This is a genomic window from Confluentibacter flavum, from assembly GCF_002843175.1.
Lineage (GTDB): Bacteria > Bacteroidota > Bacteroidia > Flavobacteriales > Flavobacteriaceae > Confluentibacter > Confluentibacter flavum.
This window is the reverse complement of sequence record NZ_PJEO01000024.1, coordinates 1-57,671: the sequence shown is the minus strand read 5'-3', so window position 1 is coordinate 57,671 and position 57,671 is coordinate 1. Positions and strand designations below refer to the sequence as shown.

Below are 57,671 nucleotides of genomic sequence, written 5' to 3'. Positions count from 1 at the left end.
AGATTTTTTATATTCTTATTTGCTGTAATTTTAGCTGTTATATTTTTTTAACACACTAAATTCCGTTTGTAGTACGTTTATCGATAAATACAATAGGCTTTCTACTGAGCTTTGGGAATCTTAATTTATCAATATCATTTTTCTCATGAAATTCAAAGTGTGGCGTGACTCTTAGCTTTGCTCTAAAATGATCCTTTATTTGTTGCAATAATTCTGGACTTTCATAATGGGTGGCAATCTTAATTAAAATTTCATCTGTGCCAACATCGTTATGAAACACTTCAATAATGAAACTATCCACATCTTTAAAATGGTTCATGACATTTTGTATGGATGGAGGAAACAGTGTCGTCCCTTTGTACTTTATCATTTGTTTTCTACGACCTTTTACTGGGCCTAATCGCAACGATGTTCTGCCACATTTACACGGCTCATCATGAGTTCTAAGCATGTCACCTGTTTTAAATCTTATTAAAGGCATGGCTTCTATTCCTAAAGTTGTAATAGTTAATTCACCAATTTCTCCATTGTTCACTGGGCTATTATCTTCATTTAAAATTTCAACAATAATCAACTCTGGATGATGATGCCCTCCGTTTTGGTGCTCACATTCGGTAAAAGCAGTGTTCATTTCGGTAGAGGCATACGTAGAATAAAGTTGAATATCCCAAGCGTCTTTGATTTTTTGTCCTAAGGTATTTAATGAGAAATCATCATTCCTAATTGGTTCTCCAATACAGATAGCACCTTTAATTCCAGAATTATTGATATCAATACCATTTACATTGGCAAACTCAATGAGTTTTAGTAAAAACGATGGGACTACTATAAGATATGTCGGTTTATGGTTTAATATAGAATCCCATTGTAATTCTGGAATACCAGCTCCCGTGCGTATAATACCTGATCCTAAACGACGAGCACCTAAAAAATAAGCAATGCCTGCCATAAACCGTCTGTCTAGAGTGGTCATGACTTGTATAATATCTTGCTTTGAAACACCCGCACAATCAAGAGAAATAGCTTCATTGTTTGCCAACCTGTCCAAATCTCTGTCTGTTAAAGCAAAGGTTATTGGTTCACCTAAAGTGCCAGAGGTTATAACATAATCTATAATATCTTGCTTGGGAACACAGAGAAAATCATCATTGTACAATTGCAAATCATTCTTAGTGGTTGGTGGTATCTTTATTAAATCTTCAATAAATTTAATTTCTGCTATATCAATATTATAATAATCAAATAAACGCTTATAAAAAGGTGATTTTTGTTTTACATAAAGCAAAACGTCCTTGAGTTTTTGCTCTTGGAATTCTTTTATTTTTATAATAGATTGTTTCTCTATATCTTGAATCATTGTTTTAGTTTTCGTCGTGATTTTTTTATGCGTTTGGATATAAACTCAGTGTCTGGAAGGGTTGGAATTTCTTTTTTAGATGTCATTTCAAAGAATTTTAATGCTTTTGAATACTGTCTGTGTTCATAATAATATTCGCCTATCAATTTATAAGCTTTCCAATACTCTGGATTCAAGTTGACAAGTAATTCTAAATCTTTGTCATTAAGTTTAATATTATCTAAAGTAGCATGTTCAACTTGACTTTCTAATATTCTATATTCTTCATAATTAAGATAGTCCGTGGTTTCTAAAAAAGGATCCTTAGCTATAGTAATGTCATTTTGTGAAAGTGATGTGTTTAAAGAATTTCCTTCCCTATTTTTAAAAACATCATTTAAGTCATATGCAACAAATTCACCTAATTGATAAGGATTTGTAGAGACCCAAACTTTTAAATCTTCAGGTTGAAAAACAATACTATGATGAGCTAGTAACTGATTGAGTGCTTTTTCGTTGCCAAAACCAATTATTTTATCATTCAGGCCTTTTTTATTTCTTAAAATTTCGACCGCTTTAATGGGGTTTACTTTTTCTTCAGAAGATAATAGCTCTATCATTCTGTCATAACGATATTGTGTATGGCTTTCTTCTATGGTTTTTATGTTTCTTCTATCATTTTTATAAGGTTCACTTTGAAAATGATTAGAACAAATAAGTAGATTTGTATTTTCTACCTCATAAACGCCAAAATGACTTGGTGATACTTCAATTAATACAGCTTTTTTATCTTTTGCGCTTCCGATTAAAATAGATTCTGATACAAAAACTTCACGTTTTGATGCAATATCCACAGCTTCTTCAATATTTGAGGCATATTGTAAAATTTCCCTTGCCACCATAGAAATTGGGGTTTTAGCAACTAAAGGTATTTTAGATTTTCCCGCATTTATGGTCACAGTTAAACCTTTGTCATTCATTCCTGAAACTACGCCAATCATTCCTCCCCAAGTTATGGACATAAAATTATGGCCTGAAGTTGGATTAACAAAAGCAATAATTTTATTTTCAGCAAAAGCATCTCCAGCATAAAAATCAAAATTCCGACCAATGAGTAGTTTGCCGTCTTCTGTTTTGTTTCCCCATGCCGCAAAAGAGGTACAGCCAACTAATGCCAGATCTTGAAGTGCATGCCCAATATCGTGTGCCCCATGTAAATATAAAGAGCGCAGGTAGGGTGTTGCGATACTATTAAAATCTGAGGAGGCATATCGAGTCACTCCATAAATTTCACTCCTATATTCATTTGTAATGTATTGGTACATTTTGCGATTGTACCATGACAAAAATTTTCGCAAAAATTTCTGTTTTCCTTCAGAAGGAACGAGCTCATTGATTTTATCAAAAAACACACGTTCTTGTTTATACATAAGTTTATTTGTAAGGCTGCCAGTTATTAACCCAATTTCTAAAGGATCACCTTCTACATATAATTCCCATAAGCCATATTTATTTTTAGTAATAAAGTTATTGCCGGTATGAGCTGTGGAATCGTTTAAAACAATTTTTTTAGGAATATTCGAATTATATTTTGATAAATCGGGACGATTATTAATTGATTTTTTAATACCACAAGACGAGATAAGCAGAACGAAAGTTAATAAAATACAGACCTTGAATTTTAAAAAATTATTCATTCGAATATGTCTTTCTATACTTATTATTCATCCGTGTAACCATTCGATTTTCCTTATAATTCACCCAACTTTGTCCGATGATTCTTCGCATAAAATTTTCAAAAGTTCGCATGAATAAAATATTTGTAACAAATTCTGTAAACTGTTTTACCCTTCTAGGAAAAGCTCTTAAGGTTATTGAAAATCCGCCATCTTCATAGGTTATATAGTGCCAATATCCACTTGGCATATATAAGGCTTCCCCATGCTTCATTTCAGCAGATAAACCTGTTGCTTGTTGCAGAACAGGATATTTATTAAAGTCAGGATCATCCATGTCTATAATTTCTAAATTATGCACGGTGAAAGGAACTTTATATAAGTATCTTGCTTGGTCTGGAGCAAACAAGGTTACTTTTTTTGTTCCATGAAAATGAAAGTGAAGTAAATCGGCCAAATCCATATCATAATGCGCTAATACTTTCGACCCTTTACCTCCAAAAAACATCACAGGTAAACGTTTAAAAAATTTTAAGCCAATATCAGGATATGTGAAATCTTTAGTTAATTCTGGCATTTTCTGAAGTACGTTATAGAAAAACATACGAAGGTCTGTTGGTTGAGTTTTTAAGATCTCTATGTAATCGTATAATTTCATCTTTTTTGCAGGCACCACAGAATTTTGACGTCCTTTTGTTGGTTCGTTATTATAAAGCGGTACAACTTGATTCCCTGATAAACTTTGAATATAATCTAAATTCCATTTTTTATATGCTGGCCAATCTTTAGATAAATCCTCAATAATAACAGGCTTTTGCTTTTTATAATAATTCTCGATAAAATCGTCCTTAGTTATTGATTTTATTCTTGGAATTGGAATAGTTTTAATTTTCCCCATTAGTCATCTTTTTAATAGAATTTGTAATAAAAAATTTATATAAAAATGGCTGAATTGTAAATGATATTAACATAGCAGATATTATCCCTATAACAGATATCAAAGCTAAAGAATGAAGTGCTGGATGCTTTGCAAATAACAAAACACCAACACCTAAAATGGTTGTAATTACGGATAAAATAACTGAAGTCCTGAAAGTAGCTAAACTAATAAGGCTATTTTCTGTTTGTCTTTGTATACCGTTGGTCATAAAAATACTATAATCCACACCCAATCCAAAAATGAATGTTGAAATTATGATACTAAATATATTAAATTCTAATTTAAATAGACCCATTAAACCAAGAGTTAAAAACCAAGTAGCAAGTATTGGTAGGATGGTGACTAATGTTAATTTGAAATTTCTGTAAAACAATAACAAAAGAGCAAAAACAACTGCTAAACAGTATAGAATTAAGCTGTTGAAATCATTTTTTAAATTTCCTAAAAGATCTTCGTTTATACGTTGTCTATCAATTACAACAGTATTTTTATCTGTATTGAACGCTTCGTTTACCATCGCGATTTGATCATTATCTACCTTAACAACAGTGGATATTGTAATAAGGTTTTCATTTGAGGTTATAAAATCATCAATGGGTAAGGAATTTAGTGCTTTGTAATCGTTTATATTAAGGCTATTAAATTTTTTGTCTAATAAATTATAAAAGTTATTAAAAGTATTAGGTTTAAAACCCATTGTAGTTCCACTTTCAATAAGATTATTTTTGACTAATATCTTTTTTTCAATGTTCCAGAAATTTTCCCAATATTTGATTTGCTCGTTTTGAGTCTTTTCTGAACGTAATAATGCCCCTATAGAATTAAAATCTAAAATAGATGAATCTTCTTTAAATTTTAATAATTTATTATAAATGAGGTCATTGCTTTGAAGTAAGGTTTCCATACTATCACCAAAAGTAACAACATAAAGTGATTTGGATGAAAGATTTATTAAGCTATCTAATTCTATTTCAGCAATTTTAAGCTCTGGTGAAGAGTAATTCAGTTTCGATAAATCTTTATTAAATACAACCTTATTGAAGGTAAATAAACTAATAGTTAAAAGTATTAAAAGGATAGCAATTAATACTTTGCTTTTGTTAAAGTTATAGTTAGCGAGTTTGTCTATAAGAGTAACCTTAGTGCTGTAAGTGTTGTTTTTTACATTATAAACTTGCGGAATAAAAATCAAAGCAAATATAGAAGCTCCTAATACGCTTATGGCAGCAAAAATACCTAAATCTTGTAATGCTTGCGACTGAATAAAAAGTAAACATAGAAAAGCTAAAGCAGTAGTTAAACTGCTCATTAATATTGGTTTACTAATATTTTTATAGAGTGATTCTAGAGTTTCTTGATTTCTAATATGAGTTAGAATATGAAGAGAATAATCTAGTGTAACCCCTAAAAGCACCGCACCTATACCTAAGGAAATGGCTGAAATATCTGATCTTAAAAGGCTTAGAATAGCAATAGCTAACAAAGCTCCAAAAATTGTTGGAACAAATAAAATGAGCAGTACCATTACTTTTCTATAAAAGAAGATAAATAGCAGTAGTAAACTGGTTAAAGCAATACTCACAGTGTATTGAATATCTGTTTTTATTTGTCTTGCATTAGCCTCTGCAATTAACGAACCACCATAATAACTACTTTTTACTTTGGTATTGTATTTCTCATTTAAGTCTTTTTGTAATCGGTATAAGTCACTAACAAAAAATTGATTTTTATCGGTATCCTCTATATTGTCGTTAGGATTTATAAAAAGTAGAATATTTTTTTCATTCTTATGAACCAAAAAACCGTCTTTTAATTTAAAGTCATCTGATAAACCCAACTTATTTAATTGCTTTAAACCCATAAAGGACATGCCTAAGGGATCTTTAACAATAATATTTTTTGCTATAAATCCGGAAGGAGAAATGAGCGTATTATAGTTTGCTATAGTAATAGCTTTTATGGAATCCTTGTTAATTTTGGAATCTATAATTTTATAGTCATCTTCAGATAAAAATAGTGCTAAGTTGCTATAAACAAAATCAATCATTTCTAAAGCATCTTCATCTTCAATATTACCTTTCACATCATTAATGAAATCTTTGTAATTATTAGAAAGACTATCTGTAATTGCAGAGGCATAATCAACAAGATCTTCAAAATTTCCATCTTTCTCTAAGCTAATATTAATTATTATTTTATCTGCGAAGTTGACATGTTTTAGAACGGTTTGTAACTTTTCGTTATTTGAGTTCGAAGGAATCAATTTCGAAATATCTTCATCGAATTTTATGTTTGAAGCAATCCACACTAAAACACTAAATAAGGCAATCACAATTATCAAATAATTGATTCTTTTATGTTCTACACATCTATGTATGCGCCAGAATAGATTACCCATTAGTTTTACTTTTGTCAGTAACCGAAAATACAAAATAACCTAATAAACCAAAAATCATGGCAGCTACAGATGAGAGTGTTATACTCCCAATCAAATAGGTTTTTAAATGTTCAGCAATATCGAAGTTTTCTTTAATATTCTCTATCGAATATTTAGTATCATTTCCTAATATTATATTGCCAACTTGCAAACTTATAAATAACACAAAAGGAATAAAAGGTACAATGCTAATATTAGAAAACGCAAAAGCTATGACTTTATTAAGTCTAAAAAATATTGCTAAAAAAATAACGATTACTGTATGAAAACCCCAAAGGGGTGATATACCTATAAAAACACCTAAAGCAATTGATAATGCTTTTTTTTTTGGTGAATCCTGATGTCTTAATATATCTTCAACTAAAAATCTTTTGAACCCTTTTTTTTTTAACCGACGATATAAATTTAGAGGTGTAATATAGAAAAGACGCACCAATAAAAACCAAGTGTACAATACAACCATACGAGAAATATCCATAAAAGGTCTAAAGTGCGATACGCGTTCATTTGGATCATATAAAACATTAATGGGAACATGTTTTATTTCAATTCCATACCAATATGACTTGACGATAGCTTCAATTTCGAATTCAAATTTTTTGGTGAATTTCATAAATTTTATGAATTCCATTTCTTTTATAGGATATAATCTAAAACCAGATTGTGAATCGTTGAGTCGTAGTCCTGTAGCTGCATGCATCCAAAAAGTAGACACCCGATTGCCTTTTGCGCTTTGTGCAAAAACATCAGCATTATCCATATTACGATCGCCAATTATTAAAATTTTTTTATTGTTGGAATCATGGAGTTCATTTATAAAATTTGGAATGTCGTCAGGGAAGTGTTGCCCATCAGTATCTAATGTAATGGCATAGTCGTACCCTAAAGAAACAGCAGTCTTAAATCCTAATTTGAGGGCAGTTCCTTTTCCGGTATTGTTAGGTTTGTGTATTTTTTCGATATTAGGATAATCTGACAGAATTAGAGAAGTAGCATCCGTAGAACCATCATTGACTACAATAATATCTTCAGTATATTTTAGAATACCATCTAAAACACGACTTAATGTATTATGATTATTATACGTCGGAATTATTACACAGCATTTTAGCTGTTTCATTTTAGATTGAATAGTTCCTTTTGGCATTTGGTTTGTTGACTCTTAATCTAATGAATAGAATATTTTACAAAAGTAGCATTACATTTTAAAATAGAGCGACCATCTATAAAAGAAGTATGATTTTTAATTTTAAACCCTTCGTTTTCAAGACTTATGTCGATATTAAAATTTAAAATATCATCAAAATTTGGATCCACTAAGGTTAAAAATTTAACACGAGATAACTGTTGCATAAATAGAGATTCCTCTAAATGAATTTCAAGACAATTTTTTAATATTTGAAGCATTACGACACCAGGTGTTACAGGGTTTTTAGGAAAGTGACCTTCAAATATTTGGTGTGTTTTATTAATCTTTACAGAGGCTTCAATACTTTGGTCTTTCACACTTTTTAAATATATTATGTTATAAAAATCATCTAAAAGCATGGCTATTAATGTTTAAAAGTATCGTCTGAAATTTTTGTATTTATCTGTTTATTTTTAAAAGTAATAGTTGTAAAATCATCATTAGGTTCTACTAATTTCACTTCTTCCACTTCTGTAGATTCATTGGAAAATTTTAATTCAAATCTAGCAATAAATCTACTTAATTTTTTTTCATTAGGAATAAATATCACTAAATAACCAGTGTCAATTTTAAAATAGGTTATATTAAATTGGCTATCATCAAACATATCTCCTTTAATACTATTAACGATTAATGAATTTAGATCTTTAAACAGTTTATTAGACTTTAAATTGAGCGTTTCTTTTTTGTCGTTGTTTGATATATAGAGTTTATCTTCTTTAAATAGGGCAACATTTTTATAAGGTTCTATATATTCCCATTTCACTAAATTTGGAGACATAAATGCTAACTTTCCTTTGGAAATTATGGTATTATTCATAATGCTTAGATGTTTTTCTTGAATAAAATCACTCAGCATATTTTTAGTGTTGTTAGCAATAGTTGTCACTTTTCTTATAAAAACTTTTTGTTCATTGGCGTTCAATTCAACTTGCGCATTAATTGAAAATATGCTGACAAATAACAAAATTATTAAGTAATAATATTTAATTTTCATTTAGCAAATCGTTTATAGTTATAGCTTCTATTTTGTGTTGTTTTAGATGAAGCAATAAATGTTCCAAAATATATGGGGTATTTGGTTGTGTGTCATGAAACAAAATAATATCACCAATTGAAATTTGATTTATAATTCGCTTTAAAACAAGGTTTTTGTTTTTTATTACCGTATCAAAAGATCTGTTATTCCAACCAATAACTGTATGCCTAGTTTCTTTTAAAGCATTGGCTAAATTTGGTGTAGTGACACCAAAAGGGGGTCTAAAGTATAGTGGAGCCTTTCCGATTATTTTTTTTAAAATGGCATCCGTTTTATGGATTTCTTCTAGCCATTTTGATTTTGACGAAAAACTAATATTTACACTATGAGAATAGGAATGATTCCCAATGCAATGGCCTCTTTTAGCAATCTCTTTTAATATTTCAGGATGTTGCTCAACTTTATTTCCAATGCAAAAAAAAGTAGCTTTTGTATTATAACGATCTAGAATATCTAAAATAGTATAGGTTAATTCAGGGTGTGGGCCATCATCAAAAGTAATTGCTATTTTTTTTGATTCTATTAATTTTTTAGATGTAAATGACTTCAAAAAAAAATTGGCACGCATTGAAAACGAACCTATTATTGTAATAAATAACCATAAAAAAATGGGTAGTAAAATTAAAAGCCAGGAACAGTTCTTAGAAATACTACAGACTGCTATTGCAATAATAGTTAAAAGTGTTATATATGATATACTTTTGAAATTTAACATTTCTTGAGCAGAATAAAACTATGATTTTCTCCTTTAAATTGATTGTAAATCAATATAATTTTAATGGGCTTGGTCGACTTTACATTTTTTAAAACTGCTTTCGGGATGTGTTGTTTTTGGAGAATTTTAATTCCTAACCAAAACCCAAAAGCAGAGGCCGTATAAAATTCTCCTATTAAGTGTTTATAATGAATTTGGCTTGCATGAACGAACAGGGAAGATGTTAATTGTTCATAGTAATAATCAAAAGTGTCTCCATTGTTACCAAGAATGATGGCGTCAATATCGTGAAAATTTAATTTGTTATCATCCAAAAAAGATTTTATTTTGTGTTTCAGTTTATCATTTGAAATTTTATTTTCAGTAGTTATATCTAATAATTGAATGGTATTTGGTTTCTTTTCTGATGATAACACAGTAAATGATGCGCCTTCTCCAAACGGGACATTTATACCATGGTCGTTACTCGCTTCAATCATTTGCACATAATCAACAAATTCATTACCAAGTTCATCAGTGCCACCTACTAAAATATGATTTGCTTCTTCTTGTTCTAATAATAATTTTGCATCGATTAAAGCAGATTCAAATGATAAACTTGCATGAGCATAGGTATTGTTATAACCATGACAATTGAGGATTAAAGCAATATTAGCACTAAGCGTATTATGTGTTGATTGTATAAAGGAAGTAGGTGTTAAATAGGCTTCATTATTGTCAATAATGCTGTTTAAAAACTTTTCAGTATCAGCGATACAGCCCATTCCTGTTCCCGTAATAATAGCGTCTGGCTGATTTAATTCAGCAAGATTTAGTGCTTTGGTTGCAGCTATAACACCCATTTTAACACCACTTTCCATGCGTCGTGCTGCAATGGTTGAAATAAAATCTTTATAATTTGGATAAATTGCTTTTGCTTTTTTAGAATTATGAATTATTATATCTGCCAGAAAATCTTCGGAATCAAAAGTATGTTGAAGAGAAATTGATACGGCACTATGAATGTAGCAATTTCTCATTCTTTTGAAAATATTATGGTTGAACAATTACCTCCAAATCCAAAAGAATTGGAAAGCACATGCTTAATTTTAGTCTTCTTAATTTCTGTAGTTGGTATTAATTCTGTTTCCTTGATTTTCGATTTAAAATTCAAATTTGGAAATACGGTTTGTTCTTGTAATGCTAAAACAGAATATACTGCTTCTATAGCCCCTGATGCAGCTAAAGTATGCCCTGTGAAGGCTTTTGTAGAGCTGAAATTGGGCACTTTTTCTCCAAAAATACGCTTTATAGCTATACTTTCCGATAGGTCATTATTAGCAGTAGCAGTTCCGTGAGCATTTATATAATCAATTTGTTCAGGTATTAGTTGGGCAACATCTAAGGCTTTTTGCATTGCTAAATAAGCTCCTTGGCCATTTTCTGATGATGCTGTTTGATGAAACGCGTCATTCGCATTTCCATATCCAGAAACGAAGGCTAAAATAGAATGCTTTTCTTTTTTAGCAATATGCTCAGCTTCTAAAACAAGATATGCAGCACCTTCTCCTAAATTTAATCCTTTTCTGTGCTCGTCAAAAGGTTTACAAATCTCATCAGATAAAATCATTAAAGTTTTAAAACCATTAATTGTAAATTTTGAAAGCACATCCGTTCCGCCAACAATGACCCTATCTAATTTGCCAGATTTTATTAAGCGAGCACCTAGCATGATAGCATTGGTTGAAGATGAACATGCTGTGCTTATGGTTGTTGTAAAATCTGTAATTCCAAGATAATCTGCCATTTTTTTAGTGCTATCACTTGCATGATGACTAGAAATGTATTTCTGACTTTCAGGCGATGTTTTGAACTGCTTTAAATGTTGTTCGGTTTTATCCATTCCACCAACCGTTGTAGAGGAAATAAGACCTGTTTTATATAAGCTATTATCTAAGATTCTTGCATTTTTAACTGCTTCTTTTGCTGCGATTAATCCCAATAAGGCTGTTCTAGTAAAATTATTATCGCTTGATAATTGTAATTGGGATATTAAAGTTTCATTAGTACATTTTACCTCGCCAACTTTTATTTGGCCAGCATGTATTGTGCTGATATTTTTAATTGTTTTGACACCGCTTTTACAAGCAAATAATGATACTTTATTCTCTTCAACCGTATTGCCAATTGCAGAAATAATTCCCATTCCTGTTATAGCAACGCGCGGTGAAGTCATTTTATTTGTTTGTTCTTTCAGCAATATATTCGGCTAAAACCGTGATAGATTTGAAGACTTCTTTACCTTCTTTAGGATCTGTTAATTGAATCCCGTAATCTTTATCCAACATAACAATGAGTTCTAATGCATCAATGGAATCTAAGCCAAGTCCGTCTCCAAAAAGAGCATCATCATCTTCAATGTCACTTACTGAGAAATCCTCAAGATTTAATTGATCAATAATTTTTTTTTTTAATTCTTCTCTTAATTCTTTTATTGGCATAAATAAAGTTTTTTTATATTTTCAATAGAATTATCAAAATCACCATTTTTTTCTACAGCATAGAGAAAGGCATCATAATTTGAATCATCAAAATCAACCCATCCACATATTACTTTATTAGCCTTACCTGTTTTTAAAAGGTATTCACTTTGTAACCATAAATGGTTTGGATTGAAGTTTTCAAATATATAAAAACTATTTTCAGAAAATAACTGATGTTTAATACAAATTTCACCAATACAAATATTTGGTAATGTATAAACAAATACAGATGGACTTGGATAATAATTATCAATATCTGAAATAGATTCTTGGTGCTTTCTATCTGTATCTAAACTAGAAGCTCTATTTGATAAAATAATAGCCGTATTTTCATCTATATTTTCCATATTTTGAATTAAAACATCTGCAGCTATTAAAGCTAATTTACTTAAGTTATCCATTTTAAAGAATTTTGGATAATCAATACCTAGAGCTTTATAAGCTATTTTAATAAAGTCTTTAAACTCTTCAGCACCATCTTCAAAAAGTATATTATAATTTAAAGAAATTTTACTATTTCTTACATGCACAAACGACTGTATTTTAAATTTTGAATTCAAATTCTATAATATTTTAGAACATACCATCATTGTGTGATAATCGCCCAATTGATGATCTTCTTCAATTATAAGTCCAGCTTTTTTAATTAATGAATCGAATACAGTTGAAGGATACATTTTACTGGTTCCGTTTGCTAGAGCTGTGAAGTATAATGAGGTCGCTTCCAATGAAAATCGTGCATTGTCAAATTTTTGTCTGTCTGTAAACGTTTCAATAATAATAAGTTCAGTATTTTCATTCATAGAGGCGACACATGTCTTTAGTATGGTAAGAATTTGATCTTCTGAAAAACAATCTAAAAACTGACTCATCCATATAAGATCTGCTCCTTTGGTTATTTGAGGATTTGGTTTTAACCAATTAATTTCATGACCATAAACTCGATCCTCAAAACCATTATTTTTAAGATTTACTAAGGCTTTTTTAAGCTGCCCAGGTAAATCGAAAATTTCAATTTTCACATTGTTATTATGATTTAAACATTGTAATGCAAACTTTCCAGTATTACCACCTATATCATAAATAGTTTTTGGTTCATTTTTAAATACACGCTTTAAAGCCTCATCAAAAATTCCGTCAGAATAATGATGATCAAATTCAAACCATGATTTTTGTACTTCAGGATTTAGTTGAGACAAACCATCATAAATTGTGTCCCAATTGCCAAAAACTTTTAAGCCTGATGGTTTGTTTTCTTTAATAGCATCATTAAGATAGAAAAGGCCTTCATAGCAGACATCATTTGTGAAGTTAAGATTAACTTCTACGGTTTTATGATAGTTTAAAAAGTATCCTGTTTTGGTAAGTTGGTATTTTTTTTCAGAATTTTTAACCACGATATTTGAACTTTCAGCTATTTCTAAAAGGACACTAAGACCATATACACTAATAGATAAGGCTTTTGATATTTCATCAATTGAAATACCATTGCTATCACGATTTTCAAAAATGAAATCTAAAACGCCTAACTTTTTTAAACTGACTGTAGTTTGAAAAACAAAAGGAGCGAAAGCTATTTTTTGAGCTTCTTCTAAAGCTTCGATGGCTCGTAATTCTTTTTTTGACATGTGTAGAATTTTATGATACACTTTTTAATAAAAGTGCTGTATTAGCGCCTCCAAATCCTGAAGACGTTTTTAAGAAAATATCTAATTTTTTATATGTTGTTTTGTCTATTATTTGCAATGGTTTTGATACACCTAAACTTATAAATCCTTTAGAAAAAAACAAAGTATTTAGGTTTAAACTGTGCATTCCAACAATGGTTTCCACTAATCCAGAAGAACCTAGTGTGTGCCCAAAATACCCTTTTAAGCTATTTAAAGGGACAGATTGTAACCCTAATCTATTAAAAGCGATAGCTTCCATTTCATCATTAAATACTGTTGATGTTCCGTGTGCAGAAATATAATCTATATCTTGTGGTTTTATTTCTGCTTCTTTAATTGCTGCATTAACACTGCGGAATAATCCTTCGCCAGATCTCGATGGTCCAGAAATGTGATTCGCATCATTGCAAGTAGCATCGCCTAATATTTCGACGCTTTCTTTTGTAAGATAATTTGTATTTGAAGTTACTAAAATACTAGATATAGCTTCACCTAAATTAATCCCATTTCTACTTATTGAAAACGGTTGACAAGGCAAATCACTTAATGCTTGAAACGAGCTGAAACCAGATAAAACAAAATTAGATACTAAGTCACCACTAACAATGAAAACATGCTTATACATTTTTTCTTTAATAAGTCTTTTAGCAACCGAAATTGCCAATATACCAGATACACAAGCATTGGAAACGATGACGGGTTCTGTTTTAAATAAGAAATGTGTTTTTAAAGCTTTCCCTAAGCGAGAAAGATATGCATAAGACTGCGGAAATTTACTCTTTTTATCAAGTGCATCAATGTTTCCTTTTGTTGTAGAAATTATCAATCCAACAGATGCATTGATTTTGATTTTAGATGCAACGATAACATCCATTAATGACAGAATCATTAGTTTTTCTAATGTGGTGAATACTTCTTCAGTTTGAAATGCATTAAATTTTTTATTTAAAAGATTTCTATCTACCATAGCTCCATAAAACTGATTATGATACAGGGTTTTATCATCTATTAGTGAAATACCACTAACTTCATTTTTTATATTATCAACAACAGTTTCACTATTAAAACCAAGTGATGATATTATAGAATTATGCGATAAGTAAATCTTATACATTGAGGAATCCTTGTTTTATTTTCCAAGCTTTGAAAAATTCTGGAATGATTAACGACATGGTATTGTCTTTTAAACTGGTAAACACCTGAATGGTTTCACCTACACACACTATGGCAGATGCTTCATTTTTTATAATATATTTAAATATTAATTTGGCTGAATCAGTATTAATAAAATAGGTTTCTATTATGGTATTCTCTCCATATGTAAGTGTTAATTTATGGTCTGTGGATGTTTTTACTACAGGTGTAGCATAACCGTTTTTTTTTGCATCTAGATAAGAAATACCATGTTCTCTTCCAAAAGCTTCGCGACCATCTTCAAAATATTTTAAATAATTGCCATGCCACACAATACCCAGTGCATCCGTTTCATTAAATCTAATTCTTATGTTTTGCTGTACCATAAGTTCTTTATGCTCAATCATATATTTGAATCTTTTAAAACGGTGCTCATTTCTGAAATACCAATAGTTATACCATTTAAAGTAGAATTAATTTTCACTAAGATCATGTTGCCAATTTCGTAAATAACGTTTATTTCTGTCGAGATGGTATCATTTAGCTTTGGCAAACTTATAATTTGGGTGGATTTAATTGAACCTATAAAACCATCTTTAGCTACCTTGTTATTTAAAAATTGTTTGTATCCGATATACAATGCTGCTGTCTGCGCCATGTTTTCTATTAAACCTGTTTCAGAAAACACGCCATTTATTACAAAAATGTTATCAGGGGAAATTGAAAGTTTTGAAATCGCCTTTTTATCTGAAAAAAAAACAAGAGCGTCTACCATAACCATTGGTTTACGATGTGGCAAGAGCTTTTCTATGAACTCAGGATCTAAGATGGGCACTTTCAATTTATTATGCTTATCCATGCTTTTCTTTATCTTCCCAAAAATCGTAAAAATTGAACCATTGTAAAGGATATTTCTTTACAATATTTTCTATATTTTGAGTATATTTCATCAGTAAATCTTGCGCATCTCTAGCCTTTACATCGATGCGTCGAGCATACAAGTGATAATGCTTTTTTGGTTCACGCATGACGTAAACAAACAAAACAGGAACATTGAGACGGCTAGCAAGATAAAAGGGTCCAACAGGAAATTTAGCGGTCTTACCAAGCAATTTTTCTTGTATACATTTAGTGTCTTTTAAATATCGGTCGCCTGCAATACAAATTATTTTGTTTTGAGCAAGAGCTGCATTAATTTCAAAAATATGAGAAAAATCATCTCTAACAATTATAAATTGCAATTCATCTCTGTGTCTAAACTGGTCTAAATACTCCTTAATGTCTTGATGGTCTTGATCGGTAATTACAATTCTGATGGAGGTGTTTTTAAGTCGTTTATTGAAAAAATACTGAGCCAATTCAAAATTGCCCACATGAGCACTTATGAGAATGCCTCCTTTTTTTTCGGCTAGTGCTTCTTCTAATAGGTGTTCGCCATCAAACTCAAAGGTGTAATTTTCTCCCAGACCAGCTGGAATAGCAATTTTATCAATAAGTGTTTGTCCGAAAATATAATAAGTTTTATAAACGCCTATTGAACTTTTCACCCATGAATACCCTAAACGTTTTCTGAAGTAGTAGCTAAGACCTTTTACATTTTTTCTTGAGAATAAACAAAAGTAGGGAACAGGTAAATGCATTAAGGCATAGGCAGCATTGATGCCAAAATTCTTTATAAAATATATAAAAACTTTAAAGCCAAAAACTGTACCTCTAGATTTTCCATCCCACTCTGCTGCCATTGTTTAATATTGGTATTATTTATGAATAAATTCCTCCATTGATATTAATGATTTCTCCCGTAATGTAAGATGCTTTTTTAGAAGCAAGAAATGAAACCAGATGTGCTACTTCTTCAGCATCTCCAAAGCGGCTAACCGGAATTAACTTTTTAAGTTCTTTTTCGTCAAGGTGATTAGTCATATCGGTTTTAATAAAACCAGGAGCAACGGCATTGACTGTAACATTTTTTTTTGCAATCTCTTGAGCTAATGATTTAGTTGCTGCAATAATAGCCCCTTTGGCAGCTGCATAGTTTGTTTGACCAGGGGCTCCCTTTAATCCTGAAACGGATACCATGTTTATAATTCTGCCATACTTGTTTAACAACATCTCTTTAATGAGATGATTAGTCACATTAAAAAACCCATTGAGACTTGTTTTTATAACACTATCCCAATCGTTGGGTTGCATCCATAAAAATAAACCATCTTTGGTAATTCCTGCATTATTTATGAGGACTTCAATTAGAGCGTTTTCGTGGGTGTTTAACCAAGCGTCTAATTGTTGCTTAACAGCCTCTGGATTAGCGACATCAAACTTTATAATTTCTCCTAAACCGCCAATTTTTTTTACAGCATCAAGAGTTTCATTAGCAGCAGCTTCATTACTATTATAATTAATTAAAATAGAATAGTCTGTATCCTTGGCAAGCTGAATGCATATAGCTCTTCCAATACCTCGTGAACCACCAGTAACTAGTGCATATTTTGTTTTATCTTTCATTTAATAAAAACTATTTTTTGAAGAGTTCAGCATTTTTATACCAAGTATTTCCTAGAAGCTCACCTTTTTCGTTTAAGAAACCAAAATTGCCATTGTACTCAACTTGAATATAATTTCCATTGAAATATTTGTCTTCAAACTTCGCTGGAATTACCAAGTTACCTTCCATGTCAATAAAACCCCAATCTTTTATTTTAACTGGAGCAAGTCCAATATCATAAAATTCTTCGGCATCTTTAAATTGATAATCTATAACAACCTCACCTTTCAAGTTAATGTATCCCCATTTACCATCTTGATAGACTGGAGCTAGACCTTTATTAAAAGTTCTACCTTTTTCAAAAGCGGGTTTTATAATCCATTCACCATAATTATTAATGTAACCTATTAAATCGTCCTTTTCAGCGTAGGCTATTTTAGAATCTTTAGAAAAATCCCAAATTTTATCTGCATCAGGTACGGCATTAAATTTAAAGTCATTAAACACACCATATTCATCATGTTTTTTAACCCAAATACCATTACTATTAAAATCCCCAATGCGATCATATCTCGTTGGAATCACAATTTCGCCTTTTGCATTTATCATTCCCCATTCATCATTTTTCGCAACTATGGCATGACCGTCAATAAATTTTTTGATAACCTCATATATTGGCTCAAGAATAACTTCACCTTGAGTGTTAAATAAACCTACTCTTCCGTTTTTTTTATAAAAAGCAACTCCATCGCTAAAAGAATAATATTTATCAGCTTCTGGAAAAGGAACAACTGTTCCTTCAGTGTTTATATATTGCCAAGCGCCATCATTATTAACTAATGCTAAGCCAGAATTGAAATCTTTAACATTTTCGTAGATGGGTTTAATGACCCACTCTCCAGAGGTATTAATAAATCCAAACTTATCATTTTCTTCAACTGCTGCGAATCCTTCAGAAAAATCTCTAGAATATTTAAATTGAGGAGCAATAGTATAAGTGCCATTTGTATTGATGTAACCAAAAAGTTTACCTTCTCTAACTTTAGCCAACTTTTCTTGTCCCAGGCTTATGAAAGTCGTGAAAAGTGCCATGCATAGTACTAATGATAAAAATTTCAATGTTTTAAATTTCATTTTTCATTATATAATCTTTGACACTGTTTACATAAGGATATAGTACAATATCATCTTTAAATTTAGGGACAATTTGGCGAATATCATCATACATTTTTCTGGTTTTTGAAGATACTTCGTCCTTAACCTCTAAGTACTCAATGGCTTGAACAATAGTAATGAGTTCTATAGCTACAACTTCAAATGCATTTTCAATGACTTTTTTGGTGATGAGAGCTGCATTAGTTCCCATACTCACTATATCTTGATTATCGTTATTGTTAGGAATACTGTGCACATACATTGGGTTGGATAGCATTTGGTTTTCTGCAGTGGTAGAAGTTGCTGTAAACTGTGCACCTTGCATACCAAAATTGAGACCTAAGGTTCCTAAATTCACAAAAGGTGGTAGAATATCATTCAGTTTGGGGTTTACCAAATAATTAAGTTGGCGTTCAGCAAGCATGCTCATTTTTGTAACCACTAATTTTAGCTTGTCCATTTCTAATGATACATAATCACCATGAAAATTTCCACCATGATAAACATGTTGACTTTCTAAATCTATAATCGGATTATCATTGGCCGAATTTATTTCTTCAAATAATATCTTTTCAACAGTATTTAAAGTATCTAGAACTGGCCCTAAAATTTGCGGAACACATCGAAGTGAATAATACTCTTGCACTTTGTTTTCAAAAACATCAACATCTTGTGTATCAGTATATAAATGATGTTCTCTTTTTCTAACTAACGAACTATCTTTCAAATGAACACGCATCATTCTAGCAATTTCACGTTGCCCAATATGTTTCTTAGTTAAGTTAAGTTCTAATGATAAATGATCATCATAAGCTTTTACAATTTCATTGATAGATGCCGAAATAGCAATCATCCAATTGAGTAATCTTCTTGTATAAATGGTATTTACAACACCAATTCCTGTCATTACAGAAGTCCCATTCATCAATGCTAAACCTTCTCTAAGTTCTACTAAAATGGGCTCTAAATTTTCTTTTTCGAAAACATTTTTAGTGGGCTGACGCTTACCTTTATAAATCACTTCTCCTTCACCAATAAGAGTCAAGGCTAGGTGAGCTAATTGCACCAAATCACCACTTGCACCAACACCTCCATGTTCATAGATGATAGGCGTAATATTTTTATTAATTAAAGTTGTCATTAAATCAATTACAGAACTATGAACACCAGACCTTCCCAACGAAAGTGTATTGAGACGTGCTAGCATTGCAGCTCTTGCATATTTTGGTGGAATAATATTTCCAGATCCAGAAGCATGACTTCTTATAAGATTATACTGTAAATTTATGCGTTGATCATCCTTTATTTTATATTGGGCCATTGGACCAAAACCGGTATTAACACCATAAATAATTTTTTTAGCGGAAAAGGTTTTTAAGAACTCAAAACTAGCTTTTACATTACCTTTTATTTGGTCATCGATTTCTAGAAATTCATCTTCGAAAATTATTTTATAAAACATATCGATGTCTAAGGATCCCTTAATTTTTATCATATAAGATTAAATGTCAGCAGTTTTTATTATAATAGTGTTAATTTTACTGCCTGTGTGGTTGGATAGTAAATATCCGATAATAAACAAAAATATGATAATTAATTGACTATATCCAATAGTATATGCAAGATATAAAAATTGATGTTTTGGTTATAGGATCAGGACCTTCTGGATGTGTTGCTGCAGCTCATCTACAGAATAATGGTATAGACCTTAAAGTTATAGAGAAAAGTGAATTTCCCCGTTTTGTAATTGGCGAAAGTCTTTTACCTAGATGTATGGATCATTTTGAAGAAGTAGGATTGTTAGATTGTATTGCAGAGTATGGTTTTGAAATAAAACGAGGCGCTAGATTTATTAGAGAAGATACAATTTGTGAATTTGATTTTAGTAAAAAACACACTGAAGGTTATAACTGGACTTGGCAAGTACCAAGAGCAGATTTTGATTTGTTATTAACAGATAAACTCAAAGAAAAAGGTGTAAATATTTCCTTTGGTCATGAAGTCGTTGATGTGTGTTTTGGAAAAGATGGAACATCTAGAACCGCAGTAAAAACTAAAGAAGGAGAAAGCTATATAATCGAAGCCAAATACATTATAGATTCTAGTGGTTTCGGTCGTGTATTACCAAGATTATTAGACTTAGATAAACCGTCGGAAATACCAGAGCACTCTTCAATATTTTCCCATGTAAAAGACAGCAATAGACCAGAAGGAAAAGAAGGCACACTTATTACTTTTGATGTTATTGATAAAGATTGTTGGTTATGGGTTATTCCGTTTTCTAATGGTAATACAAGTATAGGTTATGTATGTGGAAATCAATTTTTAGACAGTTTTGAAGGTTCAAATACAATAAAACTCAAAAACATGTTGAAGCTTTCAAAATATTATTATGAAAGGTTTAAAGATGTCGATTTTCTATTTGAACCTATTACAATTAAAAATTATTCAAAATCAGTAAAACAATTATTTGGTAAAGGATTTGTACTTACAGGAAATAGTGCGGAATTTTTAGACCCAGTATTTTCATCTGGTGTAACATTCGCAACAGAATCCGGACTCCTTGCAGCAAAATTGATAATAAAAGCACTCCATAATGAAGTTGTAGATTGGAAAAAAGAGTATGAAGATTACATATTAGAAGGAACAACTGTTTTTGGGTCCTATGTAAAAGAATGGTATACAGGAAATTTGCAAACAGTCTTTTTTGAAGGTAATGATAATCCAGAAATTAAAAATCAAATTTGTGCAGTACTTGCTGGATACGTATGGGATAAAACTAATCCCTTTGTAAAAAATCACAACAGACTTATAAGTACACTTGCTAACTTTATTAGACTTGAAAATATGTAGTAATTTAAAATCACATACGATTCTTGTATTTAAAATAATTTTCGTTCATTTACATTAGAACATTTGATACTTAAAAAAGTGGTTACCCTATGAGTTACCCTAAGGCAACTTAAAACTCGGGAAGCCTTGCTATCACTGATAAAAATTAAAGGTCATCGGAGCCTCTTTCTCCGCTGGGAATGCTTAAATTCCTAAAGCCCTTAAACCTAGTGTTTATAAGCTTTTTTAATTTCAAAATAATACCAAGTAAAGGATTTATCATCAAATAAAAAGAGGCTAACTCGGCATTAAAGATGGAAAACACCTGGCACAAAGGAACGACATGAACCTGGGCTAGCGCCAAGCGATTGCCTTTGTGCATCAGGTAAAGCGTATGTGCACATTCATCATTTGTCAACCGTATTGATTTTAAGGGCCTTGCCTAATACGAAAGTTTTATTGGAAAACGCTGCCAATTGGCTGCTGAAAGAATGGCAGAACGTATGCCATTGAACACAATTAAACAAGCACAATTTGAAAAAGCTTTTAAAGGGCTATTAGATAAGTATATGCCAAATTGGAAAACTTATAAGAGAGAATTGGATAATTTGCCCGTGGCTTATTAAGAAATTGCAAATTATAGAACAAGTTATTTGTTCTATAATTATAGTATCTAGAATTTACACTTACTTCCTTGGATTGTATGAAATAATACTAATTGGAGTAGATTTTCCGATACCTGTAATGATAAAGATAGAAACATAATTGAAAATCTTATTTCTTCTTTTTATTTAAACTGTTATTTTTACCTTCTTTAAGAATCATTATCAATGTCTGAAACAAACCGTATAGAATATAAGGAAAAATTAACCAAAGACCTTGATTTAGAAAAGGAGGTTATAGCTTTTCTCAATTATCTGGAAGGTGGGTTGATTTATATCGGTATTGATAAACATGGAAAAACATTGGGTGTAAATGACATTGATGGTGATATGCTTAAAATTAAAGACCGTATCAAAAACAACATTTTACCTTCTGCCATGGGGTTGTTTGATGTTGTGACAGAGGAACGTGACAGCAGAGAAATTATCAAAATTATAGTAGCAGGTGGTAGTGAGAAACCCTATTTCAAAAAGAAATATGGCATGACCGAAAAAGGCAGTTTCATTCGTGTTGGTACGGCAGCTGAACCCATGCCCCAAACCATGATTGATAAACTTTTTGCTACTCGTACCCGAAACTCAATAGGAAAAATAAAATCGCATCGTCAAGACTTGAATTTTGAACAGCTTCATATCTATTACCAGGAAAATGGTAAACCTCTTAACAAACAGTTTAAAAAGAACTTAGAACTTCTTACCGAAGACGGTTTTCTTAATTATGCGGCATACCTTTTAGCAGATGTTAATAATGTATCCATTAAAGTAGCAAAATATAAAGGTCTAAATAGAGTAGAGTTAATAGAAAACAACGAATATGGATATTGTTCACTCATTAAGGCCACAAAAAGTGTATTGGATAAAATTGCAGTAGAAAATACAACTTTTGCAACCATCACATCAAAGCAACGTATTGAACGGAAACTATGGAGCCCTATTGCTTTGCGGGAGGCCATATATAATGCTATAGTGCATAACGATTATACTCGAGAAGTACCCCCTAAATTTGAAATATTTGATGACAGGATTGAAATAACTTCCGCTGGATCATTACCGGAAGGACTAAGCGAAGTAGATTTTTTTGAAGGCGTTTCTATTCCGAGAAATAAAGAGTTAATGCGTGTTTATAGGGATTTGGAATTAGTAGAGCAATTGGGTTCTGGTATTCCAAGAATTTTGGAGAGCTATGGAAAAGAATGTTTCAGGTTTATGGATAACTTTACGAGAATGACTTTTCCTGCTTCTGAAAAGGTTACCGAACAAGTTACCGAACAAGTTACCGAACAAGTTACCGAACAAGTTCTAAAATTACTCTCAAAAGTAGATCAAAATGAATATACAACGACAGAGTTAATGAATTTGTCAGATATAAAACACCGTCCGACATTTTTATATAACTATTTGCAGCCAGCACTTGATGCAGAATTAATTGAAATGACTATACCGGACAAACCTAAAAGCAGTAAACAAAAATATAGGTTAACGGAAAAAGGAAAACAATTTTAACCTAATTAGAAGTATTGCTTATGTTTTTGTAAAAGGTACAGGTAAAAGTAATTTACCCAAAAACTTAAGACCTTTTCTAACCACTAATAAAGTAACAATAATAAAATGGTATAGATATAGTCTTGCTCCGCTGAAAGCCCCGTAAATGTACTGTTTACGGGGCTTTTCATTTTTAGGGGCATAATTAGGGGCGTAATAATCATTTCGCGAATTTAAAGATTAAGTTTTGGTTTTTCACCCTATTACTACTACTATGATGCTCTACAAGCCTGGATATTAGAGATTGCCAACAACTATGATAAAATTTTATATTTTCGGGATAGACTATAAATAGGTTTATATTATGAAAAGAGCAACCGGTATGAAAATCCTCTGGCAGGAGATTACTATTATTAAGATAAAATTTTTACAGGCCGGTCTGTTGCTTCCACTATTTTTTTTCTGATCACAAAATCCCCAAAATGCTCCCCTTCTCCCCGCTCTTTTGCATAGGCTTCAATGATAGGTTCCAGCTCATGCAATATATCCTCTTCCGAAAGCATTTCTTTAAACAAGGTATTCAAACGATCGCCGTTATGGCTTGCACCCATGTACATGTTATACCTGCCTATAGCACGACCTACAAAGCCTATTTCTCCCAAAGATGACCGGGCACAATTATTAGGGCAGCCGGTCATTCTTATGTTGATTTCATTCTCTTCAAGGCCATTTCTCCTCATAATTTCATCCAGCTTGTCAATTAAGGAAGGCAAATACCGCTCAGCTTCCGCGAAGGCAAGCCCACAGGTGTTCAGGGCTACACAGGCCATAGAACTTTTCCTGAGCCCGGTAAGCTTTGGATTATTAAAAACCCCGCGTTCTACTAAAATGGTTTCAATGGATTTCTTATCTTTTTCTTCTACATTGGCTATAATAAGGTTTTGGTTTCCGGTAAGTCGAAAATCTCCCTTTAATATTTCCGCTATTTCCCTCAATGCTTTTTTAAGCTGGTAACCTTCCTCATCTTTTACCCTGCCGTGTTCTACAAATAAGGTATAAAACCATTTCCCATTTGTTCCTTTAACCCACCCATATTCATCACCGTTGGTATTAAATTTAAAGAGCCGAGGACTTTCAATTTCCCACCCTAGGCTGGTATGCAATTCGTTTACAAACCAATCCAGTCCTCTTTTATCGATGGTGTACTTGAACCTGGCATTTTTCCTGTCTTCCCTGTTACCAAAATCCCTCTGGATAGCGATAATTTTTTCGGCCACTTCAATCACTTTATCTTTTTCGACAAAACCTATTACATCTGCCAAACGCGGATAAGTAGCTTTCTCTCCAAAAGTATTTCCAAGTCCACCGCCTACACATACATTGAATCCCTTTAATTCATTATTTTCTTCAATGGCAATAAGCCCTATATCGTTGGCAAAAACATCAATATCATTATTTGGTGGAATAGCTATGGCAATCTTAAATTTACGGGGGAGATAATGTTTATGATATAAAGGCTCCACATCTGGACTTCCGGCTACTTTTTCTTTATCCAGCCAAATTTCATGGTAAGCTGTAGTTTCAGGAAGAAAAGCCTCGCTTATTTGACCAGCCATTTCATACACTTCCTCATGGATAGACGACTGGTAAGGATTTGGAGTGCACATCACGTTTCTGTTAACGTCACCACAGGTTGCGATAGTGGTTAGTAATGCCTCATTTACAGCCTTGATTGTTGGTTTAAGGCTGCGTTTTAAGATCCCATGGAACTGAAACGATTGCCTTGTGGTAAGTTTCATGGTGCCATTACCATACTTGTCTGAAAGTTCATCTAAAGCAAGCCATTGTTCGGGAGTGGTAATTCCGCCCGCTGCCCTCACCCTTACCATAAATTGATAAAGGGGTTCCAGCTTCTGCTGTTTACGCTCACTATCCAGATCCCGGTCATATTGCTGATAGGAGCCATGGTATTTAATAAGCTTCATATCATCCGGATCCAGAGCACCCGTCAGGGGATTGTTTAAGCTCTCCCTGATGGTTCCCCTCAGGAAATCACTTTTATCTTTTATAAATTCATCTTCTGATAAATTCGGATTATCCAATCGCTCTTCCATAAATTAACTTCTTTTCTGTAAGATATATTTTTTCCTCTGTAAGGGAAAATCTGGTTTGTGTTACCATAATTCAACCCTGCGGAAATTATTAACCGGAAAATCCTCTGTTGTTAAAAGCAGCGCAGTTTTTCCGATTAAACTAAATGTTTGTTATCTAATAAACATCTGACTGATAGCGTTTTGATACCTGAAGATATTTTATATACTCTTCAGCTTTTTCAGGAGTTACTCCCCCCTGTTGCTGGATAATTTCCCTTAAGGCAATATCCACATCTTTGGCCATTTTTTTGGCATCGCCGCAAACATAAAAATGCGCTCCTTTTTCAAGCCAGTCATAAAGCTCTTTTCCTTTTTCCATCATCCTGTGCTGCACATAAAATCTTTGCTCCTGATCCCGGGAAAAGGCTACATCTGCTTTTGTTAGCACCCCTTCTTTAAGGTATTGCTGCCATTCGGTTTGATAAAGAAAATCAGTAGTGAAATTGCGATCCCCGAAAAAGAGCCAGGACGGCCCTTTTTTCTCCGAGACCTCGCGATGTTGCATAAATGCCCTGAAAGGGGCAACTCCTGTGCCGGGACCTATCATGATTACCGGTGCCTCGGGATCGGTAGGAAGTTTAAACCTACTGTTTTTATCGACAAAAACTTTTACTTTGTCGTCCACCTGAAGCCTGTCGGCAAGGGTTGCTGAGCAATGTCCTTCTTTCTCCCTGCCAAAAGCAGAATAACGTACTACAGATACAAGAAGGTGCACTTCGTTTTCCACAGCATCCTGTGAAGAGGCTATGGAATACATACGGGGTGTATTTTTTCTTAATACAGAAAGCAGTTCGTTTGCCTCAAATTTATGAGGCTCCTCTTCCAGTAAATCCAGAAAATCACGCCCCGGCAGATACTCCAGGATTTTCATATTATCTGAAAGAACCTCCTTTAGCTTAGTACTCCCTATTAATTCCTCATATTTCGATAAATTTACCCTGGACAACGGGGTTAGCTCATAATCATAAGTGAGAGCTTCCTTCAGGCTTTTTTCGCCCTTATGACTTTGCACCTTTTCATTTCCTGAAAGATTAGTAGCACTTAAAACCTTTTCTATAAGGGAAGTCGGATTGGCTCCATAAACTCCCAGGGCATCACCCGGTTCATATTGCAACCCTGAGCCTTCCAGATCCAGCTCCAGGTGTATGGTTTCTTTAGATGATCCCCTCCCATTGAGTCTTACCTTTTCCAGAATAGTTGCTTCAAATGGATTATTTCTGGAATATTTTGTTTCCTTAACCGGGGCAGTTGTATAGTTTGGTACCTCCACGGCGGATTCTGCATTCGAAGATTTTGAAAGAGCCTGAAGAAAAGTTTGTTGCCATGCTTCCGCCTCTTCTTCATAATCCACATCACAATCCTGACGAGAGCCTATTCGCTGAGCACCAAGTTTTTCTAATGCAGCATCAAAATCTTTTCCTGTCTGGCAAAAGTCCACATAGCTGCTGTCGCCAAGGGCCAGTACCGAAAATCGGACATGTGAAAGGTCAGGTGCTTTTTTTCCGTGCAGAAAATTATACAGATCCTCTGCCTGTACAGGAGGTTCTCCCAAACCGTGGGTACTCACAATAACTGCTAGATTCGATATTTTTTTTAGATTCCTGGGTTTAAAGGAAGCCATATCAGAAACTTCCGTTTCTATGCCCTTCTCCTTCGCCTTTGAGGCCAGATCATATGCCAAAGCCTCGCTATTCCCCGTGTGGCTGCCAAACAAAATGTTCAGCTTTTCAGTCTGGCTTTCAGAGGCAGTATTTTCAGAAGGGGCAGGTTGTTGTTGATCAGCCGTCGCGATAGCTGCAGGAGAAACTTGGCTAATACCTGAAAAATATCCACTAAGCCACTGAAGCTGTCCGGAATCCAATCCTGACAGCGCTTCATTTAATTTTTCCGCCTGCTTATCGTTAAACGGTCCTCTTTCCAATCCTTTTTTTATATCCATGGCCACTTATTTTTCAACTTTATTTATCAGGCTGTGGGGTGTATCGTAAATAGGGTTTTATAACACGGTGTCCCTTCGGGAATTTCCCTTCCACATCTTCCTGTTTTATAGCAGGAGCAATAATTACATCTTCTCCTTCTTTCCAATCTACGGGGGTAGCAACACTGTGCTTAGCAGTAAGTTGAAGTGAATCAATTACCCTTAGGATTTCTGTGAAATTCCTTCCAGTAGATGCAGGATAAGTTATGATAGCCTTGATCTTCTTATCGGGACCAATAAAATATACCGACCTTACCGTCGCGCTTGTAGAAGCATTTGGGTGAATCATATTATAAAGTGTAGACACCTTTTTGTCAGGATCTGCAATAATAGGGAAATCTACATCACAGTTCTGGGTTTCATTAATATCTTTAACCCAACCCTTATGAGATTCCAGATCATCAACACTAACGGCAAGTACTTTTGTATCTCTCTTGGCGAAATCTTCTTTTAAATGTGCTGTGCGACCAAGTTCAGTTGTACAAACAGGGGTATAATCGGCAGGGTGAGAGTAAATAATTCCCCAACTGTTCCCCAGCCATTGATGAAAATCTATTTCCCCTTCTGTTGTTTGCGCTGTGAAATTTGGGGCATCATCTCCAATTCTTAAACTCATGTTCTTTAGTTTTTAAGTGTAACATTAATTTCAATTCTTGATAATAACAAAATCCAGCTTTTGCTTTCTTTGTTGAGTTCAAAATTAACCTGAATTAAACTTAAATGCCAATTGTAAATATTAATATTGAATAACCTAAAGTTATGAGGGAGAGTAAAAGGAAATAATGACTGAAAGAATCCTGAATTCGTAAATCTTTCGCAGTTACAACTGGAAATGCCGTAATTAAAATAATTCCAGAGGGCTTAATGGACTATTTGACCTCTTATTTCCCTTCCACCTGAATTATCAATAATTATGGTTCCTGATCAAAAACTGGATAATTAACCCGGGAAGACCACCTTCGGGCCCCTGCGGGGTTATGAAGTAGAAATCCCGATAAATCGGCAACTTTTTAATCTCAATAATCTTCAGAATTCCGCTTTCCAGCTCCTTCAGAATGGCATGTAAAGATACAAAGGCCATACAATCGGAATGCTGCAGGTATGATTTAATAGCTTCAGTGCTTCCCAGCTGCATTTCGACCTGCAGTTCAGCCAGGCCTATTCCCTTCCGCTTTAAGGCATCGGCAATTACTTCCAGCGTCCCCGACCCTGGTTCTCTTAACAGGAGAGGAATTCTTTTCAGTTCTTCCGGCATTATTTCATCTTTTTTTGCCAAAGTATTTTTACTGCTGCACACCAGTACGATTTCGTCTTTTAGAAATGGGGTATAATGAATTTCCCGGCGTTTGGATTTACCTTCAATCACTCCAACTTCAATTTTTTTATCAAGCAGGGCCTGTTCAATCTGCTCGGAGTTTCCACTGAACAACTCCACCTTTACTTCCTGATGAATTTTGTGAAACCGGGCCAGTAAGGGGGGTAAAATATATTGTGTAATAGATGTACTGGATCCTATATGCAGGACACCCTTAAAGGTTTGATTAAGTTGGTTTAAATCAAATTCTATCTTTCGGTAAATTTCCTTTATCTCTTCTGTATGTTTCAGTAGTACCTCCCCTGCAGGAGAAAGCTGTACCTTATTCCCTCTTCTATCGAATAAGGCAAGGTCAAACTGGTTTTCCAGTTCCTTTATATGATTAGTCACCGCCGGCTGCGATATATGTAACTCTTCGGCAGCTTTCGTGAAACTTAGCCTTCTGGCCACAGTATTAAATACCTTTAAACGAAAATCGAACATATACAATAATAATCATAAATGCCGTTAACAGCTAATTCCAGAAGGTTTTTTATTAATGTAATTCCCCCTCCTGAATTTGCTTGATCCTTAATAGTTCTATTTCCGGCTCAAAATAATGAAATTTATTCTCTTTTTTTTAGTGTAATCACTTATAAATGGATAGATGGGGTACTCTAAAAACTAATATATAGACTATATTAGAGAAAGAAATATACATTTATGGGCTCAACATAAGAAGTATATAAGAAGGCATTTTCGCTGGCCTTGGATTGAATACAATAAAAGAATATAAAAATAACGAAAGGCTAACATCGGTTAAGTGAAAATAGCGGGCAAATCGAGTAAAAAGTGATAACTTCTAACCAAACCGTTTTCTACTCATTTAGGCATTTGGGTATTGAATTTAAACACAAGTAAGAATTAATATTTCTCAAAAAGAGGTTTAAAAAAACGCTAAAAGCTAAACTGAAAGTTGATATATTCTATTAAAAGTAAACTATCGAAATTGATTTAGAGAAAAATACTTTATGCTTTTTGGGATAATATAGCGTGTTTTGAATACAATTAGATTAATAAATAAAATGAGGTGCGTAATTCGGTGCGTATATACCCAGAAAGACCTGCCATAAACCCAATAAAATAGGTAAAAGTAAGATTACGGATAGTTCCTCTTTCTCCGCAAAAGGAAGAAGCCGTCTCACAACTTGAGGCGGTTTTTTTGTGTTTTTTTTCTTGGATAAAATAGTGTTTTACGCTATATTTATAACTGATTTACAGATGATTACATATTAATTTCAAACATTATAATCAGCGACAGACCACACTTTTACCTTATTCGTTTGACGATTTTATTTCTGATAAACATCCAGTTCGGGTAGTTGACCAAGTTGTTGAATCAATCAATATCCAACCCTTATTAAAAGCATACAGCAAAGAGGGCAATCCAGGTTACCATCCAAAAATGTTGCTCAAGGTGATGCTTTATGCCTACATGACCAACATCTATTCTTCCCGAAAGATTGAACTGGCCGTTAGGGAGAACATCAATTTTATGTGGCTCACTGGCATGGCCATTGTTGACCATAATACAAACAATCGATTCAGGAGCAACAAGCTTAAGGACAGTTTTAAAGAAATTTTTATACAAGTGGTTTTAATGTTGGCATCAGAAGGATTTATTTCGTTGAAACAAATTTACACAGATGGCACAAAAATAGAGGCCCAGGCAGGTAGATATACCTTTGTTTGGGGAAATAGCATCAAGACAAGCAAAAACCAAAATGCTTACCCAATTGGAAGACTTATGGAATTATGCCCAAAGTATCTCCAACGACGATGGCCCCAATCCAGAACCGCCCGAGTTCAAGGAAATCAATAGAGAAACTATCCAAAAAACAGTAGAGCAAATAGATGCCAAACTAGCTGGGAACGAAAAAGCTTCATCAAAATCCAAAGCGAAACTTCATTACATCAAGCAAAACTTTGAGAAGAATCTTGAAAAATATCAAGAGCAGGAGGCTATTTTAGGCGAAAGAAAATCGTATAGCAAGACCGACACCGATGCCACTTTTATGCGCATGAAAGAAGACCATATGCAGAACGGGCAACTTAAACCAGGCTACAATGCCCAAATATCGACCGAGAACCAGATCATAGTAAACTATACATTGCACCAAAATCCAACAGACACCAAAACCCTAAAACCACATTTGGAAAACCTAAAAGAAACCTATGGAGAAGAGGTTTTTCAAGAAATGGAAGACATCACTGCCGATGCAGGCTATCGAAGTGAAGAGAACTACGATTACCTTCAAGAGCAAGGCCTAACGCCTTATGTGAAGTACAATACCTTTGATAAGGAACGAGGCAAGAATTATCAAAAAAAGCATAAACCCTTTAGCAAGGAAAATCTACATTATAATCAAGAAGAAGATTATTATGTATGTCCAATGGGACAAAAAATGCATAAAACCCATCAAAGCAGACGAACTACCGAAGCTGGATACATACAGCACTTATCACACTATGGGACCACAAACTGTGAAGGTTGCCCATTACGGGGTCAGTGTTTTAAGGCACAAGGAAATCGAACCATAGAACGAAACCACAACCTTGAAAGGCACAAAGAAAAAATCAGGGAACTCCTCACAAGCGAAACAGGATTATAAAAAAGAAAACAGCGCATGGCCGATGTAGAACCTGTATTTGCCCAACTCAAACACAACCATAATTTTAGACGGTTTTCATTAAAAGGAATCGAAAAAACAGAATTAGAGTTCGGTTTAATGGCAATTGCGCACAATTTAAGAAAGAAAATTGCCGCTTAAACGCAATTTTGCCCTCATTTTAAAATTAAAATGTTTTATCAAAATATCATCAAATAAAAAAACCGCCTCAAATTTTAGTATTGAGACGGCTTCTTTTTATTTTTATTCCAAAAGCTAAAAAGACCATTAATCTGTTAATCTAATTATCATTATTAAAATGGTTACCCACTTTCCATCCAACTTATTGATTCATCATCATATCATGGTCGTATTTACAACAACTAGGTAAATTGTTATAAGCATCTTCGATTCCTGCAACTTTTTCGGTATCATAACCCGATGTTGCAATCGCTTTATGAATAGCCATGGCATCTGTTTTGGTGTCATCAAATGATACATCAATTTTCTTTTTATCAACATCCCAATTGGCATTAACGACACCTGCAACACCATTTGCGGCCTTTTCGATAGTGGTTTTGCACATTTCACAGTTTCCTCTTACACCAAAAGAGATGTTTGTTGTAGCCATATCTTTAGAGGCTTCGATAGTAGTTGTTCCTTCTGTTTCTTGTTTGGTATTGTCTTTACAACTTGTTAAACCCATAGTCACTATTACAGCTATACTTAAAATTACTTGTTTCATTGTTAAAATTTAATTGTTAATAATTGATTTTACTTATTCTATTACTTGTTTTACTTCTCCACAGGTTAGCATCTTATCGCCAAAATAGGGGTTGATTACTATTTCTTCTTTACTTAACCAATAAGCGCCTTTGTTATTATCTGCCATGGGACAAAATTCTACATAGACTTTTTCATTGACACCAAACAACTGAACGGCATTAATTAAATGTGAGGACAGGTGTTTGAAATGGTTTCTTTGCTCTTTGATATTTGACGTTTTGGAAATAGATGTTGCCGATGTTTTTATCTCTTTTTCTAACGACATCCAATGGGTATGTGCCTTATTATCTGTTAATTGTTTCATGTCAACTTTAGACAGATTATTCAATAATCTTTTTGATTCTACCAATACGTTTTTTGAATCATCCTTAGCCAATACATCTTTCAATTTTATATAATCGTTTAAAACTGTTTTTAATTGATTTTGAAAATCTGAAGATACTTTAATGCGTTCATGATTGTCTGTAGCATTTAAAGAGGTATTTTCCATCCCCAAATGACCTTCGTGGCCAGTCGTCACTTTACCACCTGTTTTATTCATCATAGACTTTTTGCCTTGAAGTTGTGCAGCGGCATCCACTGTAAAAGTGCCATTTGTTACAATTTCGTTGCTATGATCCAATCCTTCCAAAACTTCATAATTATCCCCAATTTTATTGCCTAATTTTATTTCACGCATTTCAAAAACAGGCTGGTTTGGATTGGTTTTTATATACACTACAGAGCGTTCTCCTGTCCATAATACAGCTGACGATGGAATAGTTAAAATATCTGTTTTATTAACTAGAGTCCCTTCAATCATGGCTTGCACAAACATGCCTGGTTTAAATACCTCGTTTTGATTATTCAATACAACTCGCAAGGTTACAGTACGTGTTTTGGTATTTAAAATAGGGTCTATAAAATCTACGTTCCCTTTAAATTCTCTATTGGGAGAGGCATTTGTCGTAACTGTTACCTCTTGTCCTTTTTTAAATTGATCTATTTGGTTTTCATAGACATCAAACTGTGCCCAAACCGAATTGAGATTGGCAATTTTTAATAAGGGTTGCCCTTGTTTTATATAATCGCCTTGCTGTACCAATTTTTCAGTTACTGTACCTGAAACTGTAGCATAAACTGGGAGGTTTTCTTTTACTTTGCCTGTTTCTTCAATTTGATTTATTTGATTTTCAGAGAGCTTCCATAATTTTAATTTATTACGCACAGCGTTGTATAATGCAGGTTGCGATTCTTTTAAAGATGCTGCCGTAAGGAGTTCTTGTTGTGCTGCATATAATTCTGGAGAATATATGGATGCCAGTAGCTGACCTTTATTTATTTCTTCACCTGTGAAATTAACATGCAATTGTTCAATTCTTCCTGAAAAATAACTGACCTGTACAGCATTGGCCTCTTCATTTTCAGCAATTTTACCTGATAGTTTCATAACATGATCTTCTACCATGCCCTTACCTACAACTGTGGTTTGAATATTGGCTAGAGCCATGGCATTGTCTGTTAGCTTGAATTGGTCTGCTAACAACCCATCATTACCACTTTCAGCAGGGATTAAATCCATACCACAAATAGGGCAATCGCCAGGTTCTGGTTGCATAATCTGCGGGTGCATAGAACAGGTCCACATTTGATTCGTTTCTGTTAATGCATCGTGATTATGTTCTTTTTTTTCATTGGTAGAATGTCCAAAAAGTAACCAGCCTAAAAGGATACCAATGGTGAATAGACCAATATATATGACTATTTTGTTATTTTTCATTTTCTAAACGTTTTATCATTACTTTCATTTCCTCAATTTCTTTTTTCTGTGCTTTAATAATGTCTTCTGCCAGTTTTTTAACCTCTGGGTCTTGAATATCAGCTCTTTCACTGGTTAAAATAGCAATGGAATGATGCGGAATCATACCTTTCAACCAAAGCACGTCACCAATAATTGGTTTTTGCGCTCTAACTAAACCGAATGCACTAACGAATAGTATAAAGCTCCCAACAAAAATTGCTATATTTTTTTTCTTGTTCTTATACATTTTTCGCATAAAAAACCACATAATTACTGCCATGGTTGAAATCCCTAAACAGGTCATGTAAAAACGTGTTAAACTAAAATATACTTGGTCTATGGTATAGGTATTTAGATACATTGTGATGTACATGGCTATAAATGAGCAAGCCAACATTAAAAAGAATGTTTTGTAATTATTATTTTGTTTTGAATTCTCCATTTTATTTTGATTTTAAAAGATTGAAATTTGCATAGCAATCATTATGTCTATATTGATAAAGTTTAATTATGCATTGTTTGTCATTGGTTTTATTTTGTAAATGTGCTTCCTTTTACTGAATTAAATAATTAATAATTGTACTCTGAACATAGAAGTTTTTAATAGCTTCAATCTGGTTCATTTGAAATTTTAGTTGCAACTCCTGAATATCCAGTACATCATTAAACTTAATAGTTCCTGTTTCGTAACTTTTGATGAGAATCTCCTCGGCATCCTTTGCTTGTTGTAAGTTTTTAGCTTGAATTTTATAACTTATTCTTGCCGACATACGCTCATTAATAGCTTTATCTAGAAGTGTTTCCAAAGTATTTAATCGTTCTTGTTTTTGTGCGGTTATTTCTTGTTGTTGCAACTCATTTTGTTTGGTTTGCGATTTGTATTTGTTGTTGAATATAGGTATGGAAAATGATACCATGGGCATTACAATGTCTTTTCCGTTATCACTAAAATTCATATCGGGTCGTTGTTCTACACTGATGTAATCCAATCCAAAACCAATCATAGGACTGCTTTCTTTTTGGTTCACTAATTCAGATTGCTCTACAGATTGAAAGAGTTTATCGTATTTAATTAATTCAGGATGTAATGATAAATTGTCATTGTTGCTTTCAAAATCTTCTGAAGGGATTATCAAATCATCAATTACATGGATTGTAATATCTTTATCCCTATTCAAAAGCTTATTGAAAGCGGTTTGTTCTGTTAAATATTGTAGTTCCAAAACTTGTTTTAGTTGTTCTAACTCGTTCTGGCGCATCTGCAATCGCAATACATCTACTGCGGATGCTTTACCTACTTCAACGGATGTTAATGCCAATGTTTCATAAGTTTTAAGTAAGTTAATATTTTCTCTTAATACATCTTGCTTTGCTTTATTGGCGTATAAATTATAATAGGATTGCGATACTGAAGCCATTAATTTTCTCTTGGCAATGGCAATATCCTCATATTTTGCATCTGCCAAAGCACTTACATAATTTTCTCGTGAAGTAATGGTACCAAACCACGGCAGCATTTGTTTTGCAGATACCCTAAAACGTTGTGCGCCTGTTCTAGTTTCGGGTTCGCTCACAAAATAGCCTACGCCAAATTCGGTGTCGGGCAAGGTGTTGACTTCATTAACTTTTTCGGAAGCCATATTGTATTGTAATTCAAATTTTTGAATTTCCGGATTGTTTTTTAATGCCTCCTCAATCAAAGGTTCTAATTGTTGGGCATTTCCTATTAGAGAAAAGATCAAAGAACAAAGAACAAAGACCGCTTTAAATAGGATATGTTTATTATAGTAATTCATTTTTACATTTTTTAATCTATACGATACTTTCTTTACCTTGCCACTTAAGTTGAAATTCTTTTTTCCAACTAAACAATACAGGAACTAAAAAGTATGACGTAATATCTATGATCATACCTCCAAATATCGGGATTGCCATTGGTATCATGATGTCACTTCCCTTACCTGTTGAAGTCAAAACAGGAAGTAATGCTAATACTGTGGTAACGGTCGTCATGAGGCATGGACGAATACGTTTTCCTGCTGCCTCTAACGTTGCTGAACGAATCTCATGCTTGTCTGTTGGGCTTTGTTTATCAAAGGTTTGCATGAGGTAGGTACCCATAACAACGCCATCATCTGTAGCAATTCCAAACAAGGCGATAAAGCCTACCCAAACAGCCACACTTAAGTTGATGACTTTCATGTTAAAGAGATCTCGTAAGTTTTCCCCAAACAGGCTAAAATTCATAAACCACTCTTGACCATATAACCACATCATTATGAAACCACCTGCAAATGCGACTGCAATACCTGTAAAAATCATTAATGATGTTGTAACCGAACGGAATTGAAAATACAAAATCAAAAAGATAATCAACAATGCTAAAGGCACAACCACAGATAAGGTCTTTTCTGCCCGTAACTGATTTTCATACGTTCCTGTGAATTGATAGTTAATCCCTTCAGGTACTATTAATTCGCCATTATCAATTTTTTGCTGAATTAAAGCTTGTGCATTTTCAACGACATTTACTTCTGCAAAACCATCTAGTTTGTCAAACAATACATAGCCTACCAAAAAGGTGTCTTCACTTTTAATCACTTGAGGTCCTTGTTCATAACGAATGGTTGCCAGTTCGCTTAACGGTACTGGACTGCCTCTCTCAACAGGGATATAGATTTGCTGTAATTCGGTTGGATTGGCACGTAATTCTCTTGGATAGCGTACCCGTATACCATAACGTTCTCTACCTTCAACGGTTTGGGTTAAAACCATGCCACCAATAGCAACTGATAAGACATCTTGAACATTTTGTATTGAAATGCCATAGCGTGCTATTTTCTCTCTGTCAATATCAATCAGCAAATACGGTTTTCCAACAATACGATCTGCAAAAACAGCTTCATCCTTAACACCTTCTGCTTGTTTTAAAATGTTTTCTAACTGTACCCCGAATGCTTCAATTTGTTTTAGGTCTTGACCTTTGACTTTAATGCCCATGGGTGCGCGCATTCCTGTTTGCAGCATTACCAATCGCGTTTCAATAGGTTGTAGTTTGGGTGCTGAGGTAACACCTGGCAATTTGGCAACTTTTACAATGTCGTTCCAAATATCGTCTGGCGATTGTATTTCTGGTCGCCAATTGCGGTATAATTCACCATCATCGTCTGGGATGAGTTGAGACCTTTCGACTGCGCTCATGGTGACATCTTCCGAGTTATTGGGATTTGCGACATAACGTCCATCTTTCAATTCAAATAAACCATCATCATTTACTTTGTAACGTTGGCGTTCGCCGTTTTCAGTTAGCATATATTCAGGTTTGTACTGAATCATATTTTCATACATGGATAAGGGTGCAGGATCTAAAGCCGATTCTGCTCGACCTGCTTTCCCTACTACGGTTTCAATTTCTGGAATACTGGCAACAGCCATATCCAATTGCTGTAACACGCGTTTGTTTTCTTCTACACCAGCATGTGGCATTGAGGTTGGCATCAACAGAAATGAGCCTTCGTTTAAAGATGGCATAAACTCTTTGCCTGTATTTTTCATAATGAGAAAGCCCAAAACAAGAACCGTAGTCGGGATGGTCAAAAAGAGTAATCTATTGTGTAAAGCCCAATTTAAAATTTTGAGGTAATACTTTTGAAACAGTTCAAAAATTCCCAAAAATCCAAAACAGATGATACTGACAAAAATGAGATTCAAAATAAAGCTTTTACCTACTCCTAATGGTCTCCAATATTCTGCTAACAAGAATACTATGGCTGCTGCCGATAAAATGATATTGATGGTATTCTTGTTTAATGAAAAATTAAACTTAAAAAAAGACACATTGTAGGCCTCGCGCTCTGTAATGGCAAACCAAATGGCTGTGATACCGAAACCAATAAGCAAAATCCCAATCCAATAACCATACATCATAATGATAAGACCAAGTATTATCAATATGCCATTTAATACATAACTAGTTGTTTTTCTTATGTTTACTTTTTTGAATATAAAGGCAGCAAATGGAGGAATTAAAAATAATGCGATAAAAAGAGCTGCTACTAGAGCAAATGTTTTAGTAAATGCTAATGGTCGAAATAGTTTACCTTCTGAACCTATCAACGTAAATACCGGAATAAAGCTTATAATGGTTGTCATTACAGCGGTAACAATAGCGCCTGATACTTCAGCAGTGGCGTTATAAACTACCTGATTGATAGGCAACTTTTCACTTTTCTTTTCATCCTCATCTAAATGCCTTATGACATTTTCAGAAAGTATGACCCCCACATCCACCATAGTGCCAATAGCAATGGCAATACCAGATAATGCCACAATATTAGCATCGACACCAAACAGTTTCATTGCGATAAATACCATGAGCACCGCTACAGGCAATAAACCTGAAATCAAAACCGATGCTCGAAGATTAAATACCATAACGATAATGACCAGAATGGTGATTAAAATTTCTAATGTTAAGGCTTCGTTGAGCGTTCCTAATGTTTCTTGAATAAGTTCTGTTCTATCATAAAAAGGAACAATTGTGACTTGTGATGATCTACCATCAGCTAATACTTTTGAAGGCAACCCTGAACTTAACTCGTTAATCTTTTCTTTTACATTGTTAATGACTTCCATTGGGTTGGCACCATAACGAGCCACAACTACGGCACCCACTACTTCTGCGCCTCCTTTATCCAAAATTCCTCTCCGTGTTGCCGGACCTAATGAGACTTTTCCAATATCTTTTATACGTATTGATGTAAAATCTTCGGAAGTAACCACGGCGTTTTCTATATCCGAAATGGATTTCACATAACCCAAACCACGTACTAAATATTCGGCTTGGTTGATTTCGATGGTTTGTGCGCCAATATCCTTGTTGCTTTCCTTAACCGCTTTTACGACCTGATTTAACCCAATATTGTATTGCCGCATCAATTCAGGATTGACATCTACTTGATACTCTTGTACGTAACCACCAATAGAAGCTACTTCAGACACACCACTTGCAGATGACAAGGCAAACTTTACGTAGTAGTCTTGAATGCTACGTAACTCTTGTAAATCCCAACCACCTGTTACGTTTCCATTTTCATCCCGACCTTCTAAGGTGTACCAAAAAATTTGTCCTAATCCTGTAGCATCAGGACCCAAAGCTGGATTAACACCTTCAGGCAATAACCCGCTTGGTAATGAATTGAGTTTTTCCAGAATACGACTTCTGCTCCAGTAAAACTCTATATCTTCCTCAAAAATGATATAAATACTTGAAAAGCCAAACATAGACGAACTACGAATAGTCCTTACACCCGGGATACCGAGTAAGGAAGTCGTTAATGGGTAGGTAATTTGGTCTTCAATATCCTGAGGTGAGCGACCGTCCCATTTGGTGAATATAATTTGTTGGTTTTCGCCAATATCTGGAATAGCATCTACAGCTACGGGATTGCTTGGTAAAAATCCTGTATCCCAATTAAAAGGAGCGTTTACGGTTCCCCAACCTATGAAAAGGACGAGTAGTATTACAGCTACGAGTTTATTTTCTATTAAAAATTTGATGCTTTTATTCAGCATTGTAATGATGATTAAAACAATTAAACTTTGGTGTTATGAACACACCGAATACAACAAATTATCCTTACGATATTCTATCATAGGATAACACAGTCTATTGTTTATAAATCAAATTAAATAGGTCTCGTCAATCTTGTAGAGTTGTTTAGTAACGAGTGGTGGTTTGTATTCTTTGAATGTAGGTGCATTGTTATCTAAACCTTCAAAAAGGTTAATATATGTATGAACAAATGAAGTTATAAATACTTGCTTCTCTAAAGAAATTTTGTCAATTTTTAGTTGTAATTCATCTTGACCGTCAATCAATAATTGCTTGTCATTACAACAGTTCAATTTTGTAATGACACAACCTTCAGTTGAAGGATTTTGTAATTCCATACCACAACCTTTTGCCTTGTGAAGGAACGCTGTTTCTACCAAAGTATCCCCACAATAATGCATATTCAATGTAAAGGATAATGTAGAAAACAAGACTACAAAGGCCATTAACATTGACACTATTTTATGGAATATTTGTTTCATATTAATTGCTAAGTTACAAAATTTTAACAATTCTCTATTTTGTTTAACAGAAGTTTAAATATCGAGTAATAACATTATATTCAAAATAGGATTAATACATTTCAAATACTAACGCTTATTTATAAACCTCAATTCACTTTTAAGCATCACAACACCCGCTGTAAAATTGTCACCAAATCTTTTCTTTTAAAGGGTTTTTCCAGAAACCCATCCATACCATTTTCCAAACATCTTTCAATATCTTCCTGAAATGTGTTGGCAGTCATGGCTATGATTTTAACGGGAAAATCTACCAAATTCTGTTTTTCCAGCTCTCTAATTTTCAAGGTTGCCTCTATGCCTCCCAAAAGTGGCATTCTAATATCCATCAAGATAATATCAAAGTCTTGCCTTTCGAATAGCTCTATGGCCTCTATACCATTGTGGGCTAATTCAACATGATCCGATAATTCACTTAAAACAATTCGAGCCACTTTAATATTTATCAAATTATCTTCAACAATTAAAAACCTTTTATTTTTAAATGCGAACTGATAGTTCTCACTTTCTGCCCATTCAATAACCCTGTCTTCGTATTGCATTTCCAGAACTTTAAAAATGGTATTTAATAATTGGTTCATTTTAATAGGCTTGTTAAGTCCTACTTCAAAACCGTCCTTATTCAGTGCTTGAGTGATAGAAGATAGTAAAATAAGTTTTATGTCTCTGGTTTCTGGGTTTTGCTTAAGGCTTTGCACAAAAGCTTTACCATTGATCTCAGGTACTTGGTAATCGACCAATATCAGGTCTACCGTAGTGCCTTTTAGAGATGCTTTTTTCAAGAAATCGTAAGCTAGGGCCCCATCATTCAATTCAACAACCTCCATACTCCAAGCTTCAAGATAATTCTTTAATATATACCTATTGGTTTCATTATTATCAACCACTAGCACACGCTTTCCTTTCAGGGCTTCTTTATTAAGAATTAGATTTTGCCTTATAGCTTCGTTTGAAATAGGAAATACGGCTTTGAAAAGGAACGTCGAGCCAACATCTGGTGAACTATCAAGTTCTAAGGCTCCTCCCATTTGATCAACCAATCGTTGTGAAATGGCCAAACCGAGCCCAGTACCTCCATATTTTCTAGTGGTAGATGCATCTACTTGGGAAAATGATTTAAACAATTTTTTTTGATTTTCTTTTGAAATGCCAATACCAGAGTCCTTCACCTTAAACTCAATTTCATGGAAACCATCATTGTTTGCTATATGGTTTACATAAATGGCAACCTCTCCTTGAGAGGTAAACTTGATGGCATTGTTGACCAGATTGGTGATAATTTGTTTTAACCGTATATAATCGCCACTAACAAATTCTGGAATATTTGGATCTATAAATGTAAATAGGTTTGTTGATTTTGACCCCGCAGGCACTAAATGAATATCGGCAACCTCTTCAATAATGCTTCTAATGTTTATGGGAACAGTTTCCAATTCCATATTTCCGGATTCAATCTTGGAAAAATCTAAAATATCATTGATTAACGACAACAAAGTTTGACCCGATTTTACGATGATATCTAAATACTCCATTTGAATAGGTTCGAGGGAAGATTTACTTAAAATATCGGCCATACCAATAATGCCATTCATGGGTGTTCGAATTTCATGGGACATATTAGCAAGGAATAAACTTTTAGCTTTATTGGCCTCTTCTGCTTTTTCCTTGGCAACGGCATACCGCTTTTTAGTTAATTCTTGCATGGTCGCATCACGTGAAACACCAACAAGACCAATAATTTTAGAACTCTTATCCCTTATTGGCACTTTTGTTACAGAAAGCCAAATAGTATTGCCATCTAGGTCTTGTAACTTTTCTACCTTATTGATTATTTCCACACCTTTTTCAAGAACAGCCTCGTCTTGTTTTTCATATCTATGGGCAGCATCTTTAGATAGAAAATCCGCATCCGATTTTCCAATGAGATCATCAATATCAATTTTAAAAAAATTAGCAATGGCTTTGTTTGCGCGAATATATTTAGAGTCCATGTCCTTGAAATAGATGTAATCAGGAACATTGTTCATGAGTATTTGCAAAAAGTCCTTTTCTTTCTCTAGTCTGTCTTCTAATTTTTTCTGCTCGGTAAAATCATGGGAAATGCCAACAATACCTATAACCTCCTGTTTGCTACTAACAATTGGAATCTTGGTAGTTAACTCCCAAAAACGTTCTCCATTTTTTATATAGCTTTCCAGTTTATTCAAAATACTGGTTCTCTCACTCATAATTCTTTGTTCATCATCAAAAGCTTCTTGGGCATGTTCATGACCAAAAAAGTCAAAATCAGTTTTTCCATAAAGCGCCTCTGGTTCCGATAATCCAAACATTTTTGCCAATGCCATGTTGCAACGAATAAATTGGGAATCTCTATTTTTAAAATAAATCCTATCAGGCAAGTTATCCATCAACAAATCCATGTATCTTTTTTCCCTACGTAAATCTCGTTCAATTAGGTATTCATTTGTAACCTCCCTAGAAATGCCTACCATTCCTATAGATTTGCCTTTAGAATCCTTTAATGGTATTTTTGTAGCCTTTACAAACTTCTCTCCACCAGACGTAACCAAGTGTTCTAATTTTTTAATCAATGGAATACCGTTTTCCATTAACGATTGTTCATCGTTATGAGCTTCCCTACTTTGATTTTCACCAAAAAAATCTTCATCCCTTCTGCCTATGGCTTCCTCTGGAGAAGCAATCCCCAAGGTATTGGCTTGTGCATGATTTATTTTGGTAAATCTGGATGCCCTGTCCTTAAAGTAAATGGCATCAGGTATGTTAGCCATAAGAAGGTCTAAAAACCGCTGGCTTTCTTCTAATTTATCTTTTTGCTCAATATATGCCTTATCAATCAGTTTTAATTTTGAAAACAATTCAAAAATAGCGATAGAATCAAACTCGTTTGGGAACTGAAACATTCTTATATGGGGATACTGTCCAGCTCCAAAGGGCGTTCCATATAGAATAACAGGAACATAATAGCTGGGATCGTTTAGAGAAATACAGTTTGGAATGTCCCCACTTAATCCGGGGTTATCAAACAATATTGCATCTGGTTTGTTTTTTTTTATGGCTGCATTTAATAGTTTTATGTCGCCAAAAAAACAATAGATTAAGCCTTCGTAACAAGGTAGCGATTCCAGTAAAAAATCAAAGTCATTTTCACAAAATACAAACAGTCTTTTCATTTGTCTATTATTAAAATAATCTAAAAATACTGGTTGGTTTTTTAAGATTTTAAGTGCACAATAGCATCATATTTAGTTTATAGACACACGCTTTTTACAGTTTGCAAATAAGAAAATAACCAAAAGATAAGTACTAGGGGCAAGGTGAAATTATTTCTAAATATATAAAAAAATTCGTATATATTTAAAACTGGGCTAAAAAATGAACACCGTTAAACTCATAGCGCCTTGGGCGCCAATAACTAAACATTGTTCAATATCGGCTGTTTTTGAGGGTCCGGAAAGAAATACTCCAAACGTTCTTTCTCGTTTAGAAATCAGGTTGTATGCTTCATGCATGTGCAAACATATATCGTTTTTTGAAAGAATTAAAACCAGATCGTTGGCAATAAAGGGTAAAGCCCGAACGATAAAATCATTTTCAGAAATCCACACCGCTCCATTCTCCGCAACTCCAAATTGAGCATCAATAATAGCTAAATCTATAGATTCTAAACTATGAGGTTCGGTTTCATTTGAAATTGAAATAGTTGCTAATTGTGATGTGTTTGAACAGGATACAATACTTTTTGCGTTTGGGTATCGTTTTTTAATTTCGGCATCTAAATCTTCTATTGTATTCAAAGAAACAATCCTACCTCCTACCGATTCTAGATTTTTATAAAATATATCAACCAAGTCAATATCTTCATGAAAAAGACTTAAATCAATCTGTGGTAAAGGCACTGACTCTGGCTTGTTCTTTTTAATGGCATTTAAAATAGATGCTCTACTCATGATTTCCTTTTTTTATACCAATCCTCAAAATTGTCGTTTTCAACTTTAGGTAAATCCCTTGCTTTTCCCCAAGTATTTATTTTAGAGTTAACGATAGATTTTGGAAGGTGTTTCAACATAAATCGCGATGATCTCCCCAAGAAGCCATATAGCTTAGAATTTGCTAGAACGATGCCTGCCATTTTTAATATAGATCTCTTTACAACAGGTTGTTTAACGTTTTTCGTGATGATTTGTCGCCATTGGTACAACTGCTCGTGGATATTAATTTTCACTGGACATACATCGCTACAAGAACCGCATAATGTGGAGGCAAATGGCAACGAACTGTGTTTTTTTAAATCCATTCCCGGTGATAATATAGAACCGATGGGTCCAGGAATGGTCGCTTTATAACTATGACCGCCACTACGCCTGTAAATGGGACACGTATTCATACAAGCTCCACATCTGATACAATGTAAAGAACTTCTAAATGCTTCACGACTTAATTGTTCCGATCTGCCATTGTCAACAATAACAATATGCATCTCTTTCCCTTGTACCGGCTTGTTAAAATGTGAAGAGTATGTGGTAATAGGTTGCCCAGTCGCACTTCTTGCCAATAACCTTAAAAAAACGCCTAAATGCTTTTCTTCGGGAATTATTTTTTCAATGCCCATACAAGCAATATGCACTTTTGCAAGGTGAACGCCCATATCGGCATTACCCTCATTGGTACAAACAACAATGCCACCTGTTTCTGCAACGGCAAAATTAACCCCTGTAATGGCTGCATCTGCTTTTAGAAACTTATCCCGTAAATGCTTTCTGGCTTCGTTGGTTAAATATCGTGGATCGCCATGACTTGGAACGGTACCCAAATGTTTTTGAAACAATGCATCTACTTCTTCTTTTGTTTTATGAATGGCTGGCAACACAATATGGCTAGGTGGTTCTTTTGCCAATTGTACGATGCGTTCACCTAAATCGGTATCAATGACTTCGATGCCATGGGCTTCTAAATACGGATTTAAATGGCACTCTTCGGTAAGCATCGATTTGCTTTTAACAACCTTTTTTACGTTATTTTGCAGCAATATGTCATGCACAATTTTATTATGTGCTTCGGCATCTCCTGCCCAATGAACCTGAATACCATTTTTTTGTGCATTTTCCTCAAACTGTACCAGATAGTCGTCTAGATTGGACAGTACGTTCGCTTTTATGGCAGAGGCCAAATTCCTAAGGTCTTCCCAACCTTTTACGGTGTGTGCTGCCTTATCCCGTTTATTTCTAACAAACCACAAGGCTTGGTCGTGCCAATTGACTTTAGCTTCATCTTTATTAAATAATTCGGCTTCCTTGGCGTGCGACATTATAAAGTGCTATTTAAAATTTCGGCAATGTGCATCACTTTTAAGGGCTGATTGTTCCGATTAATCAAACCGTCCAAATGCATTAAACACGATTGGTCTGTACCTGTAATAACCTCTACATCGCTCGATAGATGATCTTGTATTCTATCTTTTCCCATTTTTACTGAAATAGCTTCTTCAAAAATTGAAAACGTCCCTCCAAAACCACAGCACTCATCTACCCTATTGAGAGTTTTTAATTGGATTCCTTTGACTTCTTTTAACAGGCTTTCTTCGATTGAATAATGCGCATCCATACGCTCGGAACAAGACCCCAAGCGTAAACCACGGAGTCCGTGACAGCTTTTATGAATCCCAACTTTATAAGGAAAAGACGCTCCTACATTGGTTTTTCCCAAAACTTGAAATATGAATTGGCTGAGTTCATAAATATTATTTCTAACATTTACAACATCTTCTGTTTGCTCTAAAATATCAAAATGTTTTTTTACGTGATATACGCAACTACCTGACGGACAAACAATATAATCGTAGTTTTTGAAGTTTTCGACAAATAATTGGCAAGAGCCCTTTGAATCTGATTCATAACCAGAATTCCCTAAAGGCTGTCCACAACAAGTTTGTCCGGTTGGATAATCAACGTCTACGCCTAATTTTTCTAAAAGCTCTAACGTAGCAATTCCGACTTTAGGATATAATTGATTGACGTAACATGGAATGAACAGTCCAACTTTCATTTATTTGGAACTTCTAGAAATACCAAGTGCTAGCCCACGTAATTCTGCTAAACCTCGTAAACGCCCGATGGATGTATAGCCAGGATAGGCACTATTGGGTTCTAAATCGTGTAACATTTGGTGTCCGTGATCTGGGCGCATGGGCAATTGCACGTTGCGTTCTTCTTCAATTTCCAAAACAGCTTTTACCACTTCATACATATCTGAAGAGCCATCTAAATGATTGTCTTCATAAAAACTGCCATCTGCTTCTCTCCTAACGTTTCTTAAATGAAGAAAGTGAATTCGGTCTGCAAATTTTCTAACCAATTTAGGTAAATCGTTATTTGGATTAGCACCCAAAGATCCTGTACAAAAGGTAATGCCGTTTGAAGGGCTATCAATAAACCCAACCAAATCTTCCAAATCTTTTTCAGATTTAATAATTCTTGGAAGTCCCATAATATCCATTGGTGGGTCGTCTGGATGAATCGCCATCACAATCCCGTGTTCTTCACAAACAGGAATCACTTGATTTAAAAAGAAGGACAAATTAGCTTTTAAATCGGCATGCGATAAATTATCGTATTGGGCAATCATGTCCTTAAAAACAGGAATCGTTAAATCATCAACAGTTCCTGGCAACCCTTTTAAAACATTATCTTCTAAAGCCTGCTTTTCTTCGGAATTCATTTTAGAAAAACGAATTTTTGCCTTTTCTAAAATTTCAGGGGTATATGAATCTTCAACACCATCACGTTTCATAATGAAACACTCAAAAACGGCCATGTCAACTTTATCAAAACGCAAAGCAGTGCTTCCATCAGGTAATTTCCAGAATAATTCGGTACGCGTCCAATCCAGAACCGGCATAAAATTATAGCATACGTTTTTAATACCACAAGCAGCTACATTTCTTAAGCTTTGTTTGTAGTTTTCTATACGTTTTAGATAATCACCTTTACGCAACTTAATGTTCTCGTGAATGGGTATACTTTCTATAAACGACCATTCCATACCATGGGATTCAATCGCGTTTTTTACTTTTAAAATCTCCTCAACCTCCCAAACCTCTCCATTGGCAACATGATGTAATGCCGTAACCACACCCGTTGCTCCTGCTTGTTTTATGTATGATAATTTTACGGAGTCGTTCACTCCGAACCATCTAAATGTTTCTTGCATGTTCTTTTAAATTTTTATTAAACGCCACTAAACGCACTAAAGCCTCCATCTACAGGAATGGTAATGCCTGTAACAAATTTGGAAGCATCGGAACATAAATAATGTAACGCACCGTGTAATTCATCAGCATCTCCAAAGCGTTTCATGGGCGTATTGCTAATAATTGTGTTACCTCTTTGTGTTAAGCTGCCATCTTCATTTAACAATAATGCTCTGTTTTGGTTTCCGATGAAGAATCCAGGAGCAAGAGCATTCACACGTAAGCCGTCTCCATATTTTAAAGCCAGCTCTACCGATAACCATTTTGTATAATTTTCGATGGCTGCTTTGGATGCAGAGTAACCCGCTACCCTTGTAATGGCTCTGTCTGAAGCCATAGAGGAAATATTTATAATGATGCCTTTTTTATTTTTCACCATTTCTTTACCAAAAACCATGGATGGGATGATACTTCCAAATAAATTTAAATCGACTACTTTTCTAAAGTCGTCCATATTAATGTCGAAAAAAGATTGTGTTGGACCAACGGTAGCCCCGGGCATGTTGCCCCCTGCAGCATTTATCAAAACATCTATTTTTCCGTATTTAGAGATCACGGCATCAGATACTTCTTGGAGACTTTTCTCATCAACCACGTTGCATACAAAACCATCAACTTTTTTACTTATTGACGACATGCGTTTTACCGCATCATCTACGGTGTCTTTTTTGTAATGTAAAATAATGACGATGGCACCATTTTTCAATAAATACTCGGCCATACTACCACCGAGCACCCCGCCTCCACCTGTTACAAGGACTACTTTGTTTTCAATATCGAATAAATTCATTTAAATTTTTATTTTAAAATCCATAATATACAAATTTAAACATAACTTAAATTAATACCATCTTGTTTTAGATAAATAAGAGGTATGTCAGATAAAAATATATGGATGATGGTTAAAGCAAATGAAAAATCTACCAAAAATTAATTTAATAGCATATACACCCCAATACCCGCAAGGTATCCCAGGATAGCTGCAAAAGATATTTTTTTTACGTACCAAATAAAATCAATTTTGAAAATCCCCATAATGGCAACTCCAGCTGCAGAACCAATAATTAAAATACTGCCGCCTGTTCCTGCGCAATAGGCCAAAAGTTCCCAAAACACACTATCAACAGTATATGTTTCTAAAGAATACATGCCCATAGCCGCAGCCACCATTGGCACGTTATCAATGATAGAAGATAATAAACCTATTAATAAATTAATAGCGTAGACGCTATCAAAATTAGCATCTAAAACTTGGGACAGTTGCAATAAATGGCCTCCTACCTGTAAGGCTGCTACAGCCAATAATATCCCTAAAAAGAATAGTATACTTGGGGTATCAATCCGCGTTAGAATGGCTGAGATTGAAAGTGACTTTTTATGCTCTTCATTCTTTTTCATGTGTAAAACCTCAGTTAAAATCCACATGATACCTAAACCAAATAAAATACCCATAAAAGGCGGCAAATGTGTGACGGTTTTAAAGATGGGAACAAACAATAATGCTGATACTCCAGTTGCAAAAACGATTGTTTTATCAAATGTACTTATCTCATTTTTTGTATGGGTTGCTCCTAAATGATTATCCATTATGGCAACATCCCCTTTTAGTTTTGAGCTTAAAATTGCTAAAGGTATAAGTGTAGACACCAAGCTAGGAATAAAAATCGCGGTAACAATATTTGAAGCCGTAATTTGTCCCCCAATCCATAACATAATGGTAGTTACATCGCCTATGGGTGACCAAGCACCACCAGCATTGGCAGCTATGATCATCATAGAGGCAAAAATCCACAAATCGTTTTTATCCTTTATCATTTTTCTTAAAACCGCGGCCATAACAATAGCGGTCGTCAAATTATCCAAGGCAGCTGATAAAAAAAACGTTATAAAACTTAATACAATAAGTAAATGGCTTTTTTTCTTTATCTTAATCTTATCGGTGATTAATCCGAACCCTTCATGGGCATCCATAAGTTCTACAATGGTCATGGCGCCTAAAAGAAAGAACAAAATTTCTGAAATCTCTCCAACGTGTTCTAACAGTGATTCGGAAATAAAATGTGAAGATTCAATGCTTTCTAAATGGGGAAAAATGGTGTCGCTGCCAAAAACAAGTAATGTCCAACATACAACCCCTAAAAGCAAGGCTGTTGCTGTTTTATTTACATTAATATTATGTTCTAAGGCTATCGCAAGATATCCTATAACGAAAACGATGATTATGGCTAGATACATGTTGAGTTAGTTAATTTTTTAGATGGAATGTTGTGCTTAGGTGTATTGGATTGTATAAAATCTATTGCCTTATGATTGAAGTAAACCATTTGTTATAAATTATTCTGTACCATTTTTTATACCTCAATCCATTTCAGTGAATTCGCATGTAATTTTACGTAAATTTTCTTTAACTTTTTTTAATAACACAAAATAAATATTTCTAAAAAAGAAGGCAACTGAACTCCTCAATTTTAAATATATCAACTTATAATGTAAAAGGCTATAAAATAACTATAGTTGCTCTCACAACTTCCCAACCAAAAGATAATGATAAAATAAAATGGATGTCAAAAAAGTAAAAAATTACCGCTAGCATAAACTTTAAAATTTAGTGATAGCTTTTATAGTATTAGTGATAATTTTTTAAAGTGCATGTTTCATATTTGATATCTTTTTCACATTTATTTAACGCTGTTTGGAATGATTTTTTATAACCTTGTTCATGCTTAAATTTAAGATTATATATTCTTATTTTAAGCAATAAACCAACTATTATACTTTACACCATGAGACATTTTCTAATTGTTCTATTACTATCTACAACAGTATTACATTCCCAAATAGAAGTAAGTAGTAACGTTAAAAACAAAAAACAGTATTTTTCAATTGTAGATGGAACTACAACCGTAAACATTCTATATGATTCATCAGATAATATACTGATTCAAAAATCGGCCACATTTCTTGCTAGTGATATTGAAAAAGTGACGGGCAAAAAACCTGAAGTTTTATCTTCAAGCAACCAAGCAACAGGCAATTTAATCATTATTGGCACTATAGGAAACAGTGCTATAATTGATCAATTAATAGCTTCCAAGAAATTAAATGTGGATGCCATACGTGGTCAATGGGAACGGTTTATTATTCAAACGATACAGAATCCATTGCCCAATGTAAAAGAAGCTTTGGTGGTGGTTGGTAGCGACAAACGAGGCGCTGCTTACGGAACATTTACCATTTCAGAAGAAATAGGCGTTTCACCTTGGCATTGGTGGGCAGATGTGCCAGCCAAAAAAAGTGATAACCTCTTTGTTAAAAAAGATAAATTCGTATCAAAAGGGCCATCGGTTAAATACAGAGGTATTTTTCTTAATGACGAAGCTCCTGCATTAACGGGATGGGTTCAGGAAACATTCGGTAGTTTTAATCACGAATTTTACGAGAAAATATTTGAATTGCTGTTACGCAACAAAGCCAATTATTTATGGCCAGCCATGTGGCAACCAAGAGCTTTTGCCGTTGAAGATCCTGAAAATGCAAAAACTGCAGATGAATATGGTATCGTCATGTCTACCAGCCATCATGAACCCATGATGCGAGCTCATGAAGAATGGGGAGCAAATGGCGGTGGCGCATGGAATTATGAAACCAACAAAGAAGAACTTCAAAAATTTTGGCGCGGAGGCATTGAACGCATGGGAGATCATGAAAGTGTTGTTACCGTTGGTATGCGTGGTGATGGCGATGAAGCTATGAGTGAAGGTACTGCGGTCGATCTATTGAAAAATATAATTACAGACCAACGACAAATCATTGCAGATGTTACTGGAAAACCTGCTGAAAATACACCACAAGTGTGGGCCATATACAAAGAAGTACAAGATTATTATGATAAAGGTATGCGCGTTGATGACGACATTACCATTTTATTTTGTGATGATAACTGGGGCAATATCCGTATACTGCCTAAAAAAGAAGATTTGAATCATAAAGGCGGTTATGGTATTTACTACCATTTCGATTTTGTTGGAGGACCTGTGTCTTATCGATGGTTAAACGTGACGCAAATTGAACGAGTTTGGGAACAAATGAATTTGGCTTACGAATGGGGCGTAAAAGATTTATGGATTGTTAATGTAGGTGATCTAAAACCTATGGAATTGCCTATTAGTTTTTTCCTTGATTTTGGTTGGGATGCTGACATGAAAGCTTCTGATTTGCCTAACTACTATTTGAATTGGGCAGACCAACAGTTTGGAAGTGAACACGCGATAGACATCACTGAAATCTTAGCACTAAGTACAAAATACAGCGCCAGACGGACTCCGGAAATGCTAAAACCAGACACATATAGTTTGGATAATTACAGAGAAGCTGATAGGATTTTAGAAGAGTACACACAACTTCTTGATAGAAGCAAAACCATTTATGACAAACTTTCTCAAAGTTATAAATCGGCATATTATCAATTAGTCCACTATCCTATTGAAGCATTAAAAAATCTAAATGAGATGTATATTTCGACTGCCAAAAATAAATTATATGCCAGTCAAAATAGAGCGTCAACTAATATGTATGCAGATAAAGTAAAAGAAGACTTTTTTAAAGATGCCGACCTTAGTAAATACTACCACGAAACATTAGCAGATGGAAAATGGAACCATTTTATGTCTCAAACGCGTATTGGATACACTACCTGGAGCAACCCAGCAGTAAATAAAATGCCTGAGATTACTTATATTCAAGTCCCTTCTGAAGCTGGGCTTGGTTATGTAGCTGAACATGGTACCGGCAGGGGCCGCTTTAGCCGCTCTGGTCTGTTTGCCTCTAGCCTTCCTAAGTTCGATCCCATAAATAATCAATCCTACTATCTCGAGATTTTTAATACAGGAAGTGATAAGTTAAATTATTCCCTGCAAGCAAAGGATGATTGGGTAAAACTATCTTCTGAAAAAGGAACTGTGACACATGAAGAAGAAGTCTTTGTAACCATTGATTGGAATATAGCTCCGAAAGGGATAAATACATCTGAAATTGTGATATCTGGCGCTGGTCGGGAATACAAAGTAGAGGTTCCCATCCGTAACGATTTACCTGTAGCATCGGGTTTTATAGAAAACAATGGTGTGGTTTCTATGGAGGCTGCAAATTATACCAAGAAACTCGATTCTAAATCAATCAATTGGACCGTGATGCCAAACATGGGTAGAACCAATTCTTCCGTAACGATTGAACCTGCAAATGCAGAAAGACAAACACCAAGTAAAACGTCACCTAGTTTAGAATACGTTTTTACGATTTTTGATGGAGGTGATTTAAAAATTGAAACCTATTTATCCCCTTTACTAAACTATAAAAAGAATGAAGGGTTAAAATATGCCATTGCTATTGATGATGAACAACCACAAATAATTAATGTGAATGAAGAAGACACAAAACCTGATTGGGAATATCCAGATTGGTGGAATAATGCGGTGACCGATCACATTAGAAAAAAACAATCAACACATAAGGCAATCAAACCCGGCAAACATACCCTCAAAGTATGGATGATAGATCCAGGACTCGTTTTCCAAAAATTTGTAATTGATGCAGGTGGATTAAAACCAAGTTATTTAGGACCTGTAGAAAGTGTCTACTTGAATCCTTAACATACATCAATCTAAGTAAATCAACATAGAATATTTCTAAAATTATAAACAAAAATGTTATAAAACCAAAAAAACCTCACTAATACTAGTGAGGTTTTTTGTGAGCCCTAAAGGATTCGAACCTTTGACCGCCTCCTTAGAAGGGAGGTGCTCTATCCAGCTGAGCTAAGAGCCCTTAACCCAAAAATGTCGGGGTGGCAGGCATACTGCTACCGACGTAATATCATTAAAAATCAATAAGTTAGGAATAAATACATATGCTTTATAACCAAAAAGGCAACTTATTTAATATGAACTTTTGTTTTGTTTTTCCCTTAAACTAAGGCGGTGCAAATATAAATTAGTATTATTTATAAAACAAGATAAATTAATATGAATTTAAACCTAATTATAGTCTTCTTCATTAAACATTAAAAATCAAATAACTAAGCATGTATTTTAATAATTCAAATGATTTTACTTTGAAAGCTTTTATATTTGCTTTTACAAAAAAATAGATATATCACTCAGTATTGATAAATTTATTTTGTTTCAATTTTAACCACAAAAGCCATATCATTAATTTTTTGTTCAGGTGTTTTAAAATGCAATCCGTTAGTGTCTAATGAAAAAGGAACTCCTCCTTTGTGTCCTAATATTGAAACACCTTTAATGTTCGGGATGTTCTCACCTAAAATTTTTGTAGTAAATGATGTTAATGTTATTGGCGTACTGGTACCAGGCCATCCTAAAACTATGGCATAAATTGTGTTTTCTTTTCTGGTGTAGCGAATATCTTGTGGTGTGTACGTTATTTTATCTAAAAACATACCTGATTTTTCTTGTTTTGTTGGGCCTTCACCAAATTTATCCCATGTACGGCTACCATAAATAGCTTCCCCATTTATTTTTAACCAAGCCCCAATTTCTAACAAAATATCTTGTTGGTTTTGCAGAATAGTACCATCTGCCATTGGGGACACATTAAGCATTAATGCACCATTTTTACTCACAATATCAGCTAAAACATGAATGATTTCATCAGCCTTTTTTAATCCTAATGTATGGGTATAACTCCAGCTACCAACCGACACAGTTTCGTCTGTCAACCAAAAATCTTTGGTTATTTTGTTCATACGGCCTTTTTCAAAATCTTCAAGACTAACCGTTTTTGGAAATTCACCTTCTTTATGCGTAAAAACGACTTGTTTATTCTTAGCAACGGCATCATTAAAATAATATGCTGCAAATTCCTTTTTGTAACTTTCTGGTATTTTTTGGGTTTGACTGTCAAAATAGATTAGATCTGGACTGTAATTATCTATGACTTCTTTAAGTTGACCGAGCCAATCATTATAGAATTTTTCTTTTGGAATATTGCCGTACATTTTTGCCAAAAGTGGATCATCTGACGATGTTGGCATTTTAGGATTATAAGGAAAATAGGAAATACCGTTTAGCCAGTTCTCTGGTTCTTCTTTATAGATTTGAAGGTTTCTAGCTATATGAAAAGAGGCCACTAGCTTCATGCCTTTTTTATGGATAGCTTTACTTAAGTCGCCATAAACATCTCGTTTTGGTCCCATACTTACAGCATTCCATGGATTAATTTTACTTCCCCAATTAGACCAACCATCATGATGTTCTGCAACCAAACCCGCGAATTTAGCTCCAGATTTTTCAAATAAATCTGCCCAAGCATCAGCATCAAATTTTTCAGCTTTAAACAGGGGTACAAAATCATGATACCCAAATTTTGATGGTTCTCCATAAGTTTTTACGTGGTGTTTATATTCATCCGTGCCTTCTATATGCATGTTTCTGGCATACCAATCATTTGCATAAGCAGGAACCGACATAACGCCCCAATGCGCATAAATGCCAAATTTGGCATCTTTAAACCACTCGGCAGCTTCATCATACTCCGCTAAAGATTCCCAGTCAGCTTGGTATTTTGGTTGTTCTTTTTTATCTTTTTTTATAGCACAACCCATAGTGGTTAGTACCATTAAAAGATAAATTATTTTTTTCATTTTTTAAATATTATGCAACCACTAATACGATACCTTAAACACCACAGCTATATCATTTGGTGTGGTTATCGGCTTACTAATAACTAATGAATTTGCTTTTTGTTTCCATTTAATTTTTTCCTTACTTCCCAGAACTTCTATTTTTTTGATTTTTGCTTTATGACCATCTTTACCTAATGATTTTATAATGATGTCTTGGGCTGGAACGCCAAGCACCGTTGCATAAAGCATATTACCTTTCTGATTAAAGCGAATATCTTTCTCTGACAATTTCACTTTTCCTTCATTGAATCCTGCACTATCAAGAGGATTTATAGAATCCGTAGCAGGTCCCTCGCCATAAATCTTCCATGGACGCGTATCAAAAATACTCTCTTTGTTCACATTCATCCAAGCTGCAATGCCTTCCAGAATATCAACTTCTTTACTATCTATGGAACCATCTCCACGAACCGGTATATTTAAAAGTAAATTTCCATTTTTACTAACAATATCAATAAGCATATGAATGACTGTTTTCGCCGATTTATAGCCTTTCTCATCATATATGGATCTTTTATAATGCCAATCACCAATACAAGTACATGTTTGCCATGCATCGGGTTGTGCTTTATCAGGTGCACCGCGCTCTACGTCCCATACCATGCATTGTTTCTGTTCTTCTGTCAGCACTTTTCCAAATAAAACAGCTTTGAGCTTACCATTGTGGGTTGCCATGTTATGATTGTAATAATGTGCAGCAATTTTTAGCCCTGCATCGCTTATTGGATAAAGAGGAAGGGCCGTATCGTCAAAATAAAGCAAATCTGGGTTGTATTTGTTAATCAGCTCCATGGTGCGGTTGTAAAATCTATCGCAGAATTCCTGATCTGGAACAGATGCTCCATTTTCCCAATGCCATTGTCCCCATAAGGCTTTAATATCATCTTCACTCCCTTTACTAAGAAGATGGTTTTGGGCATAAAGTTTTTGTGGGTCTAAGCCTTCCCACCAAGTGCCTTTACCGTCTTCTTTAGTCAGTTTTCCATCGTAAGGAATCCCAGCAAACTCGCCTTTTTTATCTGAACGTTGTGAAGTTTCAAACCAAGTCCATGCATGAGTTGCATGCACGCTTATCCCAAAAGGAAGATCATATTTTTTGGCTGCTTCTGCCCAACCGGTTACAATATCTTTTTTTGGACCAACACGAACCGAGTTCCATTCTTGGTATTTGCTGTCCCATAAATCCAGGTTATCGTGATGGTTTGCCATAGCAAAGAAATATTGGGCACCTACTTTTTTGTAAAGAGCTACTAATTTTTCCGGATCCCAATTCTCAGCTTTCCAGTCATTAATAACGTCTTTGAAGCCCACTTTAGATGGATGTCCATAGTTTTCGACATGCCATTTATTTTGTTCACCTCCTTCATCATAAATAAACCTGCCATACCAGTCGCCTTGCTCGGGCTGGCATTGTGGGCCCCAATGTGCCCAAATCCCAAACTTGGCATTTCTATACCATTCGGGTACTTCATATTGCTGAAGAGATTCCCATGTTGGACTGAATTTTCCTGAAGCGACAGGTTCTTGGTCTGTATTAACAATCACCTGAGGATTTTCCTGAGCCATGACACTCAATTGGAATAAGACACCTAAAACTATTAGTTTAACGTGAGTTCGACGTAAAAAAGTTGATTTATTTATAATAAAAAAGCGAAAAATTTAGTAAATTAAAGTTCTGAATTTCAATTATATAACTAAATATTTCGCTATGATTTCCGATTCTAAAATTACTGAAATTTTCTGTTCTATTGATGATTTTTGTCTTGAATTTGTCCCTTTTTGGCAAAAAAGCCTACTGGCCAATGGAAAAAAGCGCACCAGAGCTTCAAAAATGGGCCTCTCTGAAGTAATGACCATTCAAGTGCTTTTCCATTTATCCGGGTATAAAACCTTCAAGGATTTTTATATAGGCTATGTCTCAAAACATCTAACCAGTTATTTTCCAAACCTGGTATCCTATAATCGTATGGTGGAACTCAAAGGGCAAAGCTTTATGCCCCTGGCTATTTACCTCAAAGTTTGTGGATTGGCAAATTGTACGGGGATTAGTTTTATAGATTCTACGCCCCTAAGGGTTTGTGACAAGCGAAGAATTAACCAACATAGGGTATTCAAGGATTTGGCACAAAGGGGACAATGTTCCCTGGGTTGGTTCTATGGTTTCAAATTGCACATAATCACCAATGACCAAGGCGGTATCATTGATTTTATGATAACTAAAGGCAATGTGGATGATAGAAAACCTTTACGCTTCAAAGCCTTTGTTAAAAAGCTGTTTGGGAAGCTCTTTGGTGACAAAGGCTACATCTCCAAAGATCTATTTACTGAGTTGTTCTATAATGGAGTGCATCTGGTAACCAAGCTTAAAAAGAACATGAAAACAAAACTATTGACCCCTGTGCAAGATGCTTATCATTTAAGAAAAAGGGCCATTATCGAAACTATTTTTGACCAACTCAAGAACATTTGCCAAGTTGAACATTCTAGACATAGAAGCGTAACCAACTACTTCAATAATATTTTTGCCTCACTTATTGCCTATAATTTTAAAGATAGAAAACCTTCTTTAAAAAACAACTTCGTCGATACAAAGCAACTGTATTTAACTTTATAATTACATCGAACTCACGTTA

Annotated in this window: 44 protein-coding genes, 1 tRNA gene and 1 pseudogene; 6 read left to right on the top strand and 40 right to left on the bottom strand. The window is 34.3% G+C overall.

Going from position 1 to position 57,671, the window contains the following annotated elements:
• Positions 1–55 precede the first annotated feature (55 nt).
• The 20 genes from CSW08_RS07985 to CSW08_RS07890 all read right to left on the bottom strand — a co-directional run bounded on the left by CSW08_RS07985 (position 56) and on the right by CSW08_RS07890 (position 19,793).
• Entirely contained in the window at positions 56–1,357 is a 1,302-nt protein-coding gene (locus tag CSW08_RS07985; RefSeq protein WP_106659381.1) for a phenylacetate--CoA ligase family protein, read from the bottom strand.
• A complete protein-coding gene (locus CSW08_RS07980; protein WP_106659380.1) occupies positions 1,354–3,033 on the bottom strand; it encodes a C45 family autoproteolytic acyltransferase/hydolase in 1,680 nt (559 codons plus the stop codon). Before CSW08_RS07980 ends, CSW08_RS07985 begins: the two co-directional genes overlap by 4 nt.
• Positions 3,026–3,910: a cupin-like domain-containing protein gene (locus CSW08_RS07975; protein ID WP_106659379.1), complete on the bottom strand. Its 885-nt coding sequence runs from the start codon at positions 3,908–3,910 to the stop codon at positions 3,026–3,028. Before CSW08_RS07975 ends, CSW08_RS07980 begins: the two co-directional genes overlap by 8 nt.
• A complete protein-coding gene (locus tag CSW08_RS07970; protein ID WP_106659378.1) occupies positions 3,897–6,350 on the bottom strand; it encodes an MMPL family transporter in 2,454 nt (817 codons plus the stop codon). The genes CSW08_RS07975 and CSW08_RS07970 overlap by 14 nt, the downstream gene beginning before the upstream one ends.
• Positions 6,343–7,509 (bottom strand): DUF2062 domain-containing protein, encoded by a 1,167-nt coding sequence (locus CSW08_RS07965; protein ID WP_238987224.1) that lies wholly within the window; start codon positions 7,507–7,509, stop codon positions 6,343–6,345. The genes CSW08_RS07970 and CSW08_RS07965 overlap by 8 nt, the downstream gene beginning before the upstream one ends.
• A gap of 47 nt (positions 7,510–7,556) precedes the next feature.
• A complete protein-coding gene (locus tag CSW08_RS07960) occupies positions 7,557–7,937 on the bottom strand; it encodes a hotdog family protein (RefSeq protein ID WP_106659376.1) in 381 nt (126 codons plus the stop codon).
• A 5-nt stretch (positions 7,938–7,942) separates the two neighbouring features.
• The gene (locus CSW08_RS07955) at positions 7,943–8,575 is read right to left on the bottom strand and encodes a LolA family protein (protein ID WP_106659375.1); all 633 of its coding nucleotides are present in this window, start codon (positions 8,573–8,575) and stop codon (positions 7,943–7,945) included.
• A complete protein-coding gene (locus CSW08_RS07950) occupies positions 8,565–9,167 on the bottom strand; it encodes a polysaccharide deacetylase family protein (protein ID WP_162495546.1) in 603 nt (200 codons plus the stop codon). The genes CSW08_RS07955 and CSW08_RS07950 overlap by 11 nt, the downstream gene beginning before the upstream one ends.
• A 158-nt stretch (positions 9,168–9,325) precedes the next feature.
• Positions 9,326–10,351, bottom strand: coding sequence for a beta-ketoacyl synthase chain length factor (locus CSW08_RS07945; RefSeq protein WP_106659373.1), 1,026 nt, complete (start codon positions 10,349–10,351; stop codon positions 9,326–9,328).
• Positions 10,348–11,547 (bottom strand): beta-ketoacyl-[acyl-carrier-protein] synthase family protein, encoded by a 1,200-nt coding sequence (locus tag CSW08_RS07940; protein ID WP_106659372.1) that lies wholly within the window; start codon positions 11,545–11,547, stop codon positions 10,348–10,350. Before CSW08_RS07940 ends, CSW08_RS07945 begins: the two co-directional genes overlap by 4 nt.
• A gap of 1 nt (position 11,548) precedes the next feature.
• Positions 11,549–11,806, bottom strand: coding sequence for a phosphopantetheine-binding protein (locus CSW08_RS07935; protein ID WP_106659384.1), 258 nt, complete (start codon positions 11,804–11,806; stop codon positions 11,549–11,551).
• The gene (locus CSW08_RS07930) at positions 11,803–12,414 is read right to left on the bottom strand and encodes a 3-oxoacyl-ACP synthase (protein WP_106659371.1); all 612 of its coding nucleotides are present in this window, start codon (positions 12,412–12,414) and stop codon (positions 11,803–11,805) included. The genes CSW08_RS07935 and CSW08_RS07930 overlap by 4 nt, the downstream gene beginning before the upstream one ends.
• A gap of 3 nt (positions 12,415–12,417) precedes the next feature.
• Positions 12,418–13,482 carry a methyltransferase gene (locus tag CSW08_RS07925; RefSeq protein WP_106659370.1) on the bottom strand — a complete coding sequence of 355 codons (1,065 nt, stop codon included), beginning with the start codon at positions 13,480–13,482 and terminating at the stop codon, positions 12,418–12,420.
• Positions 13,483–13,492: 10 nt separating this feature from the next.
• Entirely contained in the window at positions 13,493–14,638 is a 1,146-nt protein-coding gene (locus CSW08_RS07920) for a beta-ketoacyl-[acyl-carrier-protein] synthase family protein (RefSeq protein WP_106659369.1), read from the bottom strand.
• A complete protein-coding gene (locus CSW08_RS07915; protein WP_106659368.1) occupies positions 14,631–15,065 on the bottom strand; it encodes an acyl-CoA thioesterase in 435 nt (144 codons plus the stop codon). Before CSW08_RS07915 ends, CSW08_RS07920 begins: the two co-directional genes overlap by 8 nt.
• Entirely contained in the window at positions 15,062–15,517 is a 456-nt protein-coding gene (locus tag CSW08_RS07910; protein ID WP_106659367.1) for an ApeP family dehydratase, read from the bottom strand. The genes CSW08_RS07915 and CSW08_RS07910 overlap by 4 nt, the downstream gene beginning before the upstream one ends.
• Entirely contained in the window at positions 15,510–16,400 is an 891-nt protein-coding gene (locus CSW08_RS07905; protein ID WP_106659366.1) for an LpxL/LpxP family acyltransferase, read from the bottom strand. Before CSW08_RS07905 ends, CSW08_RS07910 begins: the two co-directional genes overlap by 8 nt.
• Before the next feature lie 19 nt (positions 16,401–16,419).
• The gene (gene fabG / locus CSW08_RS07900) at positions 16,420–17,163 is read right to left on the bottom strand and encodes a 3-oxoacyl-ACP reductase FabG (protein WP_106659365.1); all 744 of its coding nucleotides are present in this window, start codon (positions 17,161–17,163) and stop codon (positions 16,420–16,422) included.
• A 10-nt stretch (positions 17,164–17,173) separates the two neighbouring features.
• Entirely contained in the window at positions 17,174–18,277 is a 1,104-nt protein-coding gene (locus tag CSW08_RS07895; protein ID WP_106659364.1) for a WG repeat-containing protein, read from the bottom strand.
• Positions 18,267–19,793, bottom strand: coding sequence for an HAL/PAL/TAL family ammonia-lyase (locus CSW08_RS07890; RefSeq protein ID WP_106659363.1), 1,527 nt, complete (start codon positions 19,791–19,793; stop codon positions 18,267–18,269). The genes CSW08_RS07895 and CSW08_RS07890 overlap by 11 nt, the downstream gene beginning before the upstream one ends.
• Positions 19,794–19,915: 122 nt before the next feature.
• Here CSW08_RS07890 and CSW08_RS07885 point away from each other — a divergent pair, with 122 nt between their 5' ends.
• The 3 genes from CSW08_RS07885 (at position 19,916) to CSW08_RS07875 (ending at position 23,295) form a co-directional block, all read left to right on the top strand.
• Positions 19,916–21,151 carry an NAD(P)/FAD-dependent oxidoreductase gene (locus CSW08_RS07885; RefSeq protein ID WP_106659362.1) on the top strand — a complete coding sequence of 412 codons (1,236 nt, stop codon included), beginning with the start codon at positions 19,916–19,918 and terminating at the stop codon, positions 21,149–21,151.
• Positions 21,152–21,606: 455 nt separating this feature from the next.
• Complete coding sequence (locus CSW08_RS18080; protein ID WP_157831440.1) at positions 21,607–21,756, top strand: hypothetical protein; 150 nt, start codon at positions 21,607–21,609, stop codon at positions 21,754–21,756.
• 204 nt (positions 21,757–21,960) lie between these two features.
• A complete protein-coding gene (locus tag CSW08_RS07875) occupies positions 21,961–23,295 on the top strand; it encodes a Fic family protein (RefSeq protein ID WP_106659360.1) in 1,335 nt (444 codons plus the stop codon).
• A gap of 392 nt (positions 23,296–23,687) precedes the next feature.
• On the opposite strand, the gene cysI is transcribed toward CSW08_RS07875, so the two are convergent.
• From cysI to CSW08_RS07855, 4 genes are all read right to left on the bottom strand, one after another.
• On the bottom strand, positions 23,688–25,388 hold the full coding sequence (cysI, locus tag CSW08_RS07870) for an assimilatory sulfite reductase (NADPH) hemoprotein subunit (protein WP_106659359.1): 1,701 nt from the start codon (positions 25,386–25,388) through the stop codon (positions 23,688–23,690).
• Positions 25,389–25,542: 154 nt separating this feature from the next.
• Positions 25,543–27,366, bottom strand: a complete 1,824-nt coding sequence (locus CSW08_RS07865) for an assimilatory sulfite reductase (NADPH) flavoprotein subunit (protein WP_106659358.1) — start codon at positions 27,364–27,366, stop codon at positions 25,543–25,545.
• A 19-nt stretch (positions 27,367–27,385) separates the two neighbouring features.
• Positions 27,386–28,021 (bottom strand): peroxiredoxin, encoded by a 636-nt coding sequence (locus CSW08_RS07860; protein ID WP_106659357.1) that lies wholly within the window; start codon positions 28,019–28,021, stop codon positions 27,386–27,388.
• A 288-nt stretch (positions 28,022–28,309) separates the two neighbouring features.
• Positions 28,310–29,203, bottom strand: a complete 894-nt coding sequence (locus tag CSW08_RS07855; protein WP_106659356.1) for a LysR family transcriptional regulator — start codon at positions 29,201–29,203, stop codon at positions 28,310–28,312.
• Between the two features lie 787 nt (positions 29,204–29,990).
• On the opposite strand from CSW08_RS07855, the pseudogene CSW08_RS07850 reads away from it, so the two are divergent.
• Positions 29,991–31,530: pseudogene (locus CSW08_RS07850) on the top strand (IS1182 family transposase).
• Between the two features lie 181 nt (positions 31,531–31,711).
• On the opposite strand, the gene CSW08_RS07845 reads toward CSW08_RS07850, so the two are convergent.
• The 13 genes from CSW08_RS07845 to nhaD form a co-directional block, all read right to left on the bottom strand.
• On the bottom strand, positions 31,712–32,113 hold the full coding sequence (locus tag CSW08_RS07845; protein WP_106659355.1) for a heavy-metal-associated domain-containing protein: 402 nt from the start codon (positions 32,111–32,113) through the stop codon (positions 31,712–31,714).
• Between the two features lie 33 nt (positions 32,114–32,146).
• Complete coding sequence (locus CSW08_RS07840) at positions 32,147–33,913, bottom strand: efflux RND transporter periplasmic adaptor subunit (RefSeq protein WP_106659354.1); 1,767 nt, start codon at positions 33,911–33,913, stop codon at positions 32,147–32,149.
• A complete protein-coding gene (locus CSW08_RS07835; protein ID WP_106659353.1) occupies positions 33,903–34,376 on the bottom strand; it encodes a DUF305 domain-containing protein in 474 nt (157 codons plus the stop codon). The genes CSW08_RS07840 and CSW08_RS07835 overlap by 11 nt, the downstream gene beginning before the upstream one ends.
• A gap of 112 nt (positions 34,377–34,488) precedes the next feature.
• Positions 34,489–35,730, bottom strand: coding sequence for a TolC family protein (locus CSW08_RS07830; protein WP_106659352.1), 1,242 nt, complete (start codon positions 35,728–35,730; stop codon positions 34,489–34,491).
• Between the two features lie 16 nt (positions 35,731–35,746).
• A complete protein-coding gene (locus CSW08_RS07825; RefSeq protein WP_106659351.1) occupies positions 35,747–39,508 on the bottom strand; it encodes an efflux RND transporter permease subunit in 3,762 nt (1,253 codons plus the stop codon).
• 108 nt (positions 39,509–39,616) lie between these two features.
• Positions 39,617–40,030: an HYC_CC_PP family protein gene (locus tag CSW08_RS07820; RefSeq protein ID WP_106659350.1), complete on the bottom strand. Its 414-nt coding sequence runs from the start codon at positions 40,028–40,030 to the stop codon at positions 39,617–39,619.
• A 146-nt stretch (positions 40,031–40,176) separates the two neighbouring features.
• Entirely contained in the window at positions 40,177–43,260 is a 3,084-nt protein-coding gene (locus CSW08_RS07815) for a PAS domain-containing protein (RefSeq protein ID WP_106659349.1), read from the bottom strand.
• Between the two features lie 195 nt (positions 43,261–43,455).
• The gene (locus CSW08_RS07810; protein WP_106659348.1) at positions 43,456–44,037 is read right to left on the bottom strand and encodes a LutC/YkgG family protein; all 582 of its coding nucleotides are present in this window, start codon (positions 44,035–44,037) and stop codon (positions 43,456–43,458) included.
• Entirely contained in the window at positions 44,034–45,395 is a 1,362-nt protein-coding gene (locus CSW08_RS07805) for a lactate utilization protein B (RefSeq protein WP_106659347.1), read from the bottom strand. Before CSW08_RS07805 ends, CSW08_RS07810 begins: the two co-directional genes overlap by 4 nt.
• Positions 45,395–46,132: a (Fe-S)-binding protein gene (locus tag CSW08_RS07800; protein WP_106659346.1), complete on the bottom strand. Its 738-nt coding sequence runs from the start codon at positions 46,130–46,132 to the stop codon at positions 45,395–45,397. Before CSW08_RS07800 ends, CSW08_RS07805 begins: the two co-directional genes overlap by 1 nt.
• Positions 46,133–47,296 (bottom strand): mannonate dehydratase, encoded by a 1,164-nt coding sequence (uxuA, locus tag CSW08_RS07795; RefSeq protein ID WP_106659345.1) that lies wholly within the window; start codon positions 47,294–47,296, stop codon positions 46,133–46,135. It abuts the gene before it with no gap.
• 17 nt (positions 47,297–47,313) lie between these two features.
• Positions 47,314–48,126, bottom strand: coding sequence for an SDR family oxidoreductase (locus CSW08_RS07790; protein ID WP_106659344.1), 813 nt, complete (start codon positions 48,124–48,126; stop codon positions 47,314–47,316).
• A gap of 140 nt (positions 48,127–48,266) precedes the next feature.
• Positions 48,267–49,571, bottom strand: a complete 1,305-nt coding sequence (gene nhaD, locus CSW08_RS07785) for a sodium:proton antiporter NhaD (protein ID WP_106659343.1) — start codon at positions 49,569–49,571, stop codon at positions 48,267–48,269.
• A 548-nt stretch (positions 49,572–50,119) separates the two neighbouring features.
• On the opposite strand from nhaD, the gene CSW08_RS07780 reads away from it, so the two are divergent.
• The gene (locus tag CSW08_RS07780) at positions 50,120–52,984 is read left to right on the top strand and encodes a glycosyl hydrolase 115 family protein (RefSeq protein ID WP_106659342.1); all 2,865 of its coding nucleotides are present in this window, start codon (positions 50,120–50,122) and stop codon (positions 52,982–52,984) included.
• A 101-nt stretch (positions 52,985–53,085) separates the two neighbouring features.
• Here the strand turns inward: CSW08_RS07780 and CSW08_RS07775 are convergent.
• The 3 genes from CSW08_RS07775 to CSW08_RS07765 all read right to left on the bottom strand — a co-directional run bounded on the left by CSW08_RS07775 (position 53,086) and on the right by CSW08_RS07765 (position 56,604).
• Positions 53,086–53,159: transfer RNA gene (locus CSW08_RS07775), tRNA-Arg, on the bottom strand.
• A 346-nt stretch (positions 53,160–53,505) separates the two neighbouring features.
• Entirely contained in the window at positions 53,506–54,996 is a 1,491-nt protein-coding gene (locus CSW08_RS07770; protein ID WP_106659341.1) for an alpha-L-fucosidase, read from the bottom strand.
• Between the two features lie 21 nt (positions 54,997–55,017).
• On the bottom strand, positions 55,018–56,604 hold the full coding sequence (locus CSW08_RS07765; RefSeq protein WP_106659340.1) for an alpha-L-fucosidase: 1,587 nt from the start codon (positions 56,602–56,604) through the stop codon (positions 55,018–55,020).
• A gap of 142 nt (positions 56,605–56,746) precedes the next feature.
• On the opposite strand from CSW08_RS07765, the gene CSW08_RS07760 reads away from it, so the two are divergent.
• Complete coding sequence (locus CSW08_RS07760) at positions 56,747–57,652, top strand: IS982 family transposase (RefSeq protein ID WP_106657880.1); 906 nt, start codon at positions 56,747–56,749, stop codon at positions 57,650–57,652.
• The last annotated feature ends 19 nt before the right edge of the window (positions 57,653–57,671 follow it).

Coding starts and splice junctions, on each gene's coding strand:
- CSW08_RS07925 (WP_106659370.1), bottom strand. CDS start 13,482: ATGTCAAAAAAAGAATTACGAGCCATCGAAGCTTTAGAAGAAGCTCAA.
- CSW08_RS07965 (WP_238987224.1), bottom strand. CDS start 7,509: ATGAAACAGCTAAAATGCTGTGTAATAATTCCGACGTATAATAATCAT.
- CSW08_RS07835 (WP_106659353.1), bottom strand. CDS start 34,376: ATGGAGAATTCAAAACAAAATAATAATTACAAAACATTCTTTTTAATG.
- CSW08_RS07810 (WP_106659348.1), bottom strand. CDS start 44,037: ATGAGTAGAGCATCTATTTTAAATGCCATTAAAAAGAACAAGCCAGAG.
- CSW08_RS07825 (WP_106659351.1), bottom strand. CDS start 39,508: ATGCTGAATAAAAGCATCAAATTTTTAATAGAAAATAAACTCGTAGCT.
- CSW08_RS07945 (WP_106659373.1), bottom strand. CDS start 10,351: ATGAGAAATTGCTACATTCATAGTGCCGTATCAATTTCTCTTCAACAT.
- CSW08_RS07790 (WP_106659344.1), bottom strand. CDS start 48,126: ATGAATTTATTCGATATTGAAAACAAAGTAGTCCTTGTAACAGGTGGA.
- CSW08_RS07855 (WP_106659356.1), bottom strand. CDS start 29,203: ATGTTCGATTTTCGTTTAAAGGTATTTAATACTGTGGCCAGAAGGCTA.
- CSW08_RS07860 (WP_106659357.1), bottom strand. CDS start 28,021: ATGAGTTTAAGAATTGGAGATGATGCCCCAAATTTCACAGCGCAAACA.
- CSW08_RS07845 (WP_106659355.1), bottom strand. CDS start 32,113: ATGAAACAAGTAATTTTAAGTATAGCTGTAATAGTGACTATGGGTTTA.
- cysI (WP_106659359.1), bottom strand. CDS start 25,388: ATGGAAGAGCGATTGGATAATCCGAATTTATCAGAAGATGAATTTATA.
- fabG (WP_106659365.1), bottom strand. CDS start 17,163: ATGAAAGATAAAACAAAATATGCACTAGTTACTGGTGGTTCACGAGGT.
- CSW08_RS07875 (WP_106659360.1), top strand. CDS start 21,961: ATGTCTGAAACAAACCGTATAGAATATAAGGAAAAATTAACCAAAGAC.
- CSW08_RS07960 (WP_106659376.1), bottom strand. CDS start 7,937: ATGCTTTTAGATGATTTTTATAACATAATATATTTAAAAAGTGTGAAA.
- CSW08_RS07915 (WP_106659368.1), bottom strand. CDS start 15,065: ATGATTGAGCATAAAGAACTTATGGTACAGCAAAACATAAGAATTAGA.
- CSW08_RS07760 (WP_106657880.1), top strand. CDS start 56,747: ATGATTTCCGATTCTAAAATTACTGAAATTTTCTGTTCTATTGATGAT.
- CSW08_RS07770 (WP_106659341.1), bottom strand. CDS start 54,996: ATGAAAAAAATAATTTATCTTTTAATGGTACTAACCACTATGGGTTGT.
- CSW08_RS07815 (WP_106659349.1), bottom strand. CDS start 43,260: ATGAAAAGACTGTTTGTATTTTGTGAAAATGACTTTGATTTTTTACTG.
- CSW08_RS07940 (WP_106659372.1), bottom strand. CDS start 11,547: ATGACTTCACCGCGCGTTGCTATAACAGGAATGGGAATTATTTCTGCA.
- nhaD (WP_106659343.1), bottom strand. CDS start 49,571: ATGTATCTAGCCATAATCATCGTTTTCGTTATAGGATATCTTGCGATA.
- CSW08_RS07905 (WP_106659366.1), bottom strand. CDS start 16,400: ATGGCAGCAGAGTGGGATGGAAAATCTAGAGGTACAGTTTTTGGCTTT.
- CSW08_RS07765 (WP_106659340.1), bottom strand. CDS start 56,604: ATGGCTCAGGAAAATCCTCAGGTGATTGTTAATACAGACCAAGAACCT.
- CSW08_RS07920 (WP_106659369.1), bottom strand. CDS start 14,638: ATGTATAAGATTTACTTATCGCATAATTCTATAATATCATCACTTGGT.
- CSW08_RS07800 (WP_106659346.1), bottom strand. CDS start 46,132: ATGAAAGTTGGACTGTTCATTCCATGTTACGTCAATCAATTATATCCT.
- CSW08_RS07805 (WP_106659347.1), bottom strand. CDS start 45,395: ATGTCGCACGCCAAGGAAGCCGAATTATTTAATAAAGATGAAGCTAAA.
- CSW08_RS07985 (WP_106659381.1), bottom strand. CDS start 1,357: ATGATTCAAGATATAGAGAAACAATCTATTATAAAAATAAAAGAATTC.
- CSW08_RS07970 (WP_106659378.1), bottom strand. CDS start 6,350: ATGGGTAATCTATTCTGGCGCATACATAGATGTGTAGAACATAAAAGA.
- CSW08_RS07910 (WP_106659367.1), bottom strand. CDS start 15,517: ATGGATAAGCATAATAAATTGAAAGTGCCCATCTTAGATCCTGAGTTC.
- CSW08_RS07830 (WP_106659352.1), bottom strand. CDS start 35,730: ATGAATTACTATAATAAACATATCCTATTTAAAGCGGTCTTTGTTCTT.
- CSW08_RS07980 (WP_106659380.1), bottom strand. CDS start 3,033: ATGAATAATTTTTTAAAATTCAAGGTCTGTATTTTATTAACTTTCGTT.
- uxuA (WP_106659345.1), bottom strand. CDS start 47,296: ATGCAAGAAACATTTAGATGGTTCGGAGTGAACGACTCCGTAAAATTA.
- CSW08_RS07780 (WP_106659342.1), top strand. CDS start 50,120: ATGAGACATTTTCTAATTGTTCTATTACTATCTACAACAGTATTACAT.
- CSW08_RS07955 (WP_106659375.1), bottom strand. CDS start 8,575: ATGAAAATTAAATATTATTACTTAATAATTTTGTTATTTGTCAGCATA.
- CSW08_RS07890 (WP_106659363.1), bottom strand. CDS start 19,793: ATGATAAAAATTAAGGGATCCTTAGACATCGATATGTTTTATAAAATA.
- CSW08_RS07865 (WP_106659358.1), bottom strand. CDS start 27,366: ATGGATATAAAAAAAGGATTGGAAAGAGGACCGTTTAACGATAAGCAG.
- CSW08_RS07840 (WP_106659354.1), bottom strand. CDS start 33,913: ATGAAAAATAACAAAATAGTCATATATATTGGTCTATTCACCATTGGT.
- CSW08_RS07895 (WP_106659364.1), bottom strand. CDS start 18,277: ATGAAATTTAAAACATTGAAATTTTTATCATTAGTACTATGCATGGCA.
- CSW08_RS07975 (WP_106659379.1), bottom strand. CDS start 3,910: ATGGGGAAAATTAAAACTATTCCAATTCCAAGAATAAAATCAATAACT.
- CSW08_RS07820 (WP_106659350.1), bottom strand. CDS start 40,030: ATGAAACAAATATTCCATAAAATAGTGTCAATGTTAATGGCCTTTGTA.
- CSW08_RS07885 (WP_106659362.1), top strand. CDS start 19,916: ATGCAAGATATAAAAATTGATGTTTTGGTTATAGGATCAGGACCTTCT.